Here is a 57,671-nt window from a genome sequence, read left to right as displayed (position 1 = left end):
CTTTTAGGCGTAATACCTTGTCGTTCTTTTCTATATTGTGTTACCCAACGCCCAATTGATGAAATACTCACATTCATTGTTTTTGCTGCATCTTTATGTGCATAACCATAATTAAGAACGAGCTCTGCACATTCTCGTTTAAATTCACTACTTAGTTGTCTTGTCACGGGGTAATCTCCTTAGTTGATGGTTTATCATACCGCTAAGTATGTCTCCAAGAAAAGTATACCGTTACACATTAAAAACGTTTGTTTAGTTGAGCAATAAGAGAAATTAACAAATGAAAACCTTGTAAATTTACTTCTAATAAAATTAATTTAAAAAATTAATATTCTCTTAATATTTATTTGATTAAATAACTTACATAAAGACAACATATCAAGCTTAAATAAACGAGGATAAAAATATGAAAAAATTAACATCATTAGCATTAATTGTAACATTAGGTCTTTCTGGTGCAGCAATTGCAGCTCCTGCTCCGCAGGGTGGATTTGGCGGCCCAGTTACACAATCAGGATTTACTGGCGCTACGTCAACTGTAACTATTGCGCAAGCAAAGGATCTTCCTGATGATTCATGGGTAACACTACGAGGTAATATCACTCAACGTTTAACTAAAGACAATTATGTCTTTAAAGATAGTACTGGTGAAATTCAAGTCGAGATTGATCGTGACGAATGGAGAGGACAAACCGTAACCCCGACTGATTTAGTTGAAATTACGGGAGAGGTTGATAAAGATTGGAATTCAGTCGAAATTGATGTCAAACAAATTAGAGTAGTCAACCAATAAAACATTGTATAGTTTAATTAAAACCGCTTAATTGCGGTTTTTTTACGTCTAAACAAATGTATAATTTCTAAAAATAATAATGAATAGGAAATTGTAATGTTTAAAAAATTGATGGTTATCTCTGTATCAATCATTTTGTTGGTTGGCTGTGGTGAAAAAGAGCAAGTCACAGAGGATATGTTGTTGGGTGAATGGCTTTGTAAAAGGCGCGTCAAGGAGTATGATTATAATCGTGATGCCAGCGCGTTTAATTATTCAGAAAGATGGCAAGGCGATCCTGTAAATATAACATATAAAAAAGAAAACGGTGTTATGTTTTATTTCTTAGATGGGAATCCATTTAATTTGTATGAGTTTGAATTTAAAATCAAAGATATTAGATCAAGTGAACTGAGGGATGGTGTCATATTTGAGTCATATAAGGAGTACATATTCATATCGAACAACGAATATGAAGTGCTAGAAATTGAAACAGACATCAATTTTTTTACAAAAAAAGAATAAATATAAACGTACTGCAGAAGATATTTGCACATAATTTACTAAAAACTGCCTAAGAAGCTCTCCAATTTTTGTTGACCGTTACAACCATGGGAGGATGGGAAACATTAGAAATGGTAAATAAATATGCTCATTTAAATGCAGAGCATATGATAGAATATTCAGGTAATGTCACATTTACGGCACAAAGCTCCGAAGTGGCACAAATTTTCAAGCAAGTAATTAGTAATTAATCCATATTAATGAATGCTTTAACCTGAACTACTTTAATAGTGGTTCACTGACCTGAAATCAGAGGCATTGAACACAAATGAAAACTCTTTATGCAAAACCTGAGCTGCTATCCCCTGCTGGCTCACTAAAAAATATGCGCTATGCATTTGCCTATGGCGCAGATGCGGTTTACGCAGGACAACCCCGTTATAGTTTACGAGTTCGTAATAACGAATTTAATCATGAAAACTTAGCAATTGGTATCAATGAAGCCCACGCACAAGGTAAAAAATTCTATGTTGTGGTAAATATTGCCCCTCATAACTCCAAGCTAAAAACCTTTATTCGTGATTTAAAACCAGTGGTCGATATGAAGCCAGATGCATTCATCATGTCAGATCCAGGATTAATAATGTTAGTCCGAGAAAATTTCCCTGAAATGGAAATTCATCTATCAGTACAATCAAATGCTGTTAACTGGGCTACAGTGAAATTCTGGCAGCAAATGGGTTTAACACGAGTGGTATTATCCCGAGAGCTATCCGTTGATGAGATTGCAGAAATCCGTGAAAATGTTCCTGAAATGGAGCTAGAAGTCTTTATTCATGGTGCATTATGTATGGCTTATTCAGGTCGTTGTTTACTTTCTGGTTACATCAATAAACGCGATCCAAATCAAGGAACGTGTACTAATGCCTGCCGCTGGGAATATAAAGTTTCAGAGGGTAAAGAAGATGATGTTGGTCAAATTGTACATAAGCAGCAGCCAATTCCATTTAAGCAAGTTGAATCGCCATTAAGCCTTGGTGATACAACCAATAAAGTCTTTATGCTAGAAGAGTCAGGACGACCGGGCGAATATATGCAGGCTTTTGAAGACGAGCATGGTACCTATATCATGAATTCAAAAGACTTGAGAGCGGTCGAGTTAGTGAATGATTTAACTCGAATCGGTGTTCACTCGTTAAAAATCGAAGGACGAACTAAGTCATTTTATTATTGTGCACGTACTGCTCAAGTTTATCGTCAGGCAATTGATGCAGCAGCAGAAGGTAAACCATTCGATCCCAATTTACTCATTGAACTTGATGCGTTAGCTAATCGTGGCTATACCGAAGGTTTTTTACGCCGCCATAACCATGAAGAGATGCAAAATTATGAGCATAGTCATTCGGTATCAAGTAAACAACAATTTGTTGGTGAATTTAGTGGTAAACGCTTAAATGGTTTAGCTGAAGTGATTGTTAAAAATCGATTCTCTGTCGGCGATAGCGTTGAGATGATGACACCACAAGGCAACGTGAACTTTATTATTGAGAGTATGCAAAATAAAAAAGGTCAGCCAGTTCCTGCTGGATTGGGGGATGGGCATATTGTTTATTTGCCAATTCCAGAAGATGTTGCCTTAGATTATGCACTATTAATGCGTAATTTTCCGGAAGGAGCAACAACAGATAATCCACTGAGTAAATAGCATACTAAAAATCTAACTTAAAAATACTAAAGGCGACTTAGGTCGCCTTTAGTATATTAACCAAGATACAAAATTAAGGACGAACTAAATCGTCACCATAACCAATCCATTTATGCGTAGTCAATGCCTCTAGTCCCATCGGTCCCCTAGCATGTAATTTTTGAGTACTAACGGCAACCTCGGCACCAAGCCCAAATTGTCCTCCATCAGTAAAACGTGTTGAAGCGTTGACATATACAGCGGCAGAATCAACGAGCTGAACAAAACGTTCTGCATTTATTAAACTACGCGTCAAAATAGCATCAGAATGTGCACTACCATATTCTCGAATATGATCAACTGCGGCTGATAACGAATTCACAATGACAACATTAAGATCTTTGGATAGCCATTCATTACGTAACTCTTCATCTTTGACTGGAAGAACATTTGCTAATTCGCGTTTCAGTATATCAAATGCTTTCTCATCAGCGTGCAAAATAACGTTTTTATCTGCTAGCGTTTGACTCAACTTCGGTAAAAATTGTTCAGCTATCTCACTGTGAACCAGCAAGGTTTCAACGGTATTACAAGTACTTGGTCGCTGAGTTTTGGCATTAATAATAATCGGTAATGCTTTATCAAAATCAGCCGTTTCATCAACAAAAATATGACAAACACCAATTCCACCTGTGATAACAGGAATAGTCGAGTGTTCACGACATAATTTATGTAAAGCAGCCCCACCACGAGGAATAATCATATCAACATACTGATCGAGTTTAAGTAGTTCATTGATGTACTTACGGTCAGGATTATTAATTGATTGCACGGCAGCGGCAGGTAGATTTGATAATTTAAGTGCTTGTTGCACAACCTCAATCATTGCTTTATTAGTATGAATTGTCTCTTTACCACCTCGTAAAATTGCTGCATTACCTGTTTTTAAGCATAAAGATGCAATATCAATCGTAACATTCGGTCGCGCCTCATAAATAACACCAATCACCCCTAACGGAACTCGCTGACGTTGTAGTTTTAAACCACTATCAAGCGTACTTCCATCAATAACCTGACCAATAGGATCGGTGAGTGTTATCACTTTTCTAACATCATCAGCAATCGCGGATAAACGTGGTTTTGTCAGTAATAAACGGTCTAAAATAGCTTCACTAATACCATTATCTTTAGCTGACTGCATATCAAGCTGGTTTGCCGCTAAAATTTGATCCGCTTGCTGTTCTAATAAATCAGCAATACAGCTTAATGCTGCATTCTTCTGAGAGGTAGAACATTGAGTGAGTAAAAATGAAGCTTGTTTGGCTGCTAGTCCTAATTGTTGTAGCATAAGAGTCCTCTTAATTGACAAATTTTTCAAGTAAAGGCTGTAATGTATTTAAAAAACGTTGTTCATCTTGTTTTTCCAAACCACCCAAGTAAACAACCATTTTTTTGTTACTCCCTGCTCGTTACTATATAGTATCAATTTATTATTCTGTTTTTTAATTTTGTTAACCTGATCAAAAACAGTGACAATAGCTGTTCGGCCTAGTCCCTGTTTGATCGACAAAGAGCGTTCTGAAAATAATAGCATAAACTATATTATAACGAATAATCATCAATATACAGCAACAGACAATAATAAAAGGGTTTAGCATAGTTTCCCTATTTTATAAGATAAAAAGAAATTAACTACGCTTAACAACCTTAATCCAACTATCCCTAAAACCGCATACTTTCTATGCTAAAGCGAATAAAATAAACATCAAAATCAAACATACCATGATATTGTGACAAGCATGAAATTGCTTAACATGCTGTTTTTACATTTCCACGTTATTCACCTAGATTGTGCTGATTATTTTGTTTTAATTGATTACGGCGCATCTCTAAAGTTTGTGCATCGTCAGTACTCATTACTTTTTTTCCACCAAAAATACCAATTAATCCTAATGGAATAAATAAAATGCTACCAATAATAACTAAAATACCACCTATTTTTTTACTACCTGCGGCTGCAATGATTAGACCAATTGTACTAATTAATGCACTAATAATGACAAAAGGTAACATCATATTATATGAATAATCGTTCAGAGCATTAAGATAAACAATCAAAACACCACACCAATTGGCAATTACGCCACCGATAGCTAATCCCATATTATTTTCCTATTTCTGTTATGTTGTTATTTTATTATTTAAATACTTTATTAACGGCTATTTAATTATCATATCATCACGATGAACAGCAACAGGGCCATATTCATAACCAATTAATTGGCTAATCTCTTGTGAATGATGACCTGCAATTTGTCTTAAAGCATCACTATTATAACGAGAAACACCTCGAGCAATACTCATTCCATCTTTATTACAGATATCAATAGCTTGACCACGTGAAAAGTTATTACTAACGCTAATAATACCTTTCGGTAAAATTGAACGACCTTCGTTTAAAATTGCGTGAATAGCCCCATCATCCAAACAGATACTCCCAGCAGGAGGAGCACCAAACAACCAGTATTTACGATGTTCTAAAGGTGTTTTCTTTGGTATAAAGCGCGTACCTACTGATACATCATTAGCAATATCGGCAATAACATTTGGCCGACTACCAGCAGCTATCACAACTTCAATACCTGCTTTACCAGCTATTTCAGCAGCCTGTAACTTAGTCCCCATTCCCCCGGTTCCAAGTCCAGATACGCTATCTCCAGCAATTGCTTTTAAGGCTGTATCAATAGTTTCGATTTCACTAATTAATTTAGCCTGAGGATCTTTCCTTGGATCAGCTGTAAATAAACCAGCCTGATCCGTCAATAAAATTAACTTATCGGCTTGAGCTAAAATTGCAACGAGAGCGGATAAGTTATCATTATCACCGACTTTGATTTCAGCAGTTGCTACAGCATCATTTTCATTAATAACAGGCACAATATGATTATCGAGCATTGCTTGCATAACATCTTGCGCATTGAGAAAGCGTTCGCGATCTTCCATATCGGCACGCGTTAATAGCATTTGACCAATAAAAATATTATAAATAGAGAAAAGTTGTTCCCACAGTTGGATCAATTTTCCTTGCCCTACCGAAGCGAGTAGTTGTTTTGAAGCGACGGTCTTGGGTAAATCGGGATAATTTAAACACTCACGACCAGCTGCAATTGCACCCGAGGTTACAACGACAATTTTATGCCCTTGCTGATGTAATTGATGGCACTGTCTAACTAGCTCTACGATTTTTGAGCGGTCTAACTTCTTTGAACCGCCAGTCAATACACTAGTCCCCAATTTTATAACAATTGTTTGACGTTTCATTTTATAACCATTTAATGAATAGAAATTATTTAATTAATGCCTCGATCCACTGGGAGGACTGCTTCGATGACTGCTCTAAACTCTTCATCAGTGCCAAAGATTTAATATGAATCAATGATACCTTTTTGCTAGAAGTGAGTAATTTTATATCATCTAATGAACTCATTGAATCGCCTTCATAATAGATATTAAGAATAGGCATCGCACATGGCCGAGTTAATAGTCGTTGTTCTTTTAATGAAAAGAACTGTAACTCAGCTAATAATTGTTGATCAGAAATTGAATTATGATCTAAGCTACTAGCAATAATATCACGATAAATTGCTGGTAATTGGCTCTGCATTTGGCGATCAGTAAAAAATTGATGTATCACTGGCGCTACATTAATCACACCTTTAATCTGATTCGGCATTAAATAGGCAAGTCGCATTGCGATATTAGCACCGAAACGATAGCCCAACAGAATAATCTTATCGTAATCGATAAGTGGTACAGATTTAATCTGTTCTAAAATCGCCTGATGAATAACGCTAGTATTTTGTGAAAGATTAAACTGTTTACTTGCACCGATCGATGGCGTATCTACCGTTAATAACCCAACCCCTAATGGTGCTAGATAGTTAACAAAATATTGATAGAAATCAGATTGTAAATTACTTAAACCAGAACATAAAAAAACGATAGGAAAGACGCGAGGCTCATCACCTTTTTTTAGTGGTGTATGCAATATCGCTTTGACTGTTTTATTTTCAACCAGAAAATCTAACTCTTTGATTTGATAAGGAGAGTAGTTCATGGCTTCACGATAGTAGCGACTAGCAAAAACTTGCGCTTGAGTCGATAAATCATCGTTACGAAAATAAGGATAACTGGCAAGACCTGCAAATAAACTCGCAGTTAACCAAGCTTTATGACAATTTTGTGATATCGTCTGTTCATCATCAGAACTATGGTACTGCTCCGCTTTTTGTTGCCAAACAACCGATTGAGCTAAAAACTCATAGATCCAGTTACCTAATTGATAACCGATGACAGTATCAAGCCAATTTTCATTGGTTCTTTTTTTTCTCGATACAGCGATTCTCGCTAAAACTTCTTCAATATCAAGCAAAGGAAGTCCGTGCCAATGCCAAGATAAGCGATTAATCATTCGATACCAATTTTGGCGACCTTCACCATCAAGCATTGAACGAGATGAATTACTGTTTAAACCACTACGCTGAATTAATGACGACGTTTCAGGATAATCAAATTTAGGTTTAAATAATGTTTCAGATAAGTTTTTATTTGCTGTCATACCCTTTATACTCTAAAAAAATAGATTTCTATTAGATTATAGATAGCACAATAAAAACTTGTGCTACTGATGGTTACTTTTTATCACTGAGTGGTTTGACAAAGCTAATCCCTGTATCCCAAGGTTGTTCAATCCATGTATCTTGTGGAATATCAATAATATAATCATCAACTAATGATTTTCCAGCTGGTTTAGCAAAAATAGTCACAAATTTTGCTTTAGGATACATATCACGAATTGAGTGAGCTGTTCCACCAGTATCAACGAGATCATCGACTACAATGAATCCTTCACCGTCACCTTCTGCTTTTTTCAGAATTAATTTTTCACGTTGATGATCATGGTCATAACTTGAAATACAAACTGTATCAACATAACGGATGCTTAATTCTCTAGCAAGAATTGCTGCCGGAACTAGACCGCCACGGCTTACAGCAATGATCCCTTTCCATTGTTCCGCTGGTAATAAACGTTTAGACAGTTCACGACCGTACATCTGTAGTAGATCCCAAGTTACGGTATATTTTGCTTTTTCAGCAATTTTTTCAGCTTTCAGCTGCTTTTGTGCCTTAATTTCATCTTGTGATGATTCATGTTGTCTTGAGATTGACTCTGTGGACGCTGATTTTGTTGACATAATAACCTACAATTTTAAATAGTAAGGCAGACCAAATATCAACAATTGATAAATTGCGATATCAATCAGCCCAAAATGAATGTAAAATTGCACCTAATTATAGTGTGAGTAGTAAATAAAAACTACTAATTTATTAATCGAATCTTGAGGTTTATTATGCTGTCATCTTTAACACCTAAATCAGTTTGGACTATTTTTAACCAAATTTGCCAAATTCCACACCCTTCACACCATGAAGAGATGATCACTAAATTTATTATAGACTTTGCTGCCACACACAAAATAGAGTGCCATTTAGATAAAACGGGTAATATTTTATTACGCAAGGCGGCAACTAAAGGTATGGAACACTACTCTTCTATTGCATTACAAGCGCATATGGATATGGTTCCACAGAAAAACGAAGATACTCAACATGACTTTTTAATCGATCCAATCAAACCTTATATTGATGGTGAATGGGTTAAAGCTCAAGGAACAACATTAGGTGCAGATAATGGTGTAGGTCTTGCATCTGCATTAGCGGTACTTAGTGATCCAAGCGTTGAACATGGGCCACTTGAAGTATTAGTAACTGCATCAGAAGAAACGGGTATGGTTGGTGCTTTTGGTTTGCAACCGAACTGGCTAAATAGCCGTTTTCTAATTAATACCGATTCAGAAGATGAAGGTGAAATTTTTACTGGTTGTGCTGGTGGCGTTGATTTCAAATCATCATTTCCAATCACTTATGCTGTTATTCCTGAATTTCACGATACTTGTTTACGAATCTCATTAAAGGGACTGAAAGGTGGACATTCTGGATGCGATATCCATTTAGGTCGTGGAAATGCAATCAAATTACTGATCCGTTTTTTAGCTGAATATGCACAAGATATTCCTTTTAGATTGTCTGACTTTAGAGGTGGTAGTTTACGTAATGCAATTCCACGTGAAGCATTTGCTGAGATAACCTTGAGTCAAAAAGATCTTGCGCGTTTTGAGCAAATTACTAAACAATTTGAAGAGATTTTAAAACATGAGTTAAAACATGTTGAACCAAACTTATCATTAACTTATAGCAAACTAGAAAAAGAACAAGTTAAACGCGTCATCACTATCGACCAACAGAACAAAATTCTTAATTGGTTAAATTGTGCGCCAAATGGCGTTGTAAGAATGAGCGATGAAATACCTGGTATCGTTGAAACATCACTCAATTTAGGTATTGTGGAGATTAAGGATAATCAAATTGCTATCTATTTTTTAATTCGTTCACAAGTTGATTCGGCTAAAGATGCGGTTGTTTCATCTTTAATTTCACAAAGTCAATTAATTAGCTGTGACTATGAAGTCAATGGTGGCTATTCTGGTTGGACACCAAATCTTGATTCTAAATTATTAAAATTGGCAGAACACAATTATCATGAAATTTTTGATCAAAAAGCGAAAATCATGGTCATTCATGCTGGACTTGAATGTGGACTATTTACTAAAAATTATCCTTATATGGATATGATCTCTATTGGACCAACTATTGTTTCACCACATTCACCGGATGAAAAAGTTAATATCAAAACTGTAGAAAAATATTGGTTACTGCTACTCTCTATTTTAAAATCTGCAGATAAATTAGCCTAATAATAGAGACGATCTTGCCCCATCTAAAAGGATGCCTTTGCATCCTTTTTACTTTTTAGTGAAAAATAACGAATATTAATTTAGGCTATAAAGTGATAAATTACCGATTAAAATTAATCGGTTCATGTAATGCTATTTACTGTTTTTATTTTGAAATACTAAGGATGTAAAAATGCCAGTTTTAGGTATTGGATTAAGTACGATAATTGCAATCATTTGTGCAATTCATGTTATCCGCACAGGCCAAAGTCTCTATTGGCTATTTATTTTATTTGTTTTCCCTTTTTTCGGTAGTTTAGTCTATTTTATTGCGATCATTTTACCTAATTTACGCAGTTCACATTCAGGCTACCTAATTGAATCACAACTCAGAAAAGCATTTAACCCAGCAAAAGAGTTACGTGAAGCACAACAAGTACTAGAAATATCACCTACGATTGATGCAAAAGTTCGTTTAGCAAAAGCATTAGTGGATAACGGAAGAGTGAAAGAAGCGATTCCTTATTATGAACAAGCGTTATCAAATATTTATAAGACGGCACCCGATATTCTATTGCAGTATGCACTCGCGCTCTATCAAGACAAACAATATGATAAAGCAATAGAACAGCTGGATTTATTAAGAAAAACTAATCCTAACTACAGTTCTGCCGAAGGACATCTGTTGTATGCTAACATTTTAGTTGCATTAGATAAACAGCAACAAGCACAACAAGAGTTCAACGCGTTATTAGGTTACACACCGACCTTTGAAGCTTTATCATGTTACTTAGCGGCCTTAATTCGTTGGGGTAATACTGAAGAGGCAAGAAAACAGTTACTGGAGTTTGAGACCCGCCTTAAACATATGCCGAAACATGCGAAACGATTAAATGCACAGTGGATAAAAGAGATCAAACAAATTGAAGCCCAACTAGGAAAAAGCAGCTAACTATTTAGCTGCTTTTACTTGGGTGCAGAGTAAAAATGAGATATTAATCATGGTTAATGCAATATAATAAATCACTTCATGACCATAGTTCGAAGAAACGACACCTTGAATCATCCCACCAATAATTACACTACATGTGACGCCATTATTAAATAGTGTCGAGGCAACTCCCACACGAGTAGGTAATAAATCCTGAAAATAGATAATACCAATATTAGCCACAATACCAATAAATAGTGCATTAAAAATTTGTAATAGTAGTAATGCAATTTCACTGGTAAAAAAATGAGACCAATATAAAACAGCGCACCAAATGCTACTGCTATCAACATTAAATTACGCTTGCCAAGATAAGGAACTAAATAGCCAGCCATTAACATCACCGGAATCTCAATACCCGCAGCAATACCCATTAATAAGCCAGGAAAAGAGTCAGATAAATGTAGAACGCTATCAACATATAATGGCATATCAATCAGATACATAATATTGGCAGTCCACATAAAAATTGTGGCTAAAAATAGAAAAATGACACTCCTATTTTTAATAATCGAATCATTACTATTTTCAATAATCTCAGCAGATATTTCGGGGGTGATTGGATTACGTTTAACAAACGGTAAAAATAGTACAATAACCATCATAGCGACAATGTACATTCCAGTAGCACTTAAATACATCACGCTAAAACCGTAGTTCACTGCAAGTGCAAATGATAATGGTGGTCCAATTACCCAAGCTAATGATAATTGAGCGCGAATCAATGAATTAAATGTCACAACATTTCGTCCAGTCTTCATTGCATACTCTCTAGCTAAGGCAAAGATCTGCGGCATAGCAGCAGAAGCAAGTGAGGCAAAAAAGATACTCGCCATGACGAGTATAAAATAGTGACGAACAAATGCAAAAGTCACACTATTAAGCATGCCCATACAGCAACAAAATATAACAATATTACGGCGTTGGCCTTTTTTATCTGAATATTTCGCTAACCAAAAACTGCCAATGATACTCGCAATTGCATTGATTGAATAAAAGATGCCAACAAAAAGCGGACTGGCTTGAACTTCATAAGATAAGAATCGGCTTAATGTCGGCGCTTGTAAAGCACCGGCTATCCCGACAATAAAAGTGCCAATCAAAAAAGCGGCAAAAATGACAGATCTTTTCTGTCTAAACGCCTGATCATAAAACATAGTTAGCCAAATTTATGAGAAGAATGTTGTATTATAATCCTGTATCCGTGAACAATAAACGCTATAATAGCTTTTCTGTTAAATTGATTGGTTGAACTCATAATGAAACTTGAAATTTGTTGCTATAGTATTGAAGATATTAAAATCGCGTTCGCGGCTGGGGCGGATAGAATTGAATTTTGTGCAGGCCGCAGTGACGGTGGTTTAACACCTAGTTATGGCGATTTAGTTCAATTATCTGAGCTTAAACTTCCGATTCCAATTCACCCAATTATAAGACCAAGAGGTGGAGATTTTTATTATAATCAAACTGAAATTAATACAATGCTTAAAGATATTGAATTAATTAAAGAACTTGGTTTTTCTGGTGTTGTTTTCGGGGCATTAGATGTCTTGGGAAATATTGATACCCAAAATATAACTCGTTTGATAAAAGCTTCTGCTGGCCTATCAATGACCTTTCATCGAGCTTTTGATGTTTGTAATAATCCACTTATGGTACAAAAACAGCTTGAAGATTTAGGATTTAATCGCCTATTAACTTCAGGTCAAAAAGCAACCGCTATCGACGGTATTGGGCTTATTGAACAGTTAAATAAACAGAGCCAATCAATGATTATTATGCCTGGCTGCGGAGTTAAGTCGAATAATATTCAACAACTTCTTGATGTCGGTGTAACTGAATGTCATTCATCAGCGAGCAAAACGATTGACTCACCTATGCAATATATCAATCAAGATGTCAGTATGAGCCATTCACAAAATAGTGAATTTTTGCGTTACGTAGTTGATGCCAATGAAGTTAAAAAAATGCAAACAATTATTGCACACCATACGGCATCATAACTTAATCATATACTATTTTCCTGATAGCATTCGACTCCATAATCTGACCATCGAACGGTCAAGTTTTGGAGATTGTTCCATAATAGGAAATAATCGAGCGATCACCTCATCGGGTGGAAAAATATTCGGATTATTAATAATCTCTTTATCAATGTAAGGTAATGAATCTTTATTTGCACTGGGGTAAAACGTATAATTACTAATATTCGCCATTACTTTAGGATCTAATAAGTAATTCAAAAAAGTATAGGCTGATTCAATATTTTTTGCATCTTTAGGAATTGCCCAAACATCAAACGTAATAATCGCTCCTTCTTTTGGCACAATATAACCAATCTCAACACCATTGCCTGCATCATTTGCAACATCTGCAGATTGCATGATATCGCCCGACCAACCGATCGCTACACAAATATCACCACCAGAAAGATCATTAATATATTTTGAATTATGAAAGTAAGTTACATAAGGACGTAACTTTTCTAAAAACTGCGTTGCTAATTCATAATCTTGAGGATTTTTACTATTAGGATCTTTACCTAAATAATTTAATACAGTTGGAAACATCTCACTTGGTGCATCAAGAAATGCTACGCCACATTTACTCAATTTTTTTAAATTTTCAACATTGAAAATCAATTGCCAACTATCCAGTGGCACATCTACCCCTAAAATTTCTTTGACTTTATTAACATTGTAGCCAATCCCAGTTGATTGCCATAAATAAGGAATTGAATAAAGATTATCTGGAGCATGAATGGCCATCATTTGCATAAATTTATCATCCAAATGATGATAATTAGGCAGTTTTTGTTTATCTAGTGGTAAATAAATACCGACTTGAATTTGTCTAGTTAAAAAACTATCGGTTGGAGCAACTAAGTCAAATCCGGTATTTCCCGACATTAATTTACCATCTAACATTTCGTTAGAATCATACACATCATAAGTCACTTTGATATTGCTCTGTTTTTCAAAATTTGAAATTGTATCTGGAGCAATAAAATCAGACCAATTATAGATATGTAATTTCCCTTGTTCAGCAACAGCAATACCAGAAAAACTCCACAGCAAAGAGAATAAGATAGAGTAAATAATTTGTTTAAAAACTTGGCAGTATTTAATATACATAGCGACATAAATCCCCGTATCAAAACAACCTATTAACTATTAGCATAACGATGAATGAACAATTTAACCATCTTTTTTGCTGCTATTTTATACTGAAAATACAAGAAATTATATGGTTAATAGGTATTATCCACCTGCAATATTGGATATTATTAATAAAAAAATCGGAGCTAAATCACATAATTTTATATTTATACTTTGCATATTAATAGATATAACCATAATATTAGCAGCTAAATTTATTCTCTATTTTCTTAAAAAAATCATGAAAGTTCATAAAATATTAAACAACAATGTTATTGTAACGCTTAATAACTCAGGTAAAGAACTCATCGTCATGGGAAGAGGCGTCGGTTTTAAGAAAAAAGAAGGAGATACAATTGATGAATCTTTAATTGAAAAACAGTTTTCACTTAGCAACCAAGAGACATTTCCTAAATTTGCTGAATTATTATCTGAAATACCAATTGAGATCATCACTGTCAGTGAAATTATCATTAACTATGCCAAAACAATTGTCGGTGAAAAATTACAAGACAGTATCTATATTTCGCTTACCGATCATATTCATTTTGCAATCGAAAGACATAAACAGGGATTTGATATTCCTAACGGTTTTTTGTGGGAAATTAAAAAGTTCTATCCGAAAGAGTTTAAAATTGGTGAATATGCATTAAATGTCATAAAACAACGGCTTAATATTGAATTACCTGAAGATGAAGCAGGATTCATTACCTTTCATATCATCAATGCACAGTTAAATGATACTATGCCCAATATTATGACCATGACTAAGATCATGCGTGAAATATTGAATATTGTAAAATATCACTTTAAATTTGAGTACGATGAAGAAAGTTTAACCTATCAATCGAAATGAAAGGACTGCGGGAAGTCTTTTATGGCGGTTATGAAGGCGGACCTAATGCTAAAATAGTTTCAGATAGTATGAAATTACTAGGTTACAAATCTACAAAGGCTTACTTTGATGACTATAAAGCAGGAAAACTACCAATAAAAGCTATCATTGATCCGATTGCTAAAGTTGATTCCAAAGGATTAGCTGAAAATTATGATCAAGTGAAAGCAAGAACTCAGGCAGCACTTGATACTATCGTTAAAAATGCACTTAAAAATGGCGATAGAAATATACTTGCCGTGTCATCAGGCATGTCAATGCAAGTCATGATTTCTGATTTAACCGATAATATAGATAAAAATAAACCATTAAGTAACGCTACAGTAATTAAAATTACCTATAAAAATGGCCAATACCATGTTGATGAAATTGGTAGTATGGAATATGTCAATAAAGGTAAACAAGCTTTAATAAATAAGTAATTTATACTTTAAATTAAAATCATAAATAGGATTGTTACTGCAATCGCAGGCAAAACCTAAATAACGCAATAAACAACTTATTGCGTTATTTAGGTTTTTTTATTTTTATGGAATAGAAAATATGAAAAAACAAAAAATAACGCTGTTGGGATTAATTATTATAAGTTTATCGGCCTATGCAACCGAAAATACACACTATGAACTGTTAGATACTTTAGCAGCTGGGCCATTTTTTAAAGATACTAAAATTGATTTATCTGCTCGAAATTATTGGAAATATTTAAAAGAAAACGAATCAAATCCAAAAGAAGTCCATAATGCTTGGGGACAGGCATTTGGTATTAATTATAAATCTGGTTATTTTCTTGATTTCATCGGCTTTGATGCGACCTTTACGGGAGTCATAAAACTAGGTGCTAGTGATTACTTCTCACCCGAGGGATACTCTATAATGATGGTTCTGGTTTTAACAAAGATAACGCTAAAGGATTTGAGAAAATTGGACAACGTTATGTCAAAATTAAATTGGGTAACGATAGCTTAAAATTCAATGGTAAATATGGTTGGCAAATTTTAAAAAATTATGGTGTATTAACCGCATCAAACAGTTTAACACAAAATAGTTATTTAGGTTATAGCGGTACATTTGTTTATGAAAATCTAACATTAGATACCGCTTATGTGACAAGTTCACTTAATCGTGACTCACCAAATAAGACTAAGTTTCAAACTAAAGATAAACAAGATATTGATTATATATTTACAAGCGGCTTAACTTATAAAGATAAAGATCTTTTTATAACTTATAACTATGGTGAAGCAGAAGATTATCTGGTGAAGTAATTATCGAATATCGCTTTAATTTACTTTAATAACAACAATGAATTTAATAATTTTGAGCACAACAATATTAGGAAGATATTATGAAAACATTATATAAATCAATCAGTGTAGCTTTTGTGTTTATTTTCACAATGTCGAATGCTTTTGCAGCCGATGTCTACTTATACGTCACTCGCCATGGCAAAACTATGTTTAATACAACCCATCGTGTACAAGGTTGGTCAGATACCCCATTAACCAAGCCTGGTATTGAAGTTGCTCAACAACTAGGTAAAGGATTAAAAGGCACCGATTTTATTGCTGTTTACTCTAGTGATCTGGGTCGAGCAAGACAGACAGCCCGCGTCATTTTAGAGTCTAAAGGAGATAATGTTGATATTATCGAAATGGAAGGATTGCGTGAAACCTGTTTTGGGCTGTTTGAAGGTGATTTAGATCCTAATATGTGGGGACCAGCTGCGAAACATTTAGGTTATGTCTCAGATCGAGAACTAATGAATGACTTTGCTGCAGGCAAAATTACTATCGATAAAATGATGGATGCGCTTAAGGCGGTTGAACAATCTGGTGATGCTGAAAGTTATCAGCAGGTAAAAAATCGTATGCAAGAGTCATTAACCACGATTGCTAAAGCAGCTCAAGAACAAGGTGGTGGTAATGTCTTAATCGTCTCTCATGGTATGGCCATTTTAGCGATGATTAATGAAATGACCGATACACCAATTAAAACACAACTTGGAAATGCGAGTGTTACCAAGATTCGCTATACTGATGAAGGTAAATTTATCGTTGAAAGTATTGGCGATATGAGCTATATCGAAAAAGGGAAATAGCTATTTTATTGATAGGCTCACAAATTGATGTGAGTCTATCAAGCAATTTAAAATCAGTTATTTCATCGCCAAGAGACAATCTTATAGCGTGTATTTGTTGATACTACCTGCTCATTTATAATAACGGTACCTTGTAAACCAAGTTGTTTAATAATCGAATCACAATACCTTTTTGCTAAAGGGGAACCAGCAATAACCAATTGATAATTTAGCTTATTAGCACAACTCATTATTTCATCTAATGATAAATAGTATTTTCGATAGTTTTTTTTATCACCATAATCTAATAAATAATCCGGTTGTTCTCCCAAAAATACATCGCACTGTACGCCTAATTTTTGCAAACGCTGTCGAATAGTCTTACCATTCATATCGGGATTTACAATTAATGCATTCATCATCCGCTCCCCAAAGAAAATAAAATAGATTATTAGCTTACTAAATTAGTTAAAATAAAAAGTGGATAATAACGAGTTAAAATTAGGTATTTAATCGTCAATTTGTGAAATAGTGGTGTCATTTTATTACTTAAACAATTTGTCTCTTTTATCTATAATCAATTCCTTTATAATTTTGCCAAAATAACATAAATAATAAAGTCCATCACCATGAAGAAACTCGATAATATCAATACTAAAATATTACAGTTGCTTACTGAAGACTCCCGACGTAGCTATCAAGAAATTGCAGATACCGTTAATTTATCGCGCAGTGCTGTCAATAAAAGAATTAATCAGATGATTGATGACGGCACAATTAAACGGTTTACTATTGAACATACTTTAGAAAAAGCTTATTCAATATTATTAATTAAATCAGATGGTTGTAATTGTGATATCATTTTTGATAAATTATGTTCGATTAAAGAGGATTTTATTTTTGAAAGTTTATATGGTTCAGTAGATAGTATTGCTCGTATTGCTACAATTGAACACTGCCGATTATATGAAATAAAAAATATGTTAATGCAAATGGCAGAAGTAGAAGAAGTTAAAACGCTACCCGTTATGGCCACACACGTTAAGCGTAGTAAAAAATAGTTTAAACACATCAATATTAAAAATGTAGCTATACTGTTAGCAAAATTATCACCTATTTCAAATTGAGCCCATTATAATTTAACTTCTCGTGAACTCTCTATTTCAGCTTGCCATTGATCATATTTATCAATATCAATACATTGACCGACGGTCGGTCTATAGAATATAATTTAACCATCTAACAAAATGGTGTAAAAAAATGCGAATAGTGAAAAATCCTGATGTACGTCGTGCTGAAATCTTATCAGTTGCCAATCAGCTATTTCAAACAAAGGGCTATGCTAAAACTGCCGTTGATGAAATTGTACGCCAAGCAGGGATTGCTAAGGGAACCTTTTATCATTACTTCAAATCGAAAGAGGAGATCCTTGAAGCGCTCACAGAACAATTAGTTAATGATATGGTGATGGAAGCGCGGCAAATTACTAATGATAAAAAATTAAACGCAATCGAAAAGTTAGCCGTTATTATTAACAAACAAAATAGCTTAAAAAATGAAAAACATGATGTCGTGAATAGTATGCATTTACCTGAAAATAGAGCATTACATGACCGTATTAATATTAAAATAGTACAACTCTTTGGACCGATATTAGCTGATGTCATAACACAAGGCAATCAAGAGAAAAGATTTCACGTTGATGATCCACTCAGTACTGTACAATTTATTTTAGCTGGTTCACTTTTTTTATTTGGTGAAGGGGTTTTTAACTGGACGAATGAAGAACAACAAGCCCGTTATCATGCGATGTTCACACTTATTGAACGCACCTTGGCAGCTAAAGATGGTTCAATGATTAATGCATTAAAATCTAGTATAAAAAAACATTAGCACCATAACAGTAGAATGATGAGAGGCAATATGAAAAAATTAATTATTGAAAAATTTCTCCAAAATAGACTTGATGAAACATTTGTTGTTCCTGTCGCATTTATCACTATTTTAAATACGATTTTACCCAATTCTGCATTTACATCACTTAAACAAAATGGCTTTGATTTTCAAAAAATTATCGCCGCGAGTAAACAAAATGAACCCTATCTAAGTGAAATGATAGTTGAAGAAAAAGGCATTGCTAAAAAAGTTATGATTAAATTAGGTTAAAAGTCATTTATCTTCTATTTAGTCACCTTTTATAACGAAAGATGAGACGCGTAAATACGCGCCTCACTATTAAGCTAACTAATTAGGATGATATATTCAATTATGATTAGTGACTGACTTTCTTAATTAAAAAATTACAAAACCACTGAGTGATAAATACAATGACTAAAATAATTAATGTACTCATTACCGCCACATCATTTTTAAAGCCATTATAACCAATATTAATTGCTAAACTACCAAGTCCACCTGCACCAACAGCACCGGCCATCGCCGTTAAGCCAATTAAACTAATAATACTAACAGCTGATGCTCTAATAATTGCCGGTAATCCCTCTTTCAAATAGACATGAATTAAAATTTCAAACGGTGATGAGCCCATTGATTTCGCGGCTTCAACAATTCCTTCATCGACCTCCAATAATGCATTTTGAATCTGTCTAGCAAAAAATGGGGCAAATCCAAGTGTTAATGGCACTAATGCAGCATTCAGTCCGACTGTTGTTCCAACAATAAATCGTGTTATAGGATAAATCAGTGCTAATAAAATAATAAATGGAATTGAACGAAATAAATTAATTAATTTATCTAAAACTCGGTAACAAGTTTTATTCTCTAGAACCCCTTCTGACTTCGTCGCGACTAAAATAACCGCTAAGAGAACGCCGGCTAATCCGCCAATCAACCCCGACAAAAAAGTCATATAAATTGTTTCAAGCGTGCTTTGCACAAATTTATCAGGCATCATCACAACATTAGGAAAATAATCGGCAAATAAAGAATACATTTTATGGCTCCGCTAAATTGAATAATAATTTTCGTTTTGCAGTGAATTGAGTCGACTCAAAGAAATATTTTGTTTATTTAGAAAATACTCCACTTCAGCCATTGCTTGATCTTGTCCCTTAAACATGACAATTAAACTGCCGACTGGCTGATTATCAATAATTTCCAAATTACTATATAAAATCGTAGTTTCAATCTGATACTGTTGGTAGAGCTGACTAATAAAAGGGGCAAACATATTATTCCCGGTAAAATGCAGTTCAAATAAATTCTGATTTTTTAATTGGCCCGCTAATAATGGATGATTAAAAATAGCCTCATAAGCTTGTTCTATATTTGATGCTGTACGAATAAAATCTTGCGTTAATAACTGCTGTGGATGACTAAACATACTAACAATATCATTTTGCTCAATCACTTTACCGCGTTCCATAACCGCCACACGCTGACAAATCTCTTTCACGACTTGCATTTCATGAGTAATCAACACTATTGTTAAATTTAAGCGTTGATTTAGCTCTTTTAATAACTTCAAAATAGATTGTGTGGTTTTTGGATCTAATGCGCTGGTTGCTTCATCACACAGCAATACATTGGGATCATTAGCCAGTGCTCTGGCAATGGCTACTCGTTGTTTTTGTCCACCTGATAACTGTGATGGGTAAAAATCACGTTTTTCCGATAAGCCAACTAACTCAAGTAGCTGATTAATTTTTTGCTCTTTTTCATTAGCTGATAGCCGAGAATCACGTAATGGATATAAAATATTGCCATAAACAGTGCGTGAATTCATTAAATTGAAATGTTGAAAAATCATACCAATTTTTTTTCTTGCTTGGCGTAACTGTGCTGCGTTTAATGATAACAATTGTTGTCCATCAACAATAACTTGACCATCACTTGGTTTTTGCAAAAGATTAATAACGCGAACAAGTGTGGACTTGCCGGCACCACTATAACCAACGATACCAAATATTTCGCCTTTATTTATCGATAAGGAGACATCATTAACCGCATGCAATTCGGTATTATTTTTATCATAAAAAATGACATTTATATTTTGTAATTTAATCATATTATTGAATTATCTTTTGCGATATTAATCATAGGCATTTATGGTATTAATCATAAATGCCATCAATTAGTTATTGTAAAGACTCTGGAACAAACCAATAATGATTTTGGTTATGTTGCTGTAAGTACTGTTTAAACTCGTCAGAGTGATAAGCAGCAACAATTGCCTTAGCCCATGGAGTATATTTATTAGTCGCTTTAACCGTAGCAACAAGAATTAAGTGCTCAAGTAAATCTTCTTGTAACAAATTACCATTAATATCAACACCAGCGGCGTAAGCGACACTTCCTGGAATAACGGCATAAGCCAAATCAGCAAGTGAGCGAGGTATAGTTGCTGAATCCATCTCAATAATATCAATACCATATTTATTATTAGCAATATCGTTAGCTGTTGCTTTGGTAATTTCAGTACCCGGTTTTAACGTAATCCAGCCTGCCTTTTGTAATAAAGCATAAGCTCTTGCTGCATTTGATGGATCTTGTGGAATAGCAACTTTATCACCTTGTGCAACGGCTGATAATGATGTTTTTTGACCAGCATATAATCCGGCTGGAACTGTTGGAATTTGCGTAATACTAATTAAATCACCATTAGTATTAGTGTTAAAATCTTGATAATAGGCGGTGTGCTGATCAACATTAACATCAATATCACCATCATTTAAAGCGATATCAGCTAAACGTAAGTTAGAAAAATCGACTGCTTTAATACTATAACCTTCTTTTTCTAAAATTGGCTTAATAGCGGTTAAAAAAAGCTCACTATAGGGACCAGGAGAAGTACCAACAGTAATTATCGTTTTTTGTTGGGGATCTGTCGTATTATCTGTTTTGTCACAACCGACTAAGCCCGTTATAAATATCAATGATGCGAATAACGTTAATAGTTTTTTCATTATTTACTCCTAATTCATAGTTTAATCACCCTGTTATTATGGTTAATCTAGCAATAAACAATCACCTAACGAAATATGAATTAAGCATAATTATATAGCATTTAGTTATATACTAAATGATGAGAAAGTAATTATAGACTCATAGCACATCAGTAAATTATCGATATTCACTGCACAAATTTAGATAAAAACAGGAAATAAATACGATATGGAAAAAGTAATAACGACTTATTGCTTTAGGAAATAAAATGCTAGTATAAGAAGAAATATTTCAAGTTTAAATTAGTGAATAGTATGAAAATTGAACCTTCAATGTTAATCAAAGAGACTCAGTATTGGACAGTTAATCACCGAGTTAATTCGGCACTGCCTGGTTATATAATGTTAAGTTCAACATCTAAAGAAACACAATTGTATGGTTTACCTCATGAGGCTTTAATCGAAATGGCAACGCTAATGTCCAATATTGAACGGGCATTAACGGAGATATTGATGCCAAAATATTTGTATATCGGACGTTATGGACATACTCAAAACTTAGCTGTACATTTTCATTTTATCCCGATCAACCAATGGGTACTCGATCTATTTTGGCAAGATCAACGTTATCGGCAGCTGCAATCTTTTGGTATCCAAGCCCCCGAAACAACAACAGATGGTGCGGAATTGACATTTTTTATCTGGCGAGAGTTTTGTGAAAGATTAGATCCCCCGCCTTATCAAGGTCTAAGTCGGGAGACTATTATTGATCAACTAAAAATAAAACTGGCTTAATATCTTATTAAGTTTATTTCGCCAGTGATTTTAACCAGGCAATTTCATCAACCCAAATATCAGGATCAATCGTTTCTAAAATAAGCGGAATCTCATCAATACGTGGATCTTGCATAATATACTCAAACGCAACTTTACCAATATTCCCTTTTCCTAAACTGTGATGTCGGTCAACATGGCTTGCCAGCTCACTTTTAGCATCATTTAAATGCATACCGCGTAAATATTGAAAACCAACAATTTTCTCAAATTCAGCGAAGGTCTCTTCACACGCTTTTTGGGTTCGTAAATCATAACCTGCAGCAAAAGCATGACAAGTATCAATACAAACACCCACTCGGCTTTTATCTTCAACTTTATCAATAATTTGAGCCAAATGCTCAAATTTATAGCCTAAATTTGAACCTTGTCCGGCGGTATTCTCGATGACGGCAACCACATTATTACTATTATCTAAAGCAATATTTATCGATTCAGAAATTCGAGCTAAACACTCATCAACAGAAATTTGACGTAAATCACTGCCAGGATGAAAATTAAGTAACGTTAAACCTAGCTGCTCACAGCGGTGGATTTCATCTAAAAAAGCTGTACGTGATTTATCCAGTTGTTCTTGTTCTGGATGACCCAAATTGATCAGATAACTGTCGTGGGGTAAAATTTGTTTACTACTATAACCATACTTTTCACAGTTATATTTAAATTTATCAATAACCGCTGTTTCTAATGGTTTTGCCAGCCATTGTCGTTGATTTTTAGTAAACAGAGCAAAAGCCGTTGCCTGAATTTGATGTGCATTAATTGGAGCATTATCAACTCCTCCAGATGCACTAACATGAGCGCCAACATACTTCATACTTTTATCTCCATTATATTTCAATTCTGATAACACTATTGATTATGATAATAAATATCACTGTGGTAATAAAGCTATCGCAACAATCAACTTATGAAAAGACTTAAGCATTAGCAAAAATTCGTTATTTTTTTGATGGGAAGTATAATTTTAGTATAAAAAAGATAAAAAATGCGAGTTACCTCGCAAAATTTATTTTAACTATTATTACGCTGTAGCTGATCTCGTAAATTAGGAGGAATTCCTTTAATCACTAAGGTGTCGCTTTGAGCATCCCACTTAATACGCTCACCTAGTAAATCTGAGTCAAAATTAATTGTTAATCCACCACCACTACCCGAGAATTTTTTCAACTGACGTAGTGTTGAACGATCAACAGGAAACTCTTCATCGAGATCATAGTCTTGGCTTGCAAGGAATGAACTAAAGTCATTATCATCAGAAGTAGGTAACTCTTTTGCTAAATTGGATAATCTAATCTCTTCTCCGGCTTCAAGTTGACCTTTACAGTAACCATAAACTTGTTCACGTACTGCTTTTTTCTCTTGTTTATCAAGCTGAATTTCTTGACAATAATCATCAACAGCTTTCACTAAACTTTTATTTTGATTTTTAGCATTCAAGCCTTCACTCGCACCTAAATAATCCATAAAAAAGTCAGATACTTTACGACCAACACGACCTTTAAGAAAAGTTAAATAGCGTTTTGAATTAGGATCAGTTTGCCATTCAGTAATATCCATTCTGGCAATAATATCAGCATGATCAATATCCAGATACTGGGTTTGATTAATTTCAAGCTTTTCGTTTACTAGCATACTATGACAAGTATTTAAAACAGCAATCAGTAAATACTCCACCGCCAAATAACGATATTGGCAAAATACGACTGTTCCACCCTCTGCGAATGGATATTTAGCCAGTTCATTACGTAACTGTTTAACAGATTCTTGTGAGAAGTTTAAAAAATCTTGATTGCCTAACTTCATCTCTTTAACCGAAGCTTCAAACAGGCTACCTTCATTAAACAATCCATATGCTTTCGCTTTATTATTATAAATGCGATTAACATCAGCAATTAAATCTGTCACCACTTGGTGATTTTCGAGTAAAGAATCTCGTAATACCACATCAATTTCGTTCTCATTTTTGCGGATGAGTTGATGCAATACAATTTGCTCTATCTGTAAGCTCATTAATCATATTACCTTTTTTCATTTAATTGTACCATTTTACCAGAATTACGAAAAAAATACCTATCAACAATTTTATTGTCTGTTAAAATAAGCGCACTTTAGATATGGTCTTATCTCGCTAATAATTGTCTTAAACAAGATTTTTACAATTTTCTACTATAAAAAACGAATAAAATTCAAAATAATAATTAGATACCCTTATGAAAAACTACAATGACTTTACTGAACAAAAAATCAGTAAATTATTTTGGCAGTATGCATTACCGGCAATAATTGGTACCACCGTAAATACACTTTATAATATTATCGATGGCATTTTTATTGGTCACTGGATCGGTAAAGAAGCCTTAAGTGCTGCCGGCCTAATTCTTCCTGTGATGACCATTGCCGCCGCAATAGGTTTATTAGTGGGTGTAGGTTCAGCAAGCCGCATCTCTATCTTTTTAGGACAAAAAGCGCAAGATAAAGCTGAACGTATTATTGGCTCATCATTTGTATTAACCCTGCTCTTGAGTGGTATTACTCTTGGTCTGCTACTGATTTTTATTGATCCCCTACTCTATATTGTGGGCGCAAGTGAAGTCACCCATGTCTATGCAAAACAGTTTTTACAAATATTTTTACCTGGTAGCTTATTTTTAACGTTGTCATTTAACTATGCCAATATGATGCGGGCCTGTGGCTATCCACTTAAAGCTATGCTAATTATTCTATCAACAGTAATTGCCAATATTATTTTAGCCCCTATTTTTATTAGAGTTTTCGATTGGGGTATGCGAGGTGCTGCGCTGGCGACTACATTAGCAATGATGCTCAGTTTTATACTAGTAATGATTCATTTTACAAGTAAAAAAAGCCTAGTTCGTTTACGTTTAAAAAATTTACGTCTCGATAAAGAGTCAATTTTAAGTATTTTATCCATCGGTATGTCGCCTTTTGCGATGCAAGTTGCCACATCAGTTGTCGTTGTATTTATTAATTGGCAGCTTAATTCTTATGCACCACTTAGTCATATCAGTGGCGATGATGCAATCGCCGCTTACTCAAATGCCAATCGATTAATTACCTTAATCGTGATGATTGTTATCGGTATTAACCAAGGTATGCAACCGATTGTCGGCTATAATTACGGTGCTAAAAACTATGACCGAGTCAAAGAGACATTTTTTTATGCGGTTAAGACAGCAACGATTATCACTGGAGTCGGTTTTCTATTGGGGATGTGTATACCGGATGTATTAGTCAGTGCCTTTACCCCTGATAAAGAGATGATTGAGTTATCTTCAACAGCACTACGTTCAATTACCGCCCTATTTATACTACTTGGCTTCCAAATGGTAACAACTAGTTTCTTCCAATGCATCGGTATGGCGAAAGTTTCGATTATTTTAAGTCTATCAAGACAAGTGTTAATTTTGTTACCAATGCTCTATATATTACCGCTATTTTTAGGATTAAACGGAGTCTGGTTGGCGCCACCAATTTCAGATTTATTGGCAAGTATCTTGGCTTATTTTACCCTTTATTGGTACTTTAAATCGGTTAAAAAGCGTCATGGACATACCGCCTAACCAATAAATTGATGCTGATTAGCTAAAACGAGCTGAGTTAACTCGGTCAATTAATTGATAGATAGAGTTGGTCAGCTCAGCCATAAATTGATGGTAACTAAATGATTTTTGGCTAATTGCATCTAATTGTGATTCCCAATGAGCTGTCATATCCGGTACACTCATTACCGTAGGTAACATATTAATCAGCTGACGTCCGATGTCTGTTGAACGGATCGTTTTACCCTGACGGGTTAAAAACTCACGCTTAAACAGTAACTCGATAATTCCGGCACGCGTTGCTTCTGTCCCTAATCCATCGGTTTCCCGAAGAATTTTTTTAATTTCAGGATCATTAACAAAACGAGCAATCCCTGTCATCGCTGATAATAGTGTTGCATCGCTAAAAGGTTTAGGTGGTGAGGTTTCTTTACTGACCAGTTCAGCATCAATACATTGCGCCTGTTCACCTTTTTTAACCAATTTAGTTAATAACGGTTCAGACTCTTCTTGCGTTGTCGCATTACTGTTTTTAAATAGCTGTTTCCAGCCTTCACTTAACATTTGATTCGCTTTCGCAATAAATTTACCACCTGCAATATCTACGTCAATTTGTAATTCAGCATAACGGTAATTAGGGTAAAATTGCGCTAAATATTGAGTCGCCACCGTCGTATAAACGGCAAACTCATGATGACTGAGCCGTTTACTATCGGCTTTTCTTAATGTTGGAATAATTGCGTGATGAGCTTCAACTTTTTTGTCATTCCACGCTTTAGTTCTAATGGTTAAATCAGCATGTGCAATGGCCTCACTTAATCCATCACAATTATTGCTAATTGCTGCAACAACCCCTTCGATTTGATTAAGATGTTCTTCAGGTAAAAAGCGACAATCTGAACGAGGGTAAGTAATTAATTTATGTTTCTCATACAGTGACTGACAGATATCCAGCACCTCTTGGGCACTTAAACCGCTCTTTTTCGCCATTTCAATCTGTAAAGTAGAAAGATTAAATGGTAACGGTGGCGCTAGCTCCTTTTTCTTATTACTAACATTTTCAATTAAAGCGGGGTGATTTTTAATGCGTTCGCAGACATTTTCAGCCAGTGCTTTTAGTAATAAACGTCCCTCTTCATCTTGATAAGGAGCGCAAGCTTCACTCGGCTGCCATTTCGCTTTAAATGTCTCTTGATGCTGAGTCTGTATTATGGCAAAAACTTCATAAAAAGGTTTACTAACAAAATGTTCAATCTCTAAATCCCGGCGAACAACTAAACCGAGTACTGGTGTTTGTACTCGCCCAATGGATAATACCCCTTTATAGCCTCTACGTTGACCTTTAATCGTACATAGTCGACTCATATTAATGCCATACAACCAGTCTGCTCGGGCTCTAGCTAAGGCTGAGGTTGATAATGGAATAAAATCACGGTTACTTTTTAAATTATTTAATGATTTTTCAACCGCTGCGGCATTGAGATCACTGATTAAGCAACGCTGAACATTATTACGGATTTCGGGCACTAGCTGACAATAGTTGATCACTTCATCAATCAGCAGTTGTCCTTCACGATCGGGGTCTCCAACATGAACAATTTCTGATGCCTGTTTAATTAGTTTAACCAAGATATTAAACTGTTTTTGCGTACTGCTTTTAGGCAGTAATAACCACTGTTCTGGTACAATTGGTAAATCACTGATTTGCCATTTTTTATAGCGCTCATCATAGCTATCTGGCGGAGCTTGTTCTAGTAAATGACCAATACACCAACTGACAATATCACCATTACCAGCACGAATAAAACCGTCTCCTTTTTGGTGAGGCTTTGGTAATACATCGACTACAGCCCTAGCTAAGCTTGGTTTTTCGGCGATAAATAATTTGTAACTTGAGGATGATAATTCTTGATGCATAAGCATTAATAACCAATAGCAACTAAGAGAATAAATCGATGCTTAGTGTTAAATATTTTCATTATAGTTTTCCATTACTTGGCATATCGTAATAAATTTTGCATCATTACAACGCTTTGCTGCTCTTATTATATCATTGATAATTTAAGTTCATGATCATCTGTTTTAAGTAAATACTAAAATTGATTTAGCGACTAATGAAATTTTTTTATATCGTTATTTACAGCTATTTTGACTAAATTGGCGTTAATTAATCGCGATTATTTTTACCAAAATAGGCTAATTAATTATTTAATGATTGTCACTTATTCTCTATTTTATTGTAACAGAATGATCACATCCATTTTTTAGACTTTAACCAAATAATAGAGCCAATACATACAAGGACGATTAGAATCACAAAAGCACCAAATCCCCAATGGGATTCGCTAAAAGGTATTCCGGCTAAATTCACACCTAATAAGCTGGTTAAAAAGGTAATTGGCATAAAAATTAAGGTGACTAATGTCATCAGGTAGATTCGTTTATTCGTTGATTCTGCGAGTAGACCATTAATTTGTTCCATCAACGAACCAAGCCGTAATAGGCAACTGTCGATATCACTAATATAGTGGGTTTGTTGATTGGAAATATCGTGTAAATGTTGCCGATCATTATCGTCAATCCATGATATTCGTTCTGTTGAAATACGGACAAAAATATCTCGTTGCGGAGCCAACAAACGGCGCAGTATAATTAATTGTTTACGTACTCGTCCAATCTCTTTATAAGAAAAGATCCGTTGATTTAACGCATTATCTTCCAGTTTGATAATTCTGTTATGCACATTATCAAACGAAATATTCACTTGATCACTAATCAGCTCTGATATTTGAATAAGCCAATCCGCAACATCAACTGGCCCAATACCGTGATCGAATTTATCCTTCAATTGAGCTATCGCATCAATCTGTTGATGACGAGTTGAGATAATTAAATTATCCGTAATATAAAACCGAAATGTCACGATCGGGTCGGGCAAAGAATTAGGTGTAATATTAACACCTCGTAAAACCACAAGGATCCCTGTATCAAAACGCGTTTCTTTCGCGATTTGATTTGGTTTGATAAGTTCTTCTTTCACCAATTCCGGTAATAATTCCGTTGCATTAATCCAGTCAATCGTCTCTTGATTAGCAAAATCCAAGTGTAACCAACATGGTTCACTGATGGTTGCTTGTCCCTGTGCAACAATCGGATTAGCTTTACCTTTACCATCAAATTGGCAACTATAAATAGGTGCTGCTGCTAACAGTAATGCATTACTAACAGGTAACACTTTTGTTGACTTAACAGTAGTTATTGACGAATCCACACTTAATAAAGAGTCACTCATTATACTCATGTTCCTTCTAATTCAATCATCCAATTACTCGGTAAACAGAGCTTCTGGCTGATATATAATAATATCACTTACCTCACCTTGTTTTGAAATCAATACATATTGGCCGAAATCTAATTGAACAATATACCCCATCTTGTAGGGAATAAATAATTTTCTAGACTCTAAATTATATTTACTCCACACTTCAAGGTTACCTGATGAACTCGAATTAGAGAAAAAATCCAACTTTTCATCGCCTTTGACTGTCCATTTAACATCGCCAGTATTCGTATCAAGACTCTGTAAATTATAATAAGCTTTTGGTGAAGCATTATTTTTAACTCGTATAATCAGCTCATCTTTATTGCTATAAACAACCGTTGGCTTGAAAAAAATTCTATCGGCGGCAAGCACCTTATCATCAATAATAGGTCCTTCACCATACTGCAAATTAATTTTATAAGGTTTACTCTGATTCTCAACATTTGAAACGCCAAAAGTCTCAAAGCGTGAAATATTTTTTGTCTTATAGACAACTTTAATTAATATTGGATTATTCTTTTGATTACCAAAATATTCAAACAGGTAACTATAACGATCATAAGGTTCATCAACATTTTCACGCTTTTCATTCAGTTTGTTAAAATGCGCTTGCAATGCTTCATAATCAATATTGTAATTATACACTTGATTCGACAAAGGATAATAAAAATACTCTTGACCATTATTGGTTAATATATAGAAACTATCTTCATATCCCCACGGCGTAAAATTAACCGTTGCAATTCCTGATACAAATTCAGGGCGATCTTTAAATAGCGTTGATGTCACATCAGTGACATTACCGGTATTCTCATCAAAAGCGTAAATGGTTGACTCATTATAGATAATATAAGTTACTAGATTATCAAAACGACGGAAAAACCAATTATCCGTATTACCATCGGGACGTAATAACTCACTATGAATTAAATGACCACTCTTAACATCACGAATTTCGTAATAAATACCATTGCGTTGATTATTACTACGATCAAACGTCCGATAGGCAATATTAAAAGAGTAGATACCATCATCACCAAAGAGATAAGTGTAAAATATTTTATTACTTTGCGTATATGTTATCGCTTTCGGTTCAGGCTTCGGTGGTGTTTGTGGTAACGTTTGAGATGGTGTTGCAGTGGATGTTACATACGTATTACCACTGTGAGTCGGAGTATTATGCGATTTACTGGATATTCCGCTAATAAACATATAGCTCACAATAACTAAAACAGCAATGACGGTTACAACAATTAATAACGTTTTATTTTTGGTAAAGTAAGAGGTGTTATTAGTATATTCAACACGGTTATTGACGTTAATATTAATATCATCATTATCTAAAAAATAATCGGTATTACAATTAGCACAATGATAAAGATCTTTATCTAATTTACTTTTTTCAACACTACCACAATTAGGGCACTTAATTGCTTTAATCTGTTTAGCCATATTTTCGTTACTATTATTATAATGGTTAGAGTGTGGCAAATTATATACTTAAAATAACCAAAATGGCATTATTTTGTCACTTAAAAATAATCGCTCAAAACCCATCTATCTTTATTTTTATTAAAGTATTTGCGATTCCAGTACGCATTATTTCATGAGCTAATTGATAATATAACGTAGCGCGTTTAGTTGATAAAGAAAGCTTATTTTGCCAGTCTTTGATATCCCATCTCATTAGCTCTTGCCAGCAATAAGACTTAATTGATTCAGGTAGTCCTGTCATTCCAAGTGCATTTAACCATTGACTAAATGAGGCTTTTTTCGCTAATTGAAATTGTCTTATTATCATTTCAGACTGTTTTTTACCAATATTTGGGACATTTGATAAATCGTCTAACTGCCAATCGAGCCAATCGACTAAGGAACTCAGTTTATTAGCTTTTACTAACGAAAACCAAGTTGCTTGCTTAATTCCTTTAAAATTGAGTCCTAGTTGATTACCTAACCAAATTAAACGCGATAAAAATTGTTGAAGACATAACTCACTATATGTAAAGCAGCTAATTGCAGAAAACAATGTCTCATCAGGAAGATAAGGCAACTGGCGCCCATCCTCCGTAAAATAACTGATTTAAAGCGTGGAATACTCTGACCAGACAAAGTAAAGGTAATTGTATCGCCAATTGCTATATCTTGTTTAATCAACTCAACAGCTGAACCAATATAAATACGACTCACCTTTCGCCCGTCAATCATTGTCGGTTCGACGCCAAGAATAACCGATATTTTACCAGTTCGACCAATTGAATATAGTACATCTGTCACTATCGTAACTCGCTCTTATATTGGATATTTCCATGCAATAAGTCAATAAGGAGGAGAAGCTTGCCAATATTGCCCTGTCGGACGACTACCTTGACGAATAATAACGCCATCAGTTGGATAATCTAATGGTGAACGAAATAATTGCATTCTTAACCGTTGTGCCTCATCAAATGAAAAGATAGGATAAGAATCCTCAATACCGTAACGAAATCCCATTGCTTTTAACTCTTTTAATCTTTGAGACATCGTTGATGGTCCGTTTGGCCATTCCCATACCCAAAAATCAATATTCGCCAATTTATTTAAATCTACTGATTTTTGTAGTAATGCCCCAGCGACTTTTGACCGATAATTATAGCTGCCGTCTTGCTGTTGAATATGTCCGTCTACACGCCAAAATAACTCGCCTTGTAGTATGATTTGAGTTTTATCAGTTAATATTTTTTGAGGAATTGCATGGATCAATTTCACGCTATCCGTCCAGTTTTCACCATAACTGCCATCACCGCGACTCACCGCTGAAACTAATATTCCTGATTGATAAATTAATGTCACCGCTACACCATCTATTTTAGGCTGTAACCATAAATCAGTTTTATTCTGCTTCCACGCTTAAATACTCAAAGGATCTACTAATTTTTTAACCCCAGTATGGGCAACAGGATGCATTACTTTATTTACACTAGCTGATAACCTAGTTTTGACATTATTTTGTAATTGAGGAAAACAGACTTGCCACTGTTGATAGCGATCAACGAGCTGATCATAGACTTCATCTGGAATCTGTGAAGTACCTTGTTCCTGATAAATTTTATCCCAAGTTTGGATCTGACTTGCTAATGATGTGAGAGCTTGTTCGGCCTGATAAATAGAAAATTTAAGACAATTCGCTAAGGCAATGTTACTTAAGAGTAACAAAACTAAATAGTATTTTTTCATAATAAATATCCGTCACTTTGTGTATCAATTACTTATCTAGTGATCAAATAATTTATTCGCTGATTATGATTATTCAGTTAGAAAAATGGAATTATGAGAATGCTCTCGCTATTTAATGTCATATTTTTATTACGCTTTAGGATTAAAGTTGTGCTGATTGCGCTTTTTTGATCAGTCTTGGATAAAATATGAAAAAAAGTTGTTCAAGTTGCGCGTAATTATCGGTGAAATCAGTAAAACTCACTCTTAGCTTTTCAAGTTTAGGACGCTCATTAGCCATACCATTTAATACACGTTTAATAAAATCTTGATGAGCATAGTTAACGAGCCACTCATTTTGCCATAAATACCCCATAAATTGCTTAAACTCTACAGGAAATAAGGCAATATCTTGCTTAATTAACTTTTGCATTGATAAATTAAAATCAGGCAGACTTTGTTGCATATAACATGCCCAATGTTTAGATAGAAAATGGTCCCAAACAATATCAAGTGTAATGGGAGCAACCCGCCTAGTTTCTGAGCGGAAAAGTAACTTTGCCTGTTCAATTTCAGGCAATTCATCGACCAATTTATCAACTCGTCGATGCATCATGATACCATCAGCAATAAATGGGGTATATTGACGATAAGGATCACCCTTAATAAAATCCGCAGCAGCATTACCAATTACTGAAGTATTAGATAATGCTGCTAAGTGGATATGAGCCAAAATATTCATAAATAGAATGACACAAATCGACTAGTCATGGTGTTTGAATTGTCCTTCGGCAAATCCTTCGCGCCAGTAACTAATTAAACGTGTTGAATCAGAAGATAAATTAGCAAAATGATCTTTTAAGAAATTACGTAATGACTGAGATACTGATGACTCCATGCCTCCCCAAAATAGCGCATTATCATCGACAGTTAATTGTAACTGTTCCAATTTAGTCATAATCTGGCTTGGACTACCTTGCGGCGTTACTAACCAATGCAGCTGTGCATATTCAGGAAGAGCTAAAGAGAGTTTATCTTTTTCATCACGCACTTCGATAATTGCCACTGTTTTTTGGTTAGCCGGTAAATGTTCTAATGTATAACAGATTGCAGGCATAGCTGAAATGTCACCGAGTAGAGTTAACTGGCTTATTTCATCAAAGCGACGTTTTGATCCCATTGCAACAAGTCCAATACGATCACCAACTTGCGCATTTTGCGCCCAAGTGGTCGCAACACCTTGCTGATGAATAACAAAATGTACGGCAATCGTATTACTTTTTTCATCATAACGTCGAATACTATAGGTTCTAACTCTTTCCCGCGTCCCTTCTTGCCAAATGATTTTCCCCTCTTCATTAATCAAAGGAAAAACAATTTCGCTACAATTAGCGACAGGGAACAACAATTTTAAATGAGGCCCAATCCATAATGGGTCTATTTCTAGCTTTTTATCGCAACTAAAAACAATTTCAATTAAATTGTTCGATAATTGTCGACTAGACTCAACCGTTAATAAACCATTAATCGATTTTTTTTTATGAGAAGACGTTTTTTGATGCATAAGTTGACTCCCTATTTATTACTCTACCCATTATACACTTCACTAAAGTAGAACAAAACTTTCGTTATAATTCTGCTGTGACCGATAATTATAGCATAAAAAAGCGTTATATACTCAAATATATAGCTTAACTATCGAAAATATCTAATCAGTTAAAAACGTCTAACTATTCTGGCTATAATATCCAAATATATAGTAAAAACATCAACACGATAAAAACAATCAAAGCCATATTTTACTGTATCCCTAAAATGGAAATTGGTGTATAATCAACGCCATTTTTCGATGTTTAATAGGGTATAATCATGGGTTTTAAATGTGGTATTGTTGGCTTACCTAATGTAGGGAAATCGACGCTATTTAATGCATTAACCAAAGCTGGAATTGAAGCAGCTAATTTTCCGTTCTGTACAATTGAACCAAATACAGGTGTTGTACCAATGCCTGACTCACGTTTAGACAAATTAGCTGAAATTGTCAAACCACAACGTATATTACCAACCACGATGGAGTTTGTTGATATCGCAGGACTGGTTAAAGGCGCATCTAAAGGTGAAGGATTAGGTAACCAGTTTTTATCAAATATTCGCGAAACCGAAGCGATTGGTCATGTTGTACGCTGTTTTGAAAATGATAATATCATTCATGTTGCGGGGAAAATTGATCCTGCAGAAGATATTGAAATCATCAATACTGAACTCGCACTTGCCGATTTAGATACTTGTGAACGTGCTATTTTACGCGTCCAGAAAAAAGCCAAAAGTGGCGATAAAGATGCTAAATATGAGCAAGAGATTCTGGAAAAATGTCTTCCACATTTAGAACAGGGCCATAAACTGATTACACTGGATCTTTCTAAAGAAGCAGTTGAAGCAATTAAATATCTTAGTTTTTTAACATTAAAACCAACGATGTATATTGCGAATGTTAATGAAGATGGTTTTGATAATAATCCATTTCTTGAGCGAGTCAAAGAAGTGGCAGCAAAAGAAAATGCTGTTGTTGTTCCAGTTTGTGCCTCTATCGAAGCTGAAATTGCTGAACTTGATGATGAAGAGCGCGAAGAGTTTATGCAAGATTTAGGTCTTGAAGAACCTGGACTAAATCGTGTTATTCAAGCTGGGTATAAATTACTTAACTTACAAACCTATTTTACCGCCGGTGTTAAAGAAGTTAGAGCTTGGACAATCCCTGTTGGCGCTACCGCACCACAAGCAGCGGGTAAAATTCATACTGATTTCGAAAAAGGCTTTATTCGCGCACAAACGATCGCTTTTGATGATTTTATCAAATATAAAGGCGAACAAGGTGCTAAAGAAGCGGGCAAAATGCGTGCTGAAGGAAAAGATTATATCGTGCAAGATGGCGATATCATGAACTTTTTATTTAACGTTTAATACCTTATCCACAAGATCGATTTTCATCAGTCGATCTTGTGCATTACGTAAAATTTAGAGAAAAAAAAACTTAAACACCTTATCGATTGTTTAAGCTTTGGTCTAAGTTGGGTTTATCAAGTGTTCCTTCACTAAAGACAAACTTTAATGCGAAACTTTATTCTTATGTGCACATTATAATGTTTCTAGACAAATTAACAATAATTTTTAAAAAACTTAACAATAATTTTTGAACAAAAATTGTGACTTATCTCTATTTTTGAATATTCATTCTCATAATAGTATAGTTATTACTAATTCACTTTCTTAAATACATATAAGTTTATTACACCAGACATAAGAGGATCGCTATGACTAACTCATCGTTTTTGCTATTTTCTCAAGCTAAAGATTTGATTTTGCAAACGGCAAAATCAATAAAATGTAGCCAAATTGAATCAATCAAATCATCCAATGCAGTTAATCGTATCAATGCTAAAGCGATCACCTCGCCAATCAATGTACCTTCATTCAACAATTCTGCAATGGATGGTTATGTTATTAGACAGGCAGATCTTGCTAATAGTCACTCTATACGCGTTGCAGGAAGTGTTTTTGCAGGACAAAAGCAATCTGTTGACTGGCCACAAAATAGTTGTTTACGGATTATGACTGGGGCACAAGTACCTGATGATAGTTACGCTGTGATTATGCAAGAGAATGTCCAAAGAGTCGATGACCATATTAGTTTCGATGCTAGCCAAATCAAGGCTAAGCAAAATATCCGTTATATTGGTGAAAGTGTAAAAGCGGGTAGTGAAATATTTTCTGCTGGCGAAAAGTTAACAATTACAAAATTAACGACCTTAGCCACTTTAGGAATTAATGATGTTACTGTTTATCAACCATTAAAAGTTGCCCTATTTTCGACAGGTGATGAATTAACCTCGATAGGTGAAGCTTTGACGTCACCTAATAGCATCTATGATAGTAACCGCTTTACTCTCTCCCTAATGTTAAAAGCATTAGGTTGTGAGGTAATTGATTTTGGTATCATTAAAGATGACTTAACGTTAATTACTAATACATTAAAACAAGCTGCAGAACAAGCCAATGTCGTTATTACCAGTGGCGGAGTCTCTGTTGGTGATGCAGATTACACGAAAATGGCCCTTGAGCAAATCGGTGAAATTAATTTTTGGAAGATTGCTATGAAACCAGGTAAACCTTTTGCATTTGGTAAAATTGGCAATGCACTATTCTGTGGCTTACCGGGTAATCCAGTATCGGCATTAGTCACATTTGACCAATTAGTCCGTCCTCTAATCGCCGCACTTTATGGTCGAAATGATGAGACACCGCTTTTCACCTTAAAAACGGTATCTGACTTAAAAAAATCAGTTGGTCGAGTCGATTTTCAACGTGGACATATTTTTAGTAATAACGAAGGTGAGTTAGTGGTTGAATCAACTGGTGAACAAGGTTCACATATCACCTCGTCATTTAATCATGCTAATTGTTTTATTGTATTAGAAAAAGATCGAGGCAATATTAAACAAGGCGAACGCGTAACGGTAGAACCTTTTGATAGCTATCTTTTATAATTAAATTTTGATAGTTAAAAATATCAACAAACATACTAGTTATTCAATATGATAATAGATAGTGTGTTTGTTGCTCATTCTTCATAACGACTTACATTAATTACATAACCCCTTAGATTACTTTCCTATTATTTTCATTTCTATTTATCTAATTAAACTAACCACAACTTAAGGAAATTTTTAATAAATCCGAATGATGAGGTCTAGTTTATGAGTCTTGTACAACAAATAAAGGAAAACAAGTTTTATGTAGGATCACTGCCCTTGCCTATTTTTATCTTATTTTCACTAGTGATATTAATTGCAGCTTGGTTAGATATTTTACCTAAAAGTTTAATCGGTGGTTTTGCCGTTATTTTACCATTAGGTTGGTTGCTTGGTACCATCAGTCAAAACTTACCTTTCTTTAAAAAATTTGGTGCTCCTGCCATTTTATCGCTGATTGTGCCATCAATCATGGTATATAACGATGCATTTGATACGAATACCCTTGAAGCTGCAAAAATGTTAATGAAAGATTCTAATTTCTTACTGTTTTATATAGCGAGCTTAGTTTGTGGTAGTATTTTAGGTATGCACCGCGTTATCTTAGTTAACGGGTTTATCCGAATGATGATTCCAATGCTACTTGGTATGATTCTAGCAGCCTTTGTAGGAGTTGGTGTTGCCGTTGCTTTTGGCGATAATTGGGAGCACGCATTTTTCTACACAATTGCCCCAGTCATGTCTGGAGGAGTTGGAGAAGGTGTTTTACAGTTATCAAATGCTTATAGTAAAATTTTAAACCAAGATTATGATTCATTTGTTAGTGCCCTAATTCCGGCCACTGTCGTTGGTAACTTTTTTGCTATCACTTATACTGCCGTAATTAATCGTGTTGGTGAATTAAAACCTCACTTGAGTGGTAAAGGGCAATTAGTTAAAATGTAGTTTGATGGAATGGAAGAAGCATTAAAAGAAGATAAAAGTCCTTTAGATGCAAGAGCGATGAGTGGTGCAGTAATGACGTTAGTTGCGTTATTTCTAATCGGTTCAATTTTAGAAAAATTAACTTACTTCCCTGGACCGGTGCTAATGATAATAGCGACAGCAATCATTAAATATTTACGAATACTACCTGAAAGCGTCGAAAAAGGCAGTCAACAATGGTATAAATTTATTTCTGGTCATTTTACTTATCCATTAATGGCAGGATTAGGGCTACTATATATTGGCTTAGGTAGTGTTGTTAATGTATTAACTATACCTTATTTCCTAACAATTATTTCAGTCGTATTTACAGTGGCGATGACAGGTTTTGTATGTAGCTACTTTTTTAAAATGTATCCAGTTGAGGCATCATTTATCTCTTCATGTCAAAGCGGTATGGGGGGAACTGGTGATGTTGCGATTCTCTCTACCGCAAACCGCATGAATTTAATGCCATTTGCACAAATTGCTACGCGTTTAGGTGGTGCATTGATGGTCATTGGGTTAACGGCTCTATTACGTTTCCTTCATGGCTAAAATGATCTAACTAATTAATAAAAATTATCATTACCCAATATAGTTACCCAAATATGAAATAAAAGGTGAAATTATGACAACTGTTCAAGAAAAAGCATTAGCTATCAGTAAAGAAAAACATGGCAAATTAGAGATTCGTTCTAAAGTTGAAATCAACTCAATGGCAGATTTAAGTGTTGCATATACACCTGGCGTTGCAGCGGTTTGTACTGCGATTGCTCAAAATAAAGATGATGTCTATGAATATACATCAAAACGTAATTTAGTTGCGGTTATTACCGATGGTTCAGCTGTTTTAGGATTAGGAAATATCGGCCCTGAAGCAGCGATTCCAGTTATGGAAGGTAAAGCGATCCTATTTAAACGTTTTGCTGATGTTGATGCGATCCCCTTATCGGTTAATACCCAAAATGTCGACGAAATTGTTAGTCACATTGCCGCATTCGCACCATCATTTGGTGGTATTAACTTAGAAGATATTAGCGCACCACGATGTTTTGAAGTTGAGCGTCGTTTAAAAGAGATTCTTGATATCCCTGTTTTTCATGATGACCAACATGGTACCGCAATTGTAGTTTTAGCTGCGTTATATAATGCATTACGTGTAGTGAATAAATCTCTAGGTAAAATCAATGTTGTTATTAATGGCGGTGGCGCGGCTGGATTATCTATTGCTAATATGATGCTAGCAGCAGGCGTTAAAAATATTAAAGTCGTTGATAAATTAGGTATTTTATCTGAATCTGATACCTCTTTACCTCCTCATCACATGGAAATGGCGAAAAAGACTAACAGAGAAAAACAGACAGGTACATTGCAAGATGCAGTAAAAGGTGCGGATGTATTTGTTGGTGTTTCAGCACCCGGTGTATTGAAAAAAGAGTGGGTCAGTACTATGGCTGAAAAATCAATTGTCTTTGCTATGGCTAACCCAACACCTGAAATTTTCCCAGAAGATGCTAAAGAAGCCGGTGCTTATGTTGTCGGTACTGGCCGTAGTGATTATCCAAATCAGATCAATAATGTCCTTGCCTTCCCTGGAATTTTTAGAGGTGCATTAGATGCAAGAGCTAAAGATATCACGCTTGAAATGCAATTAGCTGCGGCAAAAGGTTTAGCAAGTATTGTGACTGATGAAAGACGTAGCGCTGATTATATTTTACCAAACGCATTTGAACCAAATGTTGCAAAAGTAGTAGCACAAAGCGTGTCCAATGCAGTAAAAAAATAATTATTAACTTTTCTTAATAATTTTTATCCAAACAGGCTTTTAAGAAATTAAAAGCCTGTATTTTATCGACCTAAATACGCTATTATTCGATCATCGATATTAAAATCAGATAAGTGATATATGAATAAATTTTTGAAACACCTCAAATTAAAAACAAAACTAATCATTCTTATCTGTTGTGTTTTTGCCTTAGCCGTTATCGCAGAAAATATCTATATCATTCGCATTATTAATACGCAATCTTATACAAATTCAATACAAATGTTGAAAGTGTCGCCGATATCATTGCAAATAGACCTGAAATTATCAAAAATATAGAAAATCCAACCAAACAAAATTTAGCCGATATTCAGCACTAGGCCCAAATCGCCACATCCCTTTCTCAAGCTGAGTTTATTACAATTTTTGATATGAATGGTATTCGATTCTCTCACCCTGACCAAGATAAAATAGGTCAAATGATTGTCGGTGGAGATGGTGATCGCGTATTAAAAGGTGAATCTTATATCTCTACAGCTAAAGGAACCTTAGGATTATCTATTCGAGCATTTCGCCCAATCTTTGGTTAAGATAACACCCAAATTGGCGGAGTTATGGTCGGGCAAACTGTGAATAAAATTGAATATTTGGCATCACGAACTAACCAGCCAATTTTACTCACTTTAATCGTATCATTATTAATCGCTATCTCTCTAGCTGTCTGGTTTTCTAAAAGTATTAAAAATATTTTATTAGGCTTAGAACCTTTCGAAATGGCAACGCTATTTGAAGAGATAAATGCAATTATTAGTACCGTTAAAGAAGGCATTTTAGTTATGAATAAAGATGGCATTATTACTCAGATTAACGACGAAGCAATTAGAATCTTACGTATTACCGAGCCACGTAATAAAATTTTAAATAGTAATGTACAGCAGATTATTCCTAATACACGTTTATATGACGTGATGCTAACGGGGGAATCAGAATATGATCGAGAACAGAATATTAATGATGTTGTAATATTAACAAATCGAACGCCCCTATTTGTTAATGGTAAATTGAGTGGTGCAATTGCCTCATTCCGAGATATGACCGAAATTCGTCAACTAGCAGAAAACTTAACTGGTGTTAATCGTTATGCTGATGCACTTCGTTCACAATCTCATGAGTTTAATAATAAGCTACATGTGATTTATGGACTAGCCTTTAATGAAAATAATCAATAATTGATAGATTATTTAGAGGATCTAATGGGAAGTAATGAAAAAGAGTATGCTCAGATCTCTCAATCAATTCATGATCCAATTATCTCGGCCTTTCTGAATAGTAAATTTAGCCGAGCTCGAGAATTAGGTGTTACACTGACCTTTGATCTGATCGGTGAATTACAACAGATAACAGATAGCTCAGTAACCCACCGTTTAATCACAATTCTTGGTAATCTGATTGATAATGGTTTAGATGCAGTTCAATTTTTAGAAGATAAAAAAATTGCCGTACAATTGAATATTACTAAAAATGACTTAATTATTCAGGTCAAAGATAATGGTAATGGTATTTCTCAAGAAGACTCACAAAAAATATTTACGAAAGGTTATTCAACCAAAGGCGATAATAGAGGAATCGGCTTGTATTTGGTCCTCGCCAGTGTAAACGAATTAAATGGTCATATTGAACTCGATCAAAAGGTAGGACTAGGTACCTGTTTTAGAATCTATTTGCCTTTAAAAAAACTCTATTAGGAGAAATTAATGATTAACGTATTAATTGTTGAAGACGATCCGATGGTTGCTGAACTGAACAAAAAATATTTAAGTATGATCAGTGGCTTTAAATTGGTAGGTCAAGTACGAAATGGTGAAGATGCCCTCCACTTTATTCATGATAATCCCGTCTTTTTACTACTACTTGATGTCTATATGCCTAAATTGAACGGCTTAGAACTTCTACAACATATCCGTATCAGTTATCCTAAAATTGATATTATTATGGTGACTGCAGCGTGTGATAGTAGCAGTATTCAAGATGCATTACGTTTAGGTGTTATCGATTATATGGTTAAGCCTTTTACCTTTAAGCGATTTCGCACAGCGTTAATTACCTATCAAGAACGCTTACGTTTACTCAACTTGAGTGAAATTCTAGATCAGAAGCAGTTAGATAATCGTATTTTTTCACAAGTTATAGCGCCAGCGAATGACTTACCAAAAGGAGTTGAACAAAATACCTTACAAGCGGTAAGGAAACTAATCGAAAATTATGATACGGATTTCGCAATGAGCGATTTAGTACAGCTCAGTACACTATCGCGTATCTCATTAAAAAAGTATATTAATTATTTAGAAGAGAGTGGCGAGATTGTAAGCTATCTTAACTACTTATCAGTAGGAAGACCTGTTAGACGTTATTCAGCCAAAAAATAGCAATAGGAGTTAATACTCCTATTGTGCAATTTTGATGAGTTTTAATTTAAAGCAACTAATATTGCCCCAACAGCAATTAGCGCTACACCAACCCCACCCCACAGCGATATTTTTTCACCGAACAAAATGGCTGCAAAAACCACAGCAAAAACGACACTCAATTTATCAATCGGTGCAACTTGAGACACTTTACCCACTTTGATCGCCATAAAGTAAAATAACCAGGATAAAGCACCGGCAACTCCACTTAATGCAATAATAAAAATGGCTTTTTTGTCTTGAATAATTGTTTGTACTAAATGCAATTTACCTTGAACAACGACAACACCCACTAAAAATATCGCCATCACGACTGAGCGAATCGCTGTTGCCGTATTGGCATCTAAAGATTGTAAACCTATTTTACCCAAAATAGCGACACCAGCAGCGGTAATAGCTGATAGTAACGCATAAATTAACCACGCGCTCATATTAGTTTCTATCTATTTGAATCATTAGCTGTTGTGAATTAGGATCTTTTTGACATTGTTGAGAGTTACTTCTCGTACCATCACACCCTTCTAGTACTCGCTGAGGCTTCGACCATCTTGGCTCATTATTTTGTTGCTTTCCACCACAAGCCGCTAATACTAAAAATAGCGAAGAAAAACTTAATAGCATTACAATTTTTTTCATTATTAATCACCTTATATCATCGATTATCTACTAATATCATTATGCTTTTACCAGCAAAAACCAGCGAAGCATAATACCATTTTACACGTCTAAGGCACTATCTGAACATAATTCCCAATTTTAATAACTAAAAAATCCATGTTCGTTATTTGATCATGTTCAACTAGTTGCCGCAATAATCTAGGTGGTTCATCTAAAGGATCATCAGCAAGTTCAAATGCGCCCCAATGAATAGCAATAGCTCGTTTACAACCTACATCATGAAAAAGCTGTAAAGCTTGTTGAGGATCAATATGCTGGTTAGCCATAAACCATCGAGGAGCATAACTACCAATTGGAATTAAAGCAATATCAATATGTGGGAAATTGACTTTAATCTCACTAAATTCAGATGAATAGCCTGTATCGCCAACAAAATAGATACAACGCTGATTATATTCAATAATCCAACCACACCATAAGGTACGATTGGTATCACTTATTGTCCTACGGCTCCAATGTTTAGCTGGAACAGCCGACAAAACGACCTCGTCAATAGTAATATCCTGCCACCAATCGAGTTCAAAAACTTGCTGAGCTCCCCAGTGCAATAATTTTGCTTTTAATCCTAAAGGTACTAATATCGTAACAGATGGAAAACGTTTAATTAATTGACGAATACTTGCATGATCTAAATGATCATAATGATTATGAGAGATAACAATAATATCAATATGAGGAAGTTCATCAATTGAACAAGCACAAGGTGTTCGTCGTTTTGGACCAGTAAAACTAACGGGAGAGACCCGTTCAGAAAAGACAGGATCGGTAAGAATAGTTTTATGTTTTATTTTGATCAGTGCTGTCGCGTGACCTAACCACCAAATAGCATCACCCTCAACGGCAAAATTAGCTTTTTGATACCAATTGGCTTTAAACTGCTGATAACCACCTTGGGGTGGAATAATTTTACGTTCTCTTTTCCACCGTAACAGATCACGATAACCGATAGAAGTTGGCTCACTATTACAAAAGCCTTTAATAGTATGATGCTTTTTTGTTTTATCGTAATATTTATTATGATGAGTCATCATACAAAAACCAACTATTTATAACGTTCAATAATGACCGCAACATTTTGTGCTGTTGCAATCGCGCTTGGTTTACTCACTTTAATCTTTACTTTAGTGACCAAAAAATCATTAATAATTAATTGCGCCACTTCTTCCGCAACACGTTCAATCAATCCAAATTGATTATTTTGTACATAAGCTGTAATTGTTTGAGAAACTTTTGCGTAATCCAAACAGAAATTAACATCATCCGTTAAACCTGCTTGCTTATTATCCCATGCCATCTCAATATCAATCACCAATTTTTGTTTAATGGTTTTCTCCCAATCATAAACGCCAATGGTGGTTGTCATGCTAAGACCTTCAATAATCACGCTATCTTTAATCATATTTTTTACCTTACAACATTTCATTAATAATGAGATTACCCAATATAAATAAATTACGCTATAATTTATTGCAAAATTTACGAATAAATTGAGAAAGCGATTATTTATGGTCCGGATTTTTCAACCTACAGCTATTTTACCTAATTGTGTTATTGAACTTGATGATAACGCTTTTAATCATATCGTTCGAGTATTAAGAATGAAAGAAGGTGAATCAATTATTTTATTTGATGGCTCAAATAAAATTACGCCAGCAGTCATTCAACAAATTAATAAAAAAAATCTTTTAGTGCAAACGGCTGATAGTGTTATTGATAACCGAGAATCACCACTTAATATTCATTTAGGTCAAGTTTTATCCCGTGGTGAAAAAATGGAATTTACCATCCAAAAATCGGTCGAACTCGGTGTTAATAAGATTACCCCCTTATTATCAGAACGTTGTGGAGTAAAATTAGATCCCGAACGGCTTGCTAAAAAATTACAACAGTGGCAAAAAATTGCAGAATCAGCTTGTGAACAGTGCGGGCGAAATATTGTACCAATGATCAATCCAGTACAAAAACTACCTAATTGGTGTGCAAGCTTAGAAGACTATACAAAATTAACCTTACATCCTCGTGCTCAATCTGGTATTAATACTTTAACCCTACCAAATACGAATGTTGCATTACTTATCGGTCCAGAAGGTGGTTTAACAGAAGCAGAAATTGATATGACAGTTAAAAACCAATTTGTTGAAATATTATTAGGACCACGCATACTGAGAACCGAAACAGTAGCTTTAACTGCGATTACCGCTTTACAGGTGAAATTTGGTGATCTTGGATAAGTTTTTTCTATTAGTAGAATAACCAATAAAACAGATACTAAAATAAATATTAATTTAAAATAGATACGCCACCATAGGTAATTCTAATAAAAATATTCTATGAAAGGCAAAAATTGTATTATTCAATAGATTTAGGTATATACTAAATTCACATAAAATAAACCGTTTAAATGAAAATTAAGGAGTTGCCATGATTAAGCTCGGTATTGTTATGGATCCCATTGCACAAATTAATCTAAAAAAAGACACAAGTTTTGCCATGTTACAAGAGGCACAAAAACGTGGCTATCAACTCTATTATATGGAGATGAAGGATCTTTTTTTAAGTGCAGGTGAAGCTTATGCGACAACTCGTCAATTAACTGTTTATGACGATAAACAACATTGGTTTGATTTAGCTTCAGAGCAAGCGATTGCGTTGAGTGAATTAGACGTTATTTTAATGCGTAAAGATCCACCGTTTGACACTGAATTTATTTATACAACTTATATTTTAGAACGAGCAGAAAATGCTGGCGTGTTAGTAGTAAATAAACCACAGAGCTTGCGTGATTGTAACGAAAAACTTTATACAGCCTGGTTTTCTGAATTTACGCCAGAAACAATTGTTACACGTCAAACTAAGTTACTTAAAGATTTTCATCAAGAACATCAAGATATTATATTAAAACCACTGGATGGTATGGGTGGAGCATCAATTTTTAGAATAAAACAAGATGATCCTAATATTTCAGTTATCATCGAAACATTAACACATCACAATAGCCAATATTGTATGGCTCAGACATACTTACCGGCCATTAAAGATGGTGATAAACGTGTATTAGTCGTTGATGGAAAGCCAATTCCATATTGTTTAGCACGAATTCCACAGAAAGGTGAAACACGCGGTAATTTGGCTGCAGGTGGACGAGGTGAAGTCAGAGCTCTGTCTGAAAGCGATTGGGAAATAGCGAATGCCATTGGACCTTCATTGAAGGCTAAAGGACTATTATTTGTAGGGTTAGATATTATCGGTGATAAATTGACTGAAATTAATGTGACTAGCCCAACTTGTGTTCGTGAAATTGAAGCAGCTGTCGCTGACCTCTCAATTACGGGTCTACTAATGGATGCCATTGAAGCTCGTTTAAAATAAAAATAAGGATATTAACTATGATTCGAGAATATCAACCTGCTGATTTAGATAGCATAATGACAATATGGCTACAAGGGAATGAACAAGCACATGACTTTATTCCGGCAGAGTTTTTTCGTACTAATTATGAATTAGTCAAATCGATTATGCCAGCTTCAGAGATTTATGTTCAAGATCTTGATGGTGTAAAAGGATTCATCGGCTTAATGGATAACTATATTGCTGGACTATTCGTTGCAACACAATATCGTCATCAAGGGATCGGACAAGCCCTGCTACAAAAAGCTAAACAACAATATAATGAGCTGTTTGTTAATGTCTATAAACAAAATGAATCAGCAATTGCATTTTATTTATCACAAGGATTTGTTGTAATATCTGAAGGTATTAATGAAGAGACTAATCAACCAGAACTCTTAATGCAGTGTAAAGTTAACCATACCGTCAAAATTGGTAAATGTGCTTTATAATGTTTAACAATAGATGATACCTTAGTGATAAGTAAATAATTATGAACTTAAAAAACCATTTTATTATCGCCATGCCAGGGCTAAACGATCCACTGTTTAGCCGTTCAGTGGTCTATATTTGTGAGCATAATCGGGATGGTGCAATGGGTATCATCATTAACAAGCCGATTACTGACTTAACCATTCAAACCGTATTATCTAGATTAGATATTACACCTTATAAAGCTTGTGCTGAGTTAGAACAACCCGTATTTATTGGTGGCCCATTAGCCGAAGAGCAAGGCTTTATTCTGCATAGCCCACAAAAAGGATTTTCATCCAGTATTGAAATATCTAACGATTTGATGATTACTACATCCTTAGATGTTCTAAAATCAATTGGTTCACCTGAGCAACCAAGAGAGCTATTTCTATCATTAGGTTATGCAAGTTGGGGAAATATGCAACTTGAGCAAGAAATAGCGCAGAATGATTGGCTGGTCGCAGATGTAAAAACAGATATTATCTTTGAACACCCGATTGATAATAGATGGCATCTTGCAGCCCAATCGATTGGGGTCAATATTGATACAATTTCAACTCAAATGGGTAAAGCATAACCAATGGCTACTGTAATCGCATTTGATTTTGGTACTAGCAGTATTGGTGCAGCAATAGGTCAAGATATAACAAAAACAGCTCGGCCACTTTGTGCTTTTAAAGCAAAAAATGGCAGTCCGAATTGGCAAGATATTGAACAAAAACTAAAAGAGTGGCAGCCTGACTATTTAGTTGTTGGTCTTCCGCTTAATATGGATGGAACCGAACAGGAACTAACGTTACGAGCAAAAAAATTTGCGAATCGTCTCCATGGTCGTTTTGGTTATCAAGTTAAATTACAAGATGAACGTCTATCCACTGTGGAAGCAAGAGCGAATCTGTTTGAATCAGGTGGTTATCGAGCTTTAAATAAAGGTAAAGTGGACGCAAGTTCTGCTGTGATTATTTTAGAGAGCTGGTTTGATCATTTAGCTGATTAATGCAGTACCTTAATAAGCAAGCCAGTTTCGTTATTTTCTTGCTGTAAACTGTTATTTTAGTATAAAAATGCCTTATCCAAAATTTTTTAATGGCTGTAGCGATCAGTTAATAAGTATCTTAAGTACGATCAGCTACAGCATAAAAAATAATAAAGCAGCAGATTAACGTTGACGATATTGCACAATATCTTCAATAGTCACAACTGGAAATTTGAATTTTTTCGCAAATGCTACAACTTCAGTTGCTCTAGACATCGTTCCATCATCATTGGTTAACTCACAAATAACAGCAGCGGGCTTAAATCCTGCAAGTTTAACTAAATCAACTGAAGCTTCAGTATGACCACGACGAGCCAAAACTCCATCATCTTTAGCAACAAGTGGAAAAATATGACCAGGATGATTTAAATCAGAAGGTTTAGCATTGTCAGCAACAGCAGCCTTAACCGTAGTAACACGGTCAGCAGCAGAAACCCCTGTTGAGACACCTTGTGCAGCTTCAATACTAATGGTAAATGCAGTATTATTTTTACTCGTGTTGTGTGGTACCATCATTGGTAATTGTAAACGATCACAATAAGATTTTGGCATACATAGACAGACAATTCCACTGCCATAACGAATCGTTATCGCCATCTGTTCTGGCGTAATTTGTTCCGCAGCCCAAATGACATCACCTTCATTTTCACGATCTTCATCATCTAGAACTAATACACCTTTACCCGCTTGTAATGCTTTGAGTGCATTCTCTACGCGTTCAATAGGTGAACCAAATTCTGTTAAGTTAAAAGTATTATGTACTGCTAATTGTGGGTTTTCTGATTGCTGATTCATGGTAAATAGTGTCCTTATAATTAATTGAATACCAGAATCAGGGCAAGTGCTCGACCATCAAACGATCATTAAAAATAACGATGGTTATTTGAAAGGAAAATAAGCAACTCTCTTCTATCCAGACTATCACTGTCGGCTTTGGAATTTCACCAAATCTGCTAGACCTTAATGATTTACATATCATAATCGTTAAGCGCTCGTGGGCTATACCACCGGTGGGGACTTACACCCCGCCCTGAGAATTATCAGCTAAGCTGACTGTTATACTATAATACTAAATTGATAAGAATTCACCTATTGCTATAAAAAAACCAGCACAAAGCTGGTTTTTTATCCAAAAAATAACAATTAGAAACTGTATTTTAGTCCAAGCATCATGGAAGCATTTTCATAATTATGATCACCGCGTTGACCAGCAAGATTAAACCAAACATTCGTATTTTTACGGATATTTCCTTCAATACCTACTTTCAATTCACCAATATTACGAGCACCATCTTGACCAACTGTTAACTCATTATTGAGTGTAACATCATACAATTTAGTATTATGTAACCAGTTTGCCTCAATAAATAGTTGAGCCGAATTGTTAGTTTGAGCTTGTATTGCCGCATTACTTAACATTGATGCTCTTAATCCTAAGCGAGTTTGTAAGTTACCATTATTAAAACTCACGCGAGTCCCATTACTTTCAGTAAAATCATCAGCTTTTACATTTGCCCAAGTAACTTGCGCTTTAGGCTGTAACCAAACATCATAATTACTGAGCGTTCCAGTTTTAAAAGAGTATCCTGATTCAACAGAAGCTGTTAAACCTTTTAAGTTATATTTTTCGGAAAACTCTTTGCCGCTAACCGATGCATCAAAATCATTCCATAGTGCCCAAGTATCAATATAAAGACCTGTTTTATCTTGAGCATTATCATACCATGTTGCATACAGACCATAGCTATAACCATCAATAGTACCATCTGATTTTGAATTATCGATATTGGCAACTGACTTAGTTTTACTACGGCCATAGCCAGCCATAACACCTAAATGTAATCTATTAAGACCATTAGAACTCCACTGAGCAATATCGCCACCTAGTTGAGAAACATTCCAGTTATCTTTAACGGATAAATCACCATTTGCTGCACGGTATTTGTCATAGCCGTATTGATGACGTAACCACATACTTGTGACTTTCTGCTCACCAGTAAATAAGTCTGTATATTGCGTCTCGCCTAAACGGTCATGTAGTCGTAAATTAAATAGATTATTAGCAGAGAATAAGTTCCCAATATAGCTACCTATTTCAGAACGGGTGGTTAAATCACTAAACAATACCCAGTTATTATTATTGCTTTCACTACGTTGTAGCTTATATTCATAAGCACCTGCAATAATTCGTCCTGATTGAGTAAATTCAGCATCAGATCGCCCATTCACATCAATAATAGCAATTCCGTTGATTGTACTCGCACCTAAACCACCGACTTTATTTACTGTCACCACACTACTACCCGATGAATCACCATTAATAATAAGCTTATTAATCGGTGAGCTATCATCATTCAATGTCGCATTAAAAATCAAATGACTTCCGCTGTTACCATTATAGTTATTCAACGTCACGGTATTTTCACTCACCGTTGTACTATTAGGTAACTCGCCAATATAAAAGCGACCGCTATTATTGATATCGCCATTAAAAATGACATTATCCAATCCAATTAATGATGCACCACTAGCAATATTGACCTTACTTGCCGAATAGCTATCCGTTGTTGCATTTTTATCACCACTAAAAATCATTGCGCCTGCATTAAGGTTAACTTCACCGGTATAATCTTTAGCTTGTGCTAATGTAAAACTTAATGTACCAGAATTATACTTATTCAATACACCATTACCATCAAGGATACTATTACTTAACACACTATCGTTAGAAAAATAGAGATTAAGTTCACCGTTATTCGTTAAAGTACCACTACCTAAACCGGCTTGTGAATCAAGATTAACTTTACCATTAACAGCATTAATGACATCCGCAGTCAATACTGTATTATCACCAATAATAGTTACCTGTGGTGTATGAGTTGCAGCTCTAGTTAAACTCTCATCACCTATAATTAATTTACCGGCGCCCGTTAATGAACCGGCTGAGACATATGAATCTAAATTAACTGAATCATCGGTGCCATCTTCACCGCTAATGGTGAATACTCCACCATTGAGATCAACCACAGCATCATTATTGGTATATAAACTACCAACAGTCTGATTCCAGCCATTAAGATCAAACTTAGTCCCTGCATCAAGTTGTAATAAACGAGTAAAACCTAAGGCATTATTCGCAGCAGAAATTAGTGAACTTGTATCTTTAACAAATGTTGAGCCATTATAGCTATTTGAACCACTTAATGTCACCGCTTTGCTACCACGAATCTGTAAATCACCATAACTAAAAGTACCATCTTGGTTATCATAGTCAGTAATTAGTGCATCAAGCTCATCACTTCCAGCTTTAGTTGTATCACTATTGGTAGCATCAAGAATTAATGCATTACCGTTGCCATTTGCATCATTTTTAACTTTTAATTCAACTTGAGTTAAGCCATAACCAACATAGAGTCCATCATTGTTCTCGCCTTTGGTTAATCGGGTATCATAAGTTGCTCTAGCGATAACCTCTCCATTTTGTACCAGATCACTTTTTGATGACTCGGTAATTTCATTACCATTTTCATCAATCAGCTTAATCTTACTACGATCGATATCGATATTAATTGCGCCACCAGACACGTTATCGGCTGCTACCAACTGGGTCAACACAATACCATCATCTTGTTCTAATAGTGGTAATGACATTGGTATACCAGGGTTATATATTGAACCACTAACATCGATCTGAATATTACCTTTATTTAATATTAGATTATCGACAGTAATATGGTTCTGTGATTGATCATCGGCAAGATCAATATGGCCAAAATCAATAGTACCACCACTAATATCAAGCCCTTTAATCTGCTGATCGCCATTACCAACGGAAATATAACTATTATCGCTCGCTTTAAGTGTAGCTTTCGTTAATGCTGTCGTATTAAGATTAATTGCGCTATTATCTAAAGTATATTTACTGTTAGTTAGTTCGAGAGTACCAGTAAAATCACCTGTATTAGTTGAATCATCAAAAGCAAATTCATTGAGTGGTTTACCTGAACTATCTAAATTTTGTAAATCGACTTTAAATGTCCCATTCCCCTTGAGCTGACGATCAAAGTTCGTATTACTGTTTGACCATTTGTACGTTAGCATACTGGCCGCATCAATAATGTCGTATGTCGTTACTCCAGAATTTAGGCCATCAATCGTCGCCAAATCATTTAATATGACCTGACTCTTATTATTTAAAGCAAAATAGCCAATATTGTTGATAGTATCGTCTTTATTGATCGTAAAATTAGAATTATTATTAAATACAATCTGATTGTCGCCCGCTCCACCATCTAACTTGGTAAATTGTTTGACTTGGTTGGCACCACCTAAATCATCTCCAACGACTTGATTAACAATAAATTTATCATTACCATCGCCGGTTCTAAAAATATTACCTTCGCCAATTAGAGTAACTGTATTACCCTGAGTTTTGTCATCTGGATCAGCTTGAGTACCATAACCTAACAACTCAACAGTACCATTGATCTTACCATTAGTATTGTTTGTAAAGGACATCCCATTTTCAGTTGCAGCTGTTTTTATCGCATAACTATCTTTAGCTGTCTCTTTATCTTGCGCTGTAAATTGATACTGACCAGAACTGTTTTGTGTAAAGTCACCAAATAATAGCTCACCATTATTTGTAAAATTATTCACATAACCATTATTCAAATCTACAATCACTGAATTGTTATTGGCACTGTGCAAATTACCAGATTGTGAAGCCGTTTTTGTACTACCTTTAATTTGTAACGCCGCTTTACCAGTATTACTGATGATATTGACACTTGCCGATGTATTTACATTTTGGCTTGAATCAACATAAATACCTGAACCTGTATTTTCATAAACATTGACGACAACTTTTTCATAACCGGTATTATTAATACTATTATTAGTTGTGCCAAGAACATTACCGGTTGTTGGATCAATATTTTCAAAACGGATTCCAGTACCTAAACCATAAACATTAATCACGCCTGATGTTTGTGATGATTGGCTTAAACTAACGCTTGAGTGAATACCATACCCATCTTTAACATTAATTTGTGCATTATTAGTAAACTGTATTTTCTGTAATTGTGAGCGATTTTCAATACCATTACCCGTACTACTATCTGAGTTATTATCATAAAGATCTAATACCGCACCATCCAAAATAATTTGGCTAGCACCATCAACTAAGATACCATGCGCGGCATTTTGTGCTTTCGTTATCCCAACTCCTGATAATTTAAGGCTTGCGTTATCTTTAACGTGGTAAGCTGAATCATTACTATCACCAATCGCCCAAGCAACTGGTTCATCACCATTACCAACATTATTAATGGTAGCTAGCGAATTACCGCCGCTAATTTCAACAGCAGTACCTTGAATTTTGATATATGATCCTAATTCACTGATTAATGTTCCACCACTATCGATCTTAACACCAATATTGTTTTTACTAGGTACATCGAAATCAATACTACCTTTATGAGATAATTTACCGCCATTTGTGACATAGTAGCCAATAGAGTTTTCGCCAGTAACCATTTGCGATGAGCTAGATGAGGTATCTGTTGTTAAATGTGCCGAACTCTCTAAAAAAGATGCGCCATTGTAAGCTGCAGAGTTAACACCATTAAGATCATAATACTTACCATCTACTTTCGCGAGAATGGAGTCTTTACCTGCAAATAATATTTTAGTCTCTTCCGTAATGATTGCCTTAGCACCACCTTCAATACTAATACCTTTTACATTATTACCGTTGACTTTTAAAGTAAAGCCACTTAAATCGGCCTCTGTTTGATTGCTCGATCCAGTTGCTACAGGACCATTCGTAATCACAATTAAGGTTGAATTTGTTGCGCCGTTTGAATCTAAAATAGATAATGACGGATTACTAGAACTAATAGTATTGACATTAAAGTTTGAACCACGCTCAATTCTGAAAAGCACAGAGCCATCACCGCCAAGTAATAGATCTTTATCACTATTATAAACAATTGAAGCAGCGTCTTTGATGCCCGAAATTAAAAAACCGATTTGATTATTTTTTTGACTAAAAGTGATACCTGCATGGTCAAGAATTTCAGCGCTTGCACCATCTCGAATATGGACACCGATTGCTCGATCAGCATTCATATTAATTTCAGAATCACCATTCATCGTTAACTTAGAACCATTACCTTGTACCCAAGCACCAAAACTACGTACAGATGACTCTGATCCCGTATTACTGGTAATGTTTTGACTATTTATATCAATAATACCATTTAATATAACATCGCCACCATCTTGTACCCATAATCCAGTACTACCAACATCATTTAACTGTATTTGACCATTAATTGTCGCTTTCGAATTAGAACCACTCACATAAAGTGCTTTATTATTGTTACCTGTATCCTTATCTACATTACTAACAGCAGCATTTTCTTTATTAAAAATGATTACTGAATTAGCTTTATCGGTATATTGTCCACCATTATCAACAGAGATAACATTCACATCATGCTGGCTGGCAGAGACATAAATGTCTTTATTATTAACAAGCTCAGTACCATTACCTGAAATGGTCATTGCGGTATAAGCTTTTTGATTTGAACCGCTATCACTAACATCATTGGTACTAGCATTATAAGCATAACCAATATAAATCTGACCGTTATTGACGAGCGATGCTTGATCACTTAGGCTAACAACACCATCACCTACAATAATATTATTGTTAACACTAGAAGCACCATTGACTGCGTGAGATCCGCCCACTACGCCATTATTTTCGAAAGTAGTACCATTACCGATCGCAACAACCGTTCCACCCACGATACCGTCACTCTCATTTTTGACAGTAGAGCCTTCACGAGCAATAATTCCACCATTTATTGTAGCGTTATTAACGATATTATTATTCGTTTGAGCGATGATTGAACCACCGATAGAACCAGAGTTAATTAATGAACCATTATTATTAAGAGTTATATTGCCTAAAATTGTTGCATTACTATTATTGGTAATATTAACATTATTACCGCCAATAATAGATCCAATTGAAGCACTACTTTTATTAATGATATCGGCATCTTCAGTGGTTACAGAACCTTTAATAATTCCCTCATTATCAATAAGGTTGGTTGAATTATTACCACTGCTCTTTGTACCAGTTTTTACAACAATGTCACCATTAACAACCCCTGTTTTAGATACATAAATCTCAGCATTATTTGCTAATATTGCATCCTTATTATAAGCATTAATGACACCATCAATTTTAAAAATATTATTACTATCTTTCCCTGAATCACTAAAATTGGCGCGAATCACTGAGCCTGAACTTTCTTTAGAATCAATCGTCGAATTTTCAGTAACCGTAACAACAGAACCACTTCCCGTTACAGCAACAAAATGGTTTCCTGATGTTTGTTTCAAACCAATGTCAGTATCTTTATCACTCTCAGTAACCCGATTATCAAAAGCATCTTTTAATCCTTGGTCTTGAGCCATTTGAGCTAATTCATCTTTGGTGACAGTATAAGAAATATCATAAGAAACGATATTTTTAACCGTGTATAATCCTGAAATCTGCTCATTATAAAAAGCCTGCATCGCTTCTGCCGTTGGATAATCGAGACGTACCTGTTCATTAGATTGAATATATTTGATTAATTCGTCATTGAATTTATTAAAATCATCTTCTGAATTAATATTTCTTGAGCCTAGAACTGTTGAAATATTATCGCCTTTATAAGTCACTTTATAATACGTAGCACTCGTAGATGTCGTATATTCATCTTTGTCTTTAAATGTTTGTGAGACAGATTTGCCACTTCCTAGATAATAAGATACATCTGTATCAAAAGTTAGGTTAGCGCCATCATTTACCTGAATCACGCCAGAACTGCCTTTTGAAATAGCCTCTAATTGATTATTATTCCCTTCATTGCTATTTTTGATAGTAACATCAGTACCACTACCAGAAACCTCAACTAATTGCATATCATTATATTGAGCCTCATCTGGTGTTTTTTCATAAAATTCGATTTTCATCGCATCATTAGAAATACCTGTTCCAGCCTGCGTTTTTACTAAATTATCTTTAACGGTTATTTCAAAAACCTTACCGGTTACTGGATCTGTATAATTTGACTGTTTTTCAGATATAACAGTACCTTCAGTATTACTTCCAATTAAATTATTCGGATCGTTAACTTTAAATTGACTATCACTAATCGCTGCAGCGTTATCTTGTGCTAATTGTAATTTATTTTGAGCATCATCAAGATCAGCTTGAGTTGCAGTTCCATTATTAAACGCAGTTTTTACTTGATTAAAATTACTAGTTGCATTAGTGACATCGGTATATTTTGTTTTATATAAAGCACTAAATGATTCAGCAGTAGTAATAGCATGTTTTTTTACTTCTTCACCTTTTTCGGCACTATTTAAACCACTGTCAATAGCCAAATCAATTTCCTGATTTGAACCAGTAATAGTGAGACTACCGCCTTTATTACTGTTATCAGTAGGATTATAACCTTGAGGAATACCTACACTTGCATAAGTTTGTTGACAAAGTGCGCTAAAAATAATGATTGAAGCTAATTTTAATTTATTTCCTTTTTTTGCACCTTTTGCTAATTCGGAAACAACAACCATACAACCAGTTGAATGATTTTTTAATACTTTATATATCTTATTCATGCGACCATTCCTTTGTAGTTTTTCAATCAAACTTTTATAATTAATTTGATTACTTTTTACACTAATTGATTACATATTCTACAATAGATGTACTAAATAAAATATGAACAAGCTAGATATATAAATAAAGAATAAAAAAGAATTGTAAATAAAAATTAAGTAATAATAACGTATTTAAATAGAAACGATCATAATCCTTAAAAATGGATTAATTTAACTTAACAGATTAAATCGGAATAAGATGGTTATTAAATAATTCATTGATTATTTAATTGGTTATAAAAAATTCGCTATATTGAACAATAAGATCATCATACAAAATTAATATAGCGAAATATAAAAATTATTAGAATAATAAGAAATAGTATAGTGCTATTTATAAATTCTCTTTAGCATGTTTGATAACAGTTTTAAAATCAATTCCCTGCTCTTTCGCAGCAAAAATACAGCCACAATAACATTGCCGATAGACATCATATTCTTTACATATTTCAATCGATCTTTTATAGCCATTATTTTTTTTGAAATCGGAAGGAAGATATTTAACAGCAAAAAACTCTTGTATTTCAAACCCTAGTTCATTTATTTTTTGGCTATTCTTTTTCGGGCTTAATGTTAAAGCACTTGCAAAATAATCAAACCCCAGTTCATTTGCTTTAATTGCAGCTAAATCCAATCTCATTTTATAACATAGATGACAACGGGTACCACCTTCTGGCTCATCACGCAGATGTTCCACCTGTTTAATAAATTCGGCGGGTTTATAAGGTGCTTCAAGATATTGAACGTTATTACCCGTTTTTTGGTTAAAATCTTTAATAAATTTTTGTTGGACTTTACTGCGATATTGATATTCAACAGCTGGATGAATATTAGAATTAGCAAAATAAATAGTGATATCAGCATACTGACATAGGTACTCCAGCA

At 34.7% G+C, this 57,671-nt stretch carries 57 protein-coding genes, 2 pseudogenes and 1 riboswitch (2 of these 60 running past the window's edge); of the genes and pseudogenes, 29 read left to right on the top strand and 30 right to left on the bottom strand.

Annotated elements, in window-relative coordinates:
* On the bottom strand, positions 1-167 hold the 5' portion of the coding sequence (locus RHO11_01035; protein ID WVD61743.1) for a transposase. The gene continues 133 nt to the left of window position 1, outside the view; the window shows 167 of its 300 coding nt (coding positions 1-167); its start codon is at positions 165-167; its stop codon lies off the left edge, out of view.
* Between the two features lie 239 nt (positions 168-406).
* Here RHO11_01035 and RHO11_01030 point away from each other — a divergent pair, with 239 nt between their 5' ends.
* From RHO11_01030 to yegQ, 3 genes are all read left to right on the top strand, one after another.
* Positions 407-793: a YgiW/YdeI family stress tolerance OB fold protein gene (locus RHO11_01030; protein ID WVD61742.1), complete on the top strand. Its 387-nt coding sequence runs from the start codon at positions 407-409 to the stop codon at positions 791-793.
* A 96-nt stretch (positions 794-889) separates the two neighbouring features.
* Positions 890-1,297 carry a hypothetical protein gene (locus RHO11_01025; GenBank protein ID WVD61741.1) on the top strand — a complete coding sequence of 136 codons (408 nt, stop codon included), beginning with the start codon at positions 890-892 and terminating at the stop codon, positions 1,295-1,297.
* Between the two features lie 307 nt (positions 1,298-1,604).
* A complete protein-coding gene (yegQ, locus tag RHO11_01020; protein ID WVD61740.1) occupies positions 1,605-2,981 on the top strand; it encodes a tRNA 5-hydroxyuridine modification protein YegQ in 1,377 nt (458 codons plus the stop codon).
* A gap of 73 nt (positions 2,982-3,054) precedes the next feature.
* On the opposite strand, the gene proA is transcribed toward yegQ, so the two are convergent.
* The 5 genes from proA to gpt form a co-directional block, all read right to left on the bottom strand.
* Positions 3,055-4,308, bottom strand: coding sequence for a glutamate-5-semialdehyde dehydrogenase (gene proA / locus RHO11_01015; GenBank protein ID WVD61739.1), 1,254 nt, complete (start codon positions 4,306-4,308; stop codon positions 3,055-3,057).
* A 488-nt stretch (positions 4,309-4,796) separates the two neighbouring features.
* Positions 4,797-5,123 carry a hypothetical protein gene (locus tag RHO11_01010; protein ID WVD61738.1) on the bottom strand — a complete coding sequence of 109 codons (327 nt, stop codon included), beginning with the start codon at positions 5,121-5,123 and terminating at the stop codon, positions 4,797-4,799.
* Between the two features lie 57 nt (positions 5,124-5,180).
* Positions 5,181-6,281: a glutamate 5-kinase gene (gene proB / locus RHO11_01005; protein WVD61737.1), complete on the bottom strand. Its 1,101-nt coding sequence runs from the start codon at positions 6,279-6,281 to the stop codon at positions 5,181-5,183.
* A 25-nt stretch (positions 6,282-6,306) separates the two neighbouring features.
* Positions 6,307-7,578, bottom strand: coding sequence for an alpha/beta hydrolase (locus RHO11_01000; protein ID WVD61736.1), 1,272 nt, complete (start codon positions 7,576-7,578; stop codon positions 6,307-6,309).
* A gap of 73 nt (positions 7,579-7,651) precedes the next feature.
* The gene (gene gpt, locus RHO11_00995) at positions 7,652-8,215 is read right to left on the bottom strand and encodes a xanthine phosphoribosyltransferase (GenBank protein ID WVD61735.1); all 564 of its coding nucleotides are present in this window, start codon (positions 8,213-8,215) and stop codon (positions 7,652-7,654) included.
* 156 nt (positions 8,216-8,371) lie between these two features.
* Between gpt and RHO11_00990 the strand changes: the two genes are divergently transcribed.
* Together RHO11_00990 and RHO11_00985 are read left to right on the top strand one after the other, a co-directional pair.
* The gene (locus tag RHO11_00990; GenBank protein ID WVD61734.1) at positions 8,372-9,835 is read left to right on the top strand and encodes an aminoacyl-histidine dipeptidase; all 1,464 of its coding nucleotides are present in this window, start codon (positions 8,372-8,374) and stop codon (positions 9,833-9,835) included.
* A gap of 172 nt (positions 9,836-10,007) precedes the next feature.
* Positions 10,008-10,766: a tetratricopeptide repeat protein gene (locus RHO11_00985; protein WVD61733.1), complete on the top strand. Its 759-nt coding sequence runs from the start codon at positions 10,008-10,010 to the stop codon at positions 10,764-10,766.
* 125 nt (positions 10,767-10,891) lie between these two features.
* Here RHO11_00985 and RHO11_00980 read toward each other — a convergent pair whose 3' ends face one another.
* Complete coding sequence (locus tag RHO11_00980; GenBank protein WVD61732.1) at positions 10,892-11,962, bottom strand: MFS transporter; 1,071 nt, start codon at positions 11,960-11,962, stop codon at positions 10,892-10,894.
* 102 nt (positions 11,963-12,064) lie between these two features.
* On the opposite strand from RHO11_00980, the gene cutC reads away from it, so the two are divergent.
* On the top strand, positions 12,065-12,808 hold the full coding sequence (gene cutC / locus RHO11_00975) for a copper homeostasis protein CutC (GenBank protein WVD61731.1): 744 nt from the start codon (positions 12,065-12,067) through the stop codon (positions 12,806-12,808).
* A gap of 12 nt (positions 12,809-12,820) precedes the next feature.
* On the opposite strand, the gene RHO11_00970 is transcribed toward cutC, so the two are convergent.
* Positions 12,821-13,939 carry an extracellular solute-binding protein gene (locus RHO11_00970; protein ID WVD61730.1) on the bottom strand — a complete coding sequence of 373 codons (1,119 nt, stop codon included), beginning with the start codon at positions 13,937-13,939 and terminating at the stop codon, positions 12,821-12,823.
* Positions 13,940-14,204: 265 nt separating this feature from the next.
* Here RHO11_00970 and RHO11_00965 point away from each other — a divergent pair, with 265 nt between their 5' ends.
* The 5 genes from RHO11_00965 to RHO11_00945 all read left to right on the top strand — a co-directional run bounded on the left by RHO11_00965 (position 14,205) and on the right by RHO11_00945 (position 16,956).
* A complete protein-coding gene (locus RHO11_00965; protein ID WVD61729.1) occupies positions 14,205-14,819 on the top strand; it encodes a PRD domain-containing protein in 615 nt (204 codons plus the stop codon).
* On the top strand, positions 14,816-15,280 hold the full coding sequence (locus RHO11_00960) for a histidine phosphatase family protein (protein ID WVD61728.1): 465 nt from the start codon (positions 14,816-14,818) through the stop codon (positions 15,278-15,280). Before RHO11_00965 ends, RHO11_00960 begins: the two co-directional genes overlap by 4 nt.
* Positions 15,281-15,401: 121 nt before the next feature.
* On the top strand, positions 15,402-15,824 hold the full coding sequence (locus RHO11_00955; GenBank protein ID WVD61727.1) for an OprD family outer membrane porin: 423 nt from the start codon (positions 15,402-15,404) through the stop codon (positions 15,822-15,824).
* Complete coding sequence (locus RHO11_00950; GenBank protein WVD61726.1) at positions 15,806-16,123, top strand: hypothetical protein; 318 nt, start codon at positions 15,806-15,808, stop codon at positions 16,121-16,123. Before RHO11_00955 ends, RHO11_00950 begins: the two co-directional genes overlap by 19 nt.
* 80 nt (positions 16,124-16,203) lie before the next feature.
* Positions 16,204-16,956, top strand: coding sequence for a histidine phosphatase family protein (locus RHO11_00945; GenBank protein ID WVD61725.1), 753 nt, complete (start codon positions 16,204-16,206; stop codon positions 16,954-16,956).
* 62 nt (positions 16,957-17,018) lie between these two features.
* Here RHO11_00945 and RHO11_00940 read toward each other — a convergent pair whose 3' ends face one another.
* On the bottom strand, positions 17,019-17,357 hold the full coding sequence (locus RHO11_00940; GenBank protein WVD61724.1) for a hypothetical protein: 339 nt from the start codon (positions 17,355-17,357) through the stop codon (positions 17,019-17,021).
* 207 nt (positions 17,358-17,564) lie between these two features.
* On the opposite strand from RHO11_00940, the gene RHO11_00935 reads away from it, so the two are divergent.
* The 3 genes from RHO11_00935 to RHO11_00925 all read left to right on the top strand — a co-directional run bounded on the left by RHO11_00935 (position 17,565) and on the right by RHO11_00925 (position 19,101).
* Positions 17,565-17,996: an Lrp/AsnC family transcriptional regulator gene (locus RHO11_00935; GenBank protein ID WVD61723.1), complete on the top strand. Its 432-nt coding sequence runs from the start codon at positions 17,565-17,567 to the stop codon at positions 17,994-17,996.
* A gap of 199 nt (positions 17,997-18,195) precedes the next feature.
* A complete protein-coding gene (locus tag RHO11_00930; GenBank protein ID WVD61722.1) occupies positions 18,196-18,828 on the top strand; it encodes a TetR/AcrR family transcriptional regulator in 633 nt (210 codons plus the stop codon).
* Positions 18,829-18,858: 30 nt separating this feature from the next.
* Positions 18,859-19,101 carry a hypothetical protein gene (locus RHO11_00925; protein ID WVD61721.1) on the top strand — a complete coding sequence of 81 codons (243 nt, stop codon included), beginning with the start codon at positions 18,859-18,861 and terminating at the stop codon, positions 19,099-19,101.
* 106 nt (positions 19,102-19,207) lie between these two features.
* On the opposite strand, the gene RHO11_00920 is transcribed toward RHO11_00925, so the two are convergent.
* The 3 genes from RHO11_00920 to RHO11_00910 all read right to left on the bottom strand — a co-directional run bounded on the left by RHO11_00920 (position 19,208) and on the right by RHO11_00910 (position 21,860).
* Positions 19,208-19,888, bottom strand: coding sequence for a methionine ABC transporter permease (locus tag RHO11_00920; GenBank protein ID WVD61720.1), 681 nt, complete (start codon positions 19,886-19,888; stop codon positions 19,208-19,210).
* 12 nt (positions 19,889-19,900) lie between these two features.
* Positions 19,901-20,962 carry a methionine ABC transporter ATP-binding protein gene (locus tag RHO11_00915; GenBank protein ID WVD61719.1) on the bottom strand — a complete coding sequence of 354 codons (1,062 nt, stop codon included), beginning with the start codon at positions 20,960-20,962 and terminating at the stop codon, positions 19,901-19,903.
* A 70-nt stretch (positions 20,963-21,032) separates the two neighbouring features.
* Complete coding sequence (locus RHO11_00910; protein WVD61718.1) at positions 21,033-21,860, bottom strand: MetQ/NlpA family ABC transporter substrate-binding protein; 828 nt, start codon at positions 21,858-21,860, stop codon at positions 21,033-21,035.
* Between the two features lie 294 nt (positions 21,861-22,154).
* Here RHO11_00910 and RHO11_00905 point away from each other — a divergent pair, with 294 nt between their 5' ends.
* Positions 22,155-22,634 carry a hypothetical protein gene (locus tag RHO11_00905; protein WVD61717.1) on the top strand — a complete coding sequence of 160 codons (480 nt, stop codon included), beginning with the start codon at positions 22,155-22,157 and terminating at the stop codon, positions 22,632-22,634.
* A gap of 13 nt (positions 22,635-22,647) precedes the next feature.
* Here RHO11_00905 and nfo read toward each other — a convergent pair whose 3' ends face one another.
* Positions 22,648-23,490 (bottom strand): deoxyribonuclease IV, encoded by an 843-nt coding sequence (gene nfo / locus RHO11_00900; GenBank protein WVD61716.1) that lies wholly within the window; start codon positions 23,488-23,490, stop codon positions 22,648-22,650.
* A 197-nt stretch (positions 23,491-23,687) separates the two neighbouring features.
* Complete coding sequence (gene yejK / locus RHO11_00895; GenBank protein ID WVD61715.1) at positions 23,688-24,686, bottom strand: nucleoid-associated protein YejK; 999 nt, start codon at positions 24,684-24,686, stop codon at positions 23,688-23,690.
* A 200-nt stretch (positions 24,687-24,886) separates the two neighbouring features.
* On the opposite strand from yejK, the gene RHO11_00890 reads away from it, so the two are divergent.
* A complete protein-coding gene (locus RHO11_00890) occupies positions 24,887-26,257 on the top strand; it encodes an MATE family efflux transporter (GenBank protein WVD61714.1) in 1,371 nt (456 codons plus the stop codon).
* A gap of 18 nt (positions 26,258-26,275) precedes the next feature.
* On the opposite strand, the gene RHO11_00885 is transcribed toward RHO11_00890, so the two are convergent.
* The 9 genes and pseudogenes from RHO11_00885 to RHO11_00845 all read right to left on the bottom strand — a co-directional run bounded on the left by RHO11_00885 (position 26,276) and on the right by RHO11_00845 (position 34,317).
* Positions 26,276-28,153, bottom strand: coding sequence for a DNA topoisomerase III (locus RHO11_00885; GenBank protein WVD61713.1), 1,878 nt, complete (start codon positions 28,151-28,153; stop codon positions 26,276-26,278).
* A 334-nt stretch (positions 28,154-28,487) separates the two neighbouring features.
* The gene (gene zntB / locus RHO11_00880; GenBank protein WVD61712.1) at positions 28,488-29,528 is read right to left on the bottom strand and encodes a zinc transporter ZntB; all 1,041 of its coding nucleotides are present in this window, start codon (positions 29,526-29,528) and stop codon (positions 28,488-28,490) included.
* Between the two features lie 33 nt (positions 29,529-29,561).
* On the bottom strand, positions 29,562-31,010 hold the full coding sequence (locus RHO11_00875; GenBank protein ID WVD61711.1) for a hypothetical protein: 1,449 nt from the start codon (positions 31,008-31,010) through the stop codon (positions 29,562-29,564).
* Positions 31,011-31,104: 94 nt separating this feature from the next.
* Complete coding sequence (locus RHO11_00870; protein WVD61710.1) at positions 31,105-31,611, bottom strand: hypothetical protein; 507 nt, start codon at positions 31,609-31,611, stop codon at positions 31,105-31,107.
* Positions 31,521-31,835, bottom strand: a complete 315-nt coding sequence (locus RHO11_00865) for a hypothetical protein (protein ID WVD61709.1) — start codon at positions 31,833-31,835, stop codon at positions 31,521-31,523. Before RHO11_00865 ends, RHO11_00870 begins: the two co-directional genes overlap by 91 nt.
* Before the next feature lie 42 nt (positions 31,836-31,877).
* Positions 31,878-32,423: pseudogene (locus RHO11_00860) on the bottom strand (hypothetical protein).
* Between the two features lie 24 nt (positions 32,424-32,447).
* A complete protein-coding gene (locus RHO11_00855; protein WVD61708.1) occupies positions 32,448-32,774 on the bottom strand; it encodes a hypothetical protein in 327 nt (108 codons plus the stop codon).
* A gap of 142 nt (positions 32,775-32,916) precedes the next feature.
* Complete coding sequence (locus RHO11_00850; GenBank protein WVD61707.1) at positions 32,917-33,495, bottom strand: ACP phosphodiesterase; 579 nt, start codon at positions 33,493-33,495, stop codon at positions 32,917-32,919.
* A 21-nt stretch (positions 33,496-33,516) separates the two neighbouring features.
* Complete coding sequence (locus RHO11_00845) at positions 33,517-34,317, bottom strand: siderophore-interacting protein (protein ID WVD61706.1); 801 nt, start codon at positions 34,315-34,317, stop codon at positions 33,517-33,519.
* 305 nt (positions 34,318-34,622) lie between these two features.
* Between RHO11_00845 and ychF the strand changes: the two genes are divergently transcribed.
* The 8 genes and pseudogenes from ychF to RHO11_00805 all read left to right on the top strand — a co-directional run bounded on the left by ychF (position 34,623) and on the right by RHO11_00805 (position 42,439).
* Positions 34,623-35,714, top strand: a complete 1,092-nt coding sequence (ychF, locus tag RHO11_00840; protein ID WVD61705.1) for a redox-regulated ATPase YchF — start codon at positions 34,623-34,625, stop codon at positions 35,712-35,714.
* Between the two features lie 350 nt (positions 35,715-36,064).
* The gene (moeA, locus tag RHO11_00835; GenBank protein WVD61704.1) at positions 36,065-37,297 is read left to right on the top strand and encodes a molybdopterin molybdotransferase MoeA; all 1,233 of its coding nucleotides are present in this window, start codon (positions 36,065-36,067) and stop codon (positions 37,295-37,297) included.
* A 210-nt stretch (positions 37,298-37,507) separates the two neighbouring features.
* Positions 37,508-38,803: pseudogene (locus RHO11_00830) on the top strand (2-hydroxycarboxylate transporter family protein).
* Between the two features lie 73 nt (positions 38,804-38,876).
* Positions 38,877-40,034 carry an NADP-dependent malic enzyme gene (locus RHO11_00825; GenBank protein ID WVD61703.1) on the top strand — a complete coding sequence of 386 codons (1,158 nt, stop codon included), beginning with the start codon at positions 38,877-38,879 and terminating at the stop codon, positions 40,032-40,034.
* 365 nt (positions 40,035-40,399) lie between these two features.
* A complete protein-coding gene (locus tag RHO11_00820) occupies positions 40,400-40,603 on the top strand; it encodes a hypothetical protein (protein ID WVD62829.1) in 204 nt (67 codons plus the stop codon).
* A gap of 24 nt (positions 40,604-40,627) precedes the next feature.
* Entirely contained in the window at positions 40,628-41,242 is a 615-nt protein-coding gene (locus tag RHO11_00815; protein ID WVD61702.1) for a PAS domain-containing protein, read from the top strand.
* A 24-nt stretch (positions 41,243-41,266) separates the two neighbouring features.
* Positions 41,267-41,758 (top strand): ATP-binding protein, encoded by a 492-nt coding sequence (locus tag RHO11_00810; protein WVD61701.1) that lies wholly within the window; start codon positions 41,267-41,269, stop codon positions 41,756-41,758.
* 9 nt (positions 41,759-41,767) lie between these two features.
* A complete protein-coding gene (locus RHO11_00805) occupies positions 41,768-42,439 on the top strand; it encodes a response regulator (GenBank protein WVD61700.1) in 672 nt (223 codons plus the stop codon).
* A 41-nt stretch (positions 42,440-42,480) separates the two neighbouring features.
* On the opposite strand, the gene RHO11_00800 is transcribed toward RHO11_00805, so the two are convergent.
* The 4 genes from RHO11_00800 to folB form a co-directional block, all read right to left on the bottom strand.
* Positions 42,481-42,909 (bottom strand): EamA family transporter, encoded by a 429-nt coding sequence (locus RHO11_00800; GenBank protein ID WVD61699.1) that lies wholly within the window; start codon positions 42,907-42,909, stop codon positions 42,481-42,483.
* Position 42,910: 1 nt separating this feature from the next.
* On the bottom strand, positions 42,911-43,114 hold the full coding sequence (locus RHO11_00795) for a hypothetical protein (protein ID WVD61698.1): 204 nt from the start codon (positions 43,112-43,114) through the stop codon (positions 42,911-42,913).
* Between the two features lie 89 nt (positions 43,115-43,203).
* A complete protein-coding gene (locus tag RHO11_00790) occupies positions 43,204-44,187 on the bottom strand; it encodes an MBL fold metallo-hydrolase (protein WVD61697.1) in 984 nt (327 codons plus the stop codon).
* Between the two features lie 11 nt (positions 44,188-44,198).
* Complete coding sequence (gene folB / locus RHO11_00785; GenBank protein ID WVD61696.1) at positions 44,199-44,555, bottom strand: dihydroneopterin aldolase; 357 nt, start codon at positions 44,553-44,555, stop codon at positions 44,199-44,201.
* Between the two features lie 106 nt (positions 44,556-44,661).
* Between folB and rsmE the strand changes: the two genes are divergently transcribed.
* The 5 genes from rsmE (at position 44,662) to ruvX (ending at position 48,014) form a co-directional block, all read left to right on the top strand.
* On the top strand, positions 44,662-45,387 hold the full coding sequence (gene rsmE / locus RHO11_00780; GenBank protein ID WVD61695.1) for a 16S rRNA (uracil(1498)-N(3))-methyltransferase: 726 nt from the start codon (positions 44,662-44,664) through the stop codon (positions 45,385-45,387).
* 190 nt (positions 45,388-45,577) lie between these two features.
* A complete protein-coding gene (gene gshB, locus RHO11_00775) occupies positions 45,578-46,525 on the top strand; it encodes a glutathione synthase (GenBank protein WVD61694.1) in 948 nt (315 codons plus the stop codon).
* Positions 46,526-46,542: 17 nt separating this feature from the next.
* Positions 46,543-46,995, top strand: a complete 453-nt coding sequence (locus tag RHO11_00770; GenBank protein WVD61693.1) for a GNAT family N-acetyltransferase — start codon at positions 46,543-46,545, stop codon at positions 46,993-46,995.
* Positions 46,996-47,036: 41 nt separating this feature from the next.
* A complete protein-coding gene (locus RHO11_00765; protein WVD61692.1) occupies positions 47,037-47,594 on the top strand; it encodes a YqgE/AlgH family protein in 558 nt (185 codons plus the stop codon).
* Between the two features lie 3 nt (positions 47,595-47,597).
* A complete protein-coding gene (gene ruvX / locus RHO11_00760; GenBank protein WVD61691.1) occupies positions 47,598-48,014 on the top strand; it encodes a Holliday junction resolvase RuvX in 417 nt (138 codons plus the stop codon).
* Between the two features lie 162 nt (positions 48,015-48,176).
* Here the strand turns inward: ruvX and ribB are convergent, their stop codons facing one another.
* From ribB to RHO11_00745, 3 genes are all read right to left on the bottom strand, one after another.
* Positions 48,177-48,848 (bottom strand): 3,4-dihydroxy-2-butanone-4-phosphate synthase, encoded by a 672-nt coding sequence (ribB, locus tag RHO11_00755; protein ID WVD61690.1) that lies wholly within the window; start codon positions 48,846-48,848, stop codon positions 48,177-48,179.
* A gap of 102 nt (positions 48,849-48,950) precedes the next feature.
* Positions 48,951-49,095: riboswitch (FMN riboswitch) on the bottom strand.
* Positions 49,096-49,196: 101 nt separating this feature from the next.
* The gene (locus RHO11_00750) at positions 49,197-56,744 is read right to left on the bottom strand and encodes an autotransporter outer membrane beta-barrel domain-containing protein (protein WVD61689.1); all 7,548 of its coding nucleotides are present in this window, start codon (positions 56,742-56,744) and stop codon (positions 49,197-49,199) included.
* A 376-nt stretch (positions 56,745-57,120) separates the two neighbouring features.
* Positions 57,121-57,671, bottom strand: partial view of an epoxyqueuosine reductase QueH gene (locus tag RHO11_00745; GenBank protein WVD61688.1) — the 3' portion only. Its footprint extends 157 nt past the window's final position; the window shows 551 of its 708 coding nt (coding positions 158-708); its start codon lies off the right edge, out of view; it ends in the stop codon at positions 57,121-57,123.

The sequence above is a fragment of the Orbaceae bacterium BiB genome, assembly GCA_036251205.1.
Taxonomy (GTDB): domain Bacteria; phylum Pseudomonadota; class Gammaproteobacteria; order Enterobacterales; family Orbaceae; genus Orbus; species Orbus mooreae.
Note: the sequence above shows the minus strand (reverse complement) of the source record. Positions and strands in the feature narration are given on the sequence as shown.

Excerpts from the sequence above, each read along its gene's own strand:
- RHO11_01030 (WVD61742.1), top strand. The coding sequence starts at position 407 with ATGAAAAAATTAACATCATTAGCATTAATTGTAACATTAGGTCTTTCT.
- RHO11_01025 (WVD61741.1), top strand. The coding sequence starts at position 890 with ATGTTTAAAAAATTGATGGTTATCTCTGTATCAATCATTTTGTTGGTT.
- yegQ (WVD61740.1), top strand. The coding sequence starts at position 1,605 with ATGAAAACTCTTTATGCAAAACCTGAGCTGCTATCCCCTGCTGGCTCA.
- proA (WVD61739.1), bottom strand. The coding sequence starts at position 4,308 with ATGCTACAACAATTAGGACTAGCAGCCAAACAAGCTTCATTTTTACTC.
- RHO11_01010 (WVD61738.1), bottom strand. The coding sequence starts at position 5,123 with ATGGGATTAGCTATCGGTGGCGTAATTGCCAATTGGTGTGGTGTTTTG.
- proB (WVD61737.1), bottom strand. The coding sequence starts at position 6,281 with ATGAAACGTCAAACAATTGTTATAAAATTGGGGACTAGTGTATTGACT.
- RHO11_01000 (WVD61736.1), bottom strand. The coding sequence starts at position 7,578 with ATGACAGCAAATAAAAACTTATCTGAAACATTATTTAAACCTAAATTT.
- gpt (WVD61735.1), bottom strand. The coding sequence starts at position 8,215 with ATGTCAACAAAATCAGCGTCCACAGAGTCAATCTCAAGACAACATGAA.
- RHO11_00990 (WVD61734.1), top strand. The coding sequence starts at position 8,372 with ATGCTGTCATCTTTAACACCTAAATCAGTTTGGACTATTTTTAACCAA.
- RHO11_00985 (WVD61733.1), top strand. The coding sequence starts at position 10,008 with ATGCCAGTTTTAGGTATTGGATTAAGTACGATAATTGCAATCATTTGT.
- RHO11_00980 (WVD61732.1), bottom strand. The coding sequence starts at position 11,962 with ATGTTTTATGATCAGGCGTTTAGACAGAAAAGATCTGTCATTTTTGCC.
- cutC (WVD61731.1), top strand. The coding sequence starts at position 12,065 with ATGAAACTTGAAATTTGTTGCTATAGTATTGAAGATATTAAAATCGCG.
- RHO11_00970 (WVD61730.1), bottom strand. The coding sequence starts at position 13,939 with ATGTATATTAAATACTGCCAAGTTTTTAAACAAATTATTTACTCTATC.
- RHO11_00965 (WVD61729.1), top strand. The coding sequence starts at position 14,205 with ATGAAAGTTCATAAAATATTAAACAACAATGTTATTGTAACGCTTAAT.
- RHO11_00960 (WVD61728.1), top strand. The coding sequence starts at position 14,816 with ATGAAAGGACTGCGGGAAGTCTTTTATGGCGGTTATGAAGGCGGACCT.
- RHO11_00955 (WVD61727.1), top strand. The coding sequence starts at position 15,402 with ATGAAAAAACAAAAAATAACGCTGTTGGGATTAATTATTATAAGTTTA.
- RHO11_00945 (WVD61725.1), top strand. The coding sequence starts at position 16,204 with ATGAAAACATTATATAAATCAATCAGTGTAGCTTTTGTGTTTATTTTC.
- RHO11_00940 (WVD61724.1), bottom strand. The coding sequence starts at position 17,357 with ATGATGAATGCATTAATTGTAAATCCCGATATGAATGGTAAGACTATT.
- RHO11_00935 (WVD61723.1), top strand. The coding sequence starts at position 17,565 with ATGAAGAAACTCGATAATATCAATACTAAAATATTACAGTTGCTTACT.
- RHO11_00930 (WVD61722.1), top strand. The coding sequence starts at position 18,196 with ATGCGAATAGTGAAAAATCCTGATGTACGTCGTGCTGAAATCTTATCA.
- RHO11_00925 (WVD61721.1), top strand. The coding sequence starts at position 18,859 with ATGAAAAAATTAATTATTGAAAAATTTCTCCAAAATAGACTTGATGAA.
- RHO11_00920 (WVD61720.1), bottom strand. The coding sequence starts at position 19,888 with ATGTATTCTTTATTTGCCGATTATTTTCCTAATGTTGTGATGATGCCT.
- RHO11_00915 (WVD61719.1), bottom strand. The coding sequence starts at position 20,962 with ATGATTAAATTACAAAATATAAATGTCATTTTTTATGATAAAAATAAT.
- RHO11_00910 (WVD61718.1), bottom strand. The coding sequence starts at position 21,860 with ATGAAAAAACTATTAACGTTATTCGCATCATTGATATTTATAACGGGC.
- RHO11_00905 (WVD61717.1), top strand. The coding sequence starts at position 22,155 with ATGAAAATTGAACCTTCAATGTTAATCAAAGAGACTCAGTATTGGACA.
- nfo (WVD61716.1), bottom strand. The coding sequence starts at position 23,490 with ATGAAGTATGTTGGCGCTCATGTTAGTGCATCTGGAGGAGTTGATAAT.
- yejK (WVD61715.1), bottom strand. The coding sequence starts at position 24,686 with ATGAGCTTACAGATAGAGCAAATTGTATTGCATCAACTCATCCGCAAA.
- RHO11_00890 (WVD61714.1), top strand. The coding sequence starts at position 24,887 with ATGAAAAACTACAATGACTTTACTGAACAAAAAATCAGTAAATTATTT.
- RHO11_00885 (WVD61713.1), bottom strand. The coding sequence starts at position 28,153 with ATGCATCAAGAATTATCATCCTCAAGTTACAAATTATTTATCGCCGAA.
- zntB (WVD61712.1), bottom strand. The coding sequence starts at position 29,528 with ATGAGTGACTCTTTATTAAGTGTGGATTCGTCAATAACTACTGTTAAG.
- RHO11_00875 (WVD61711.1), bottom strand. The coding sequence starts at position 31,010 with ATGGCTAAACAGATTAAAGCAATTAAGTGCCCTAATTGTGGTAGTGTT.
- RHO11_00855 (WVD61708.1), bottom strand. The coding sequence starts at position 32,774 with ATGAAAAAATACTATTTAGTTTTGTTACTCTTAAGTAACATTGCCTTA.
- RHO11_00850 (WVD61707.1), bottom strand. The coding sequence starts at position 33,495 with ATGAATATTTTGGCTCATATCCACTTAGCAGCATTATCTAATACTTCA.
- RHO11_00845 (WVD61706.1), bottom strand. The coding sequence starts at position 34,317 with ATGCATCAAAAAACGTCTTCTCATAAAAAAAAATCGATTAATGGTTTA.
- ychF (WVD61705.1), top strand. The coding sequence starts at position 34,623 with ATGGGTTTTAAATGTGGTATTGTTGGCTTACCTAATGTAGGGAAATCG.
- moeA (WVD61704.1), top strand. The coding sequence starts at position 36,065 with ATGACTAACTCATCGTTTTTGCTATTTTCTCAAGCTAAAGATTTGATT.
- RHO11_00825 (WVD61703.1), top strand. The coding sequence starts at position 38,877 with ATGACAACTGTTCAAGAAAAAGCATTAGCTATCAGTAAAGAAAAACAT.
- RHO11_00815 (WVD61702.1), top strand. The coding sequence starts at position 40,628 with ATGGTCGGGCAAACTGTGAATAAAATTGAATATTTGGCATCACGAACT.
- RHO11_00810 (WVD61701.1), top strand. The coding sequence starts at position 41,267 with ATGGGAAGTAATGAAAAAGAGTATGCTCAGATCTCTCAATCAATTCAT.
- RHO11_00805 (WVD61700.1), top strand. The coding sequence starts at position 41,768 with ATGATTAACGTATTAATTGTTGAAGACGATCCGATGGTTGCTGAACTG.
- RHO11_00800 (WVD61699.1), bottom strand. The coding sequence starts at position 42,909 with ATGAGCGCGTGGTTAATTTATGCGTTACTATCAGCTATTACCGCTGCT.
- RHO11_00795 (WVD61698.1), bottom strand. The coding sequence starts at position 43,114 with ATGAAAAAAATTGTAATGCTATTAAGTTTTTCTTCGCTATTTTTAGTA.
- RHO11_00790 (WVD61697.1), bottom strand. The coding sequence starts at position 44,187 with ATGATGACTCATCATAATAAATATTACGATAAAACAAAAAAGCATCAT.
- folB (WVD61696.1), bottom strand. The coding sequence starts at position 44,555 with ATGATTAAAGATAGCGTGATTATTGAAGGTCTTAGCATGACAACCACC.
- rsmE (WVD61695.1), top strand. The coding sequence starts at position 44,662 with ATGGTCCGGATTTTTCAACCTACAGCTATTTTACCTAATTGTGTTATT.
- gshB (WVD61694.1), top strand. The coding sequence starts at position 45,578 with ATGATTAAGCTCGGTATTGTTATGGATCCCATTGCACAAATTAATCTA.
- RHO11_00770 (WVD61693.1), top strand. The coding sequence starts at position 46,543 with ATGATTCGAGAATATCAACCTGCTGATTTAGATAGCATAATGACAATA.
- RHO11_00765 (WVD61692.1), top strand. The coding sequence starts at position 47,037 with ATGAACTTAAAAAACCATTTTATTATCGCCATGCCAGGGCTAAACGAT.
- ruvX (WVD61691.1), top strand. The coding sequence starts at position 47,598 with ATGGCTACTGTAATCGCATTTGATTTTGGTACTAGCAGTATTGGTGCA.
- ribB (WVD61690.1), bottom strand. The coding sequence starts at position 48,848 with ATGAATCAGCAATCAGAAAACCCACAATTAGCAGTACATAATACTTTT.
- RHO11_00750 (WVD61689.1), bottom strand. The coding sequence starts at position 56,744 with ATGAATAAGATATATAAAGTATTAAAAAATCATTCAACTGGTTGTATG.